Here is a 57,671-nt window from a genome sequence, read left to right as displayed (position 1 = left end):
CCGCGACCGAAGCGGTGTTGACGATCGCGCCGCCGCCCTGGGCCAGCAGCAACGGCAATTGATACTTCATGCACAGCCAGACGCCTTTGACATTGACGCCCATGATCGCGTCGAACTCATCGAGCGTGCCGTCGGCCAGTTTGCCTTTCTCGATTTCGATGCCGGCATTGTTGAAGGCATAGTCGAGACGGCCGTAGGTATTCACCACCTCGTCCATCAGATGTTTTACCTCGCTTTCCGCAGTGACGTTGCAGCGCACGAAGGTCGCTTCACCGCCGGCGGTACGAATCAGCGACACAGTGCCTTCACCACCCGCCGCGTCCAGATCGGCGACCACCACTTTCAAACCTTCAGCGGCGAACGCCAAAGCGGTGGCGCGGCCAATACCATTGGCCGCGCCTGTCACAACGGCAACCTGGCCGGAAAACGTCATGCTCATTGTTATGTCCTCGGAGGGAAGAATGCAGGGGATAAGGTCGGGCCAGTCTAGCCACAGGCGTGTATGGCGCGGCAGCATTATCAGAAGGCCGGTTGGGCGCCCATGCGTTGCAGTGATAGAACCGGCGCCATGACTATCACCGCACTGGATCGATGTGCATTCGCAGCGTCAGCCAACCTTGCGACATTGCCCATGAAGGTCTATCAACAAGACTTCATTCATCTTGAGTGCCTGTCATGACTACCCAGACCAATCGCCAGTTCCTGCTCGCCAAACGTCCCGTGGGGCCGGCCACCCGTGAGACGTTCACCTATCAAGAAGTACCGGTCGGCGAACCGGCGGCGGGTCAGATTCTGGTCAAGAACGAATACCTGTCCCTGGACCCGGCCATGCGTGGCTGGATGAACGAGGGCAAGTCCTACATCCCTCCGGTCGGCATTGGTGAAGTCATGCGTGCGTTGGGCGTAGGCAAAGTCATCGCTTCGAACAATCCGGGTTTCGCCGTGGGCGACTACGTCAACGGCGCCCTCGGCGTGCAGGATTACTTCCTCGGCGAGCCGCGAGGTTTCTACAAGGTGGATCCGAAACTGGCACCGCTGCCGCGTTATTTATCCGCGCTGGGCATGACCGGGATGACCGCCTACTTCGCCCTGCTCGATGTCGGCGCGCCGAAAGCCGGTGACACCGTGGTGCTGTCGGGCGCGGCTGGCGCGGTGGGCAGCATTGCCGGGCAGATCGCCAAGATCAAAGGCTGCCGGGTAGTCGGCATTGCCGGCGGCGCGGACAAGTGCAAGTTCCTGATCGATGAACTGGGTTTCGATGGCGCCATCGACTACAAAAACGAAGACGTACAGGCCGGCCTCAAGCGCGAATGCCCGAAAGGCGTCGACGTGTATTTCGATAACGTCGGCGGCGATATTCTCGATGCCGTGCTGAGCCGGCTGAACATGAAGGCGCGGGTGGTGATTTGCGGCGCCATCAGCCAGTACAACAACAAGGAAGCGGTCAAAGGCCCGGCCAACTACTTGTCGCTGCTGGTCAACCGCGCCCGGATGGAAGGCTTCGTGGTGATGGATTACGCCGCACAGTTCGCCGCTGCCGGGCAGGAAATGGCCGGCTGGATGGCCAAGGGGCAGCTCAAGAGCAAGGAAGATATTGTCGAAGGACTGGAAACGTTCCCGGAGACGCTGATGAAATTGTTCAGCGGCGAGAATTTCGGGAAGTTGGTGTTGAAGGTTTAACGTATTACCTGACGACAACAAAACCTTGTGGGAGCGGGCTTGCCCGCGATGAGGGCGTGTCAGTCAACATCAATGTTGTCTGATTCACCGCTATCGCGGGCAAGCCCGCTCCCACAGGTTTAGTGGCGTTTAGACGAGTTCGGCAACGACCGCCGCCAACGCCTTCGCCGGATCCGCCGCCTGGCTGATCGGACGGCCGATCACCAGGTAATCGGAACCGGCCTCCAGCGCCTGACGCGGGGTCAGGATGCGGCGTTGATCGTCCTGGGCGCTGCCCGCCGGACGAATCCCCGGGGTCACCAGTTGCAGCGACGGGTGCGCGGTTTTCAAGGCCCGGGCTTCCAGGGCCGAGCAGACCAGACCGTCCATCCCGGCTTTTTCCGCCAGCGCGGCCAGGCGCAGCACTTGCTCCTGTGGCTCGATGTCCAGACCGATACCCGCCAGATCCTCACGCTCCATGCTGGTCAGCACGGTCACGCCGATCAACAGCGGTTTCGGGCCGCTGCGCTGATCGAGCACTTCACGGCAGGCAGCCATCATGCGCAGACCACCGGAGCAGTGCACGTTGACCATCCACACGCCCATTTCCGCAGCGGCCTTGACGGCCATGGCGGTGGTGTTTGGAATGTCGTGGAACTTGAGGTCCAGGAACACTTCGAAGCCTTTGTCGCGCAAAGTGCCGACGATTTCCGAAGCGCAGCTGGTGAACAGTTCTTTACCGACTTTGACCCGGCACAGCTTCGGGTCCAGTTGATCGGCCAGCTTCAGTGCGGCGTCACGGGTAGGGAAATCCAGGGCGACGATGATAGGCGTCTGGCAGGCGGACATGAGTGGGCTCTCAGGCAAGTCGAAATCGGCGCGCATTGTAGCGGAACCAGCGCCGCTGGGGGACCCGATGATCGGTAATTCGTCGTCGCGGCCAAGACAAGACTAGCTCCTGCGGCAATTGTGTCGAGTTCGGTACACACACGACACGCCCCCAACACCCTTCAGCACTACCCTCGGCAGCCGCAACAGGTCCTGCAGCACTTCCCGCCTCACGGCCGGACGCCTATGCTGAAGTCACAACCTCGCCGCCTATCTTTGTGGTTGGCAGCCTATCTGGCAGATGAACGCACGCATGCACAACTCCCCAGCACCTCTGAACGACGATCAAAAAGCGCCGGCCGACGATAAACGCTGGAGCATTCGCGCCCTGATCGTCGACGATGACGTCCCGATCCGCGAATTGTTGATCGACTACCTGGCCCGGTTCAATATCCGCGCCAGCGGCGTCACCGACGGCGCCGCCATGCGTCAGACGCTGCAAGCCGAGCATTTTGACGTGGTGGTGCTCGACCTGATGCTGCCGGGCGAAGACGGTTTGTCGCTGTGCCGCTGGTTGCGCGCCGAATCGGACATCCCGATCCTGATGCTCACCGCCCGCTGCGAACCCACCGACCGGATCATCGGCCTGGAACTGGGCGCCGACGACTACATGGCCAAGCCATTCGAGCCGCGGGAGCTGGTTGCACGGATTCAGACCATTCTGCGTCGGGTGCGCGACGACCGCACCGAACAGCGTGCGAATGTTCGCTTCGACAACTGGCGCCTGAACAGTGTGCTGCGCCAGTTGATCGCCGCCGATGGCCTGGTGGTGCCGCTGTCCAATGCCGAATTCCGTTTGCTCTGGGTGTTCATCGAACGTCCGCGCCGGGTACTCAGCCGCGAACAACTGCTGGACGCCGCCCGTGGTCGCTCGATCGAAGCCTTTGATCGCAGCATCGACTTGCTCGTCTCGCGCCTGCGCCAAAAACTGGGGGACGACCCCAAAGCCCCACAACTGATCAAGACCGTTCGCGGCGAAGGTTACCTGTTCGACGCACGAGACATCGGCTGATGCCCGCGCGCTTCGATACGCTGTTCGGCCGCCTGTTTGGCGTGCTGCTGCTGGCGATCATACTGGCGCACCTGTTGGCGTTCTTCTGGTTCAGGCATTACGGTCCACCGCGTCCCCCGCCTGCACCGTCGGCATTTTCCGAGCGCTTCGACGGACAACACCCATCACCGGCCCCGCGCTTCGGCAACCGGCCGCCACAGCCGTGGTTCGGCGGGCCGCTGGTGCCACTGACTTTTCAATTTGTCTCGCTGATCATCGCCGCCTGGTACGGCGCCAAGCTGCTGACCCGTCCGATTCAACGCCTGAGCGACGCCGCCGAGCGCCTGAGTGAAAACCTCGACAGTCCACCGCTGGAGGAGTCGGGGCCACGGGAAGCGCGGCAAGCGGCGCATACCTTCAACCTGATGCAGAAGCGCATTCTTGAACAGGTGCAGCAGCGCTCGCGGATGCTTGGCGCCGTGTCCCATGACCTGCGCACGCCGCTGTCGCGGCTCAAGCTGCGGCTGGAACAGATCGATGACGACAAGCTGCAAGGCCAGATGCGTCAGGACCTGGACGACATGATCGGCATGCTCGACTCCACCCTCACCTACCTGCACGAACAGCGCACCAGCGAGGCGCCCCAATGGATGGACGTGCAGGCACTGGTGGAATCCCTGAGCGAAAATGCCCAGGACCAGGGCGCCAACGTCCAGGCCAGCGGCCATTGCGCCCCGTTGCAAGTTCAGCCCATGGCCTTGCGCTCGTGCATCAACAATCTGCTGGACAACGCCCTGCGTTATGCCGGGGACGCGTTGATCACACTTGAGGACAGCCGCGAGGAATTGATCATTCGGGTCATCGACCATGGCCCCGGAATCGCGGCGGATAAACGTGAAGCAGTGTTCGAACCGTTTTTTCGCCTGGAAGGTTCACGTAATCGCAACTCTGGCGGCGTGGGTCTAGGCATGACCATCGCTAGGGAAGCCGCGCAGCGGATGGGTGGGCAGTTGAGTCTGGAAGAAACTTCCGGTGGTGGTTTAACCGCCGTCATCCGCCTGCCCCGCCTCTAAGCCACAACGACTTCCCTGTGAGAGCGGGCTTGCCCGCGATAGCGGTCCGACAGCGAACATTGATGTTGAATAGGCTGGCCTCATCGCGGGCAAGCCCGCTCCCACAGGATCTGAGCCGGGCCAATATTTGTGTGTACTCATCGGTACAAACCCCACATACCCCCGACAACTCACCCCTTGAGGCTGCATAAGCCGGTGCACTCACCGGCGACCTGCCACCGCACGATCAGGCACCGAGCACCGAACTGGCCGATGCGCTGATCAGAGCTGAAGCCTTGAACAAAATGATCGCCAACCTGAGCAAGCAGTACTCGCTCGACAAGTGGCGACCGTGGGCAAATACCTGAACGAGGCGACCTGAGTCAAAAGCTTCGCGGGCAAGCCTCGCTCTTACTGATGTGCAGGGCACTGATGCCACGTCCCCCCCGTAGGAGCGAGGCTTGCCCGCGAAGAGGTCCTAAGCCCCAACAAAAAACCAGGGCCGGATACCTGAATCCGGGCCTGGCTTTTTTGCTTCAGCGGCACAGGGTTGGTAGATCAAAAGATCGTAAGCTTCGGCAGCTCTTACGCGCGATTGTGCTCAACCGCGATAGGGTGGTGAACACCGAATCTGTAGGAGCTGCCGAAGGCTGCGATCTGTTGACGTTCAAAACCCCAAACAACAAAAAGCCCGCCATTTCTTTCCAAAGAAATGGCGGGGTTTGTACTTTCAGCTCACACCGTATCCACCTTCAACGAATGGTCATTGAGCATGCCGTTGATGATGGTCGCGGTATCGTGACCGCCAGCAATCACACCATCCGCTCCCGGTGTGACGCCGTAGTGGCTGGCCAGGTTCACGCCGGCAAGGTCGATGGTCTGGTTCGGCGTAGCACCGGCCATGGCGCTGACGTCGATGCTGGTGATGACCGATGCGCCGCTGCCGCTGACGGTGAAGTGCAGGTAGTCATCCAGCGATTGCGCGGTGCCGTTTTCCCCTTGCAGCAGTTGCGACAAATCGAGTTTGTCGGTACCCGGGGTGAAGTCGGTAATGACGTCGTGGCCGCTGTTGCCTTTGAGCCACTGGAAGGTGTCGGCACCGCTGCCACCGGTGAGGGTGTTGTTGCCCAGGCCACCGATGAGGAAGTCGTCGCCATCCCTGCCGTTGAGCACATCGTCACCCAAGCCACCGTTGATTCTGTTGCTGGTGTTGTCACCCATGAGGCTGTCGTTGAAGTTCGAACCGGTAAGGTTTTCGATGCCAGTCAAGGTGTCGGTGCCTGCGCCAAGGGTGTTTTGCGCGGTGAGCAGGTTCAGGTCGGCGGTGACCGCGGCAGTGGCGTGGGCGTAGCTCGCAGTGTCGTTGCCGGTGCCGCCGTCGAGCAGATCATTGCCCGTGCCACTGAACAGCAAGTCATTGCCGGCGCCACCGTGCATTTCGTTGTTGCCTCCACCTGCGGTGAGCACGTCATTGCCGTCGCCGGCATTGATGACGTTGTTGCCTGCACCCGCCAGCAGTACGTCGTCACCTGAAGTGCCGGTCAGCGTATGGCCATCCTGATAGCTGATGGTCACATTGGCCGAGTCGCTGCCGCCGTGGTTGTCGTTGGCGGTGTAAGTGCCGTGGAAATCCGGCGTGCTGTCGTGGGTTCCGGCGTAGTTGACGGTCAGGGTCAACTGGTAGTTTTCCGCCCCCTTGCCGCTGTTGCCCGGACCACCGTCGTCGATGTTGATGATGTGGATCTGGTACGTGCCGTCCGCCGAAGCGGTGATGGTCTGGCCGTCGGCGATGGCAATGAAAGCCCCGCCGTTGACCGAGTACTCCAAGGTGATGTGCCCGGCCGCCAGGTTGTGGTCCAGGTTAAGGGTTTCACCTTGCTTGAGGTTGACGGTGATCTGATCCTCATCGTTAGTATTGTTGTTGCTGACCGCCCCCAATGCCCCGCTGACCACCAGCACCGCGGTCATGGCTGCCGTGTTGGCGACGAATGCGCTACGGGCGATGGTCACTGCCTGGTTATTTCCGGTGAAACTGAAGTTCGGGTTGGTGCCGGTAAAGTCCCCGCCCCTGGTCAGCCAACCGGTATTGAAGGTGGTTGGCGAGGCCGTAAGCGCGTCACCATTGACGTCGCTGTCGTTGGCCAGCAGCAGTTCGCCCGGCAGCACAATGCTGCCCGACAGCACGTTGGTGATGACATGGTCATCGACCGCCACCGGCGGCGTGTTCGGAATCACGTTGATCACCAGCGTGGAGCTGGCCAGATCGCCGTCGTTGTCGCTGACGGTGAAGCCGATGTTTTCGGTGATCATCGCCGTCGTGGTTTTCTGCGAGAGGTAGGTGTACTCGCCAGTGTCGAGGTTCACCAGCAGCGTTCCGCTGTCATTGGTGGCAATGCTCAGGGTGTTATCGGCGGTGTTGAAGGTGCCATGGTTGGCGCCACCGCTGAAACTCAGCGCCCCCTGATTACTGTTGGCTTTCGGGTCATAGGTGTAGGTGGTGCCGTCAACCGTGAGGGATTTGATGAAGCCGCCATCGGCACCGAAAGTACCGCCCTCGCCCAGCAAGGAACCGGTGACCGGCGCACCTTGTACGGTGCCCGAAAGTACCGAGTCGAGTTGATTGAGATCGGTCACCAGCACGGCGTTGGTGTCGGTGTGCGTGCTGCCGTCATAGGCCACGGGATCGAGGCTGTCGTTACTGACGCCACTGCCCAGGCCGATGGCGTAGTTGTTGATGTCATTGGCGTCGAGGAAGGCTTTGAGTGCGGCCTCGTCCGTAGGGCCGATGTCGCCTTCGTTGGGTTTGCCATCGGAGAAGAAGTAGCCGACGTTCTGCGCCCCGGTGAGTTTGCCGGGGGTGTTGAACGCGGTTTGCATGGCGGCCACGGCGGCGTCGTAGTTGGTGCCGCCGCCCTCCGTCAGCGTCGCGATGATCAACTTGGCGGTCGCCACATCGACCCACACCGAAGTCTGTTCCGTGGCGCTGCTGCTGAAGGTGACGATCTGCACTTTCACATCACCCAAATCGTCGTATTTGTCGAGCAATGTACTGATTGCCTGCTTGGCCAGGTCCAGTCGCGACAGCCCCGATACGCCGGAAGGGTCGACCATGCTCCCGGACACGTCGATCACCAACAGCACGTTGGAATCGATCTGCACCGCAGGCACCGAACGGTCGGAGGCGACGGCGCTGGGCACGTCATCGACGATGCTGACCACAAGGGTGCCGGTGGTGCTGTTGCCCACGGCATCAGTGGCGGTGTAGGTGAAGCTTTCGTTCAGGGTGTTCGCCCCGTCATTGGCGTTGGGCGAAGTTTTCGGCGCCGAGGTCAGGGTGTAGGTGTAGCTGCCGTCGGGGTTGAGCAGGATTTGCCCGTAAGTTCCGGTGGCGCTGCCGACCAGGCTGTAAGTGATCGCGCCACTGGCGCCAGTGACTGCACCGACCAGCGTACCGGAGCCGGTTTCACCGGTGTTGCCGGGTTCGCTGCCAGTGACCGTGCCCGCTGCCAGGTCCTGGCCGTTCTGGGTCAAGTCCAGGGCTTTTTCGTAGACCGTCACGTCAGTATCGGTGTCTGTTACGAGGCAGTTGTTGTGGACATCGATGGTGATCGTGGTGGTGCTTTCATCGCCATCGGCATCGCGCACGGTGTAGGTAAACACATCCGTGGCACCCGGTTCGCCGACCGAGTTCGGGTGGCTGTGGTACACGGCATTGCCGTTGGCATCCAGCGTCAGGTAGCCGTAGGTGCCATTGATTTGCGTGTTCAAACCGCCGATGGCCGAGGTCGAAGTGTCGCTGCCGGCGCGCACGCCGACCACTGCACCTCCCACTGCCGGGCCGTCAGCACCAAGTACATCGTTGGCCAGCACATTACCGCTGACGGTCCCACCCTCTACCACCGCGACTGAATCGCAGTAAGCAGTCGGCACGTCATCGACGATGTTGATCACGATGGTGCTGGTGACGCTGTTGCCGAGAGAATCGGTGGCCTGGTAGGTAAAACTTTCGCTCAGGGTATTTGGTCCGTCGTTGGCATAGGGCGTGGTCGCGGGTGCGGAAGTCAGGGTGTAGGTGTAGCTGCCGTCCGGATTGAGCAGGAGTTGCCCATAGGTCCCGGTGGCGCTGCCAACCAGGGTGTAAGTGATCGTGCCAGTAGCACCAGTGATGGAGCCGGCCAGTGTGCCGGAAGCGGTTTCACCGGTATTGCCAGGATCGCTGCCGGTGACGCTACCCGCCGCCAGATCCTGGCCATCCTTGATCAAATCCAGCGCTTTTTCGTGCACCGTTACGTCATTATCGGGGACCACAACCAGGGAGCAGTTGGACACGTCGATGGTAATGGTCGTGGTGCTTTCATCGCCGTCGGCATCACGCACCGTGTAGGTGAACACATCCGTGGCGCCCGGCTCGCCGACCGAGTTGGGGTGGCTGTGGTACACGGCATTGCCGTTGGCATCCAGCGTCAGGTAGCCATAGGTGCCGTTGATTTGCGTGTTCAAGCCGCCAATGGCCGAAGTCGAGGTGTCGCTGCCGGCGCGCACGCCAACCACCGCACCACTGAGTGCCGGGCCGTCGGCGCCACCAACGTCATTGTTCAGCACGTTGCCCGAGGCCGTTGCGCCTTCGGCCAGGGTGGCGAAATCAGAATTGGCTGTGGGCAAGTCATCGATGATGTTGACGTTGATCTGACCCAATGCCGTGCTGCCATCGACGTCGATGGCAACAACGTCGAGGTTCTCGGTGAGGCTGTTGGTGCCGTCCGCGTTCGGATGGGTTTCGTTATCCGTCAGGGTGTAGCTGTAACTGACCACGCCAGTGGTGCTGTTGAAACCGGTGATGGTCAGCGTATTGCCGAGCGCGGTGACAACCGATTGCGGGAAGCCTGCGGCCACGCCACCGCTGACCACCGCGATGCCGCCCACGGTCAGGGTTTGCAAACCGTCGGGGGCGGTGACGGTGAAGGTGCCGCTTTGGGTCAAGGCGGGTGTGTTGGGGCTGGTGCCGTCGCTGAGGTTTTGCTCATGAACGTTGAGTTCGCCGCCGTTGACGTTCAGGCCCTCGAGGGTCACTGGGTCATCGTTGTCATGGATGTTCAGCACCAGGGTCGCAGTGCTGGTATCGCCATCGGAATCGGTAAGGGTGTAGACGAAATTTTCGGTTCCGTTGCCACCACCGTTCAGGGCTTTGAAGTCGGCATCGCTGGTGTTCAAGGTATAGGTGTAGGTGCCGTTGGCATTGAGTACCAAGGTGCCGTAAGTCCCGTTGAACGTGCCGCCGATGACCGGTCCGCTGTCGGGGCCGGTGGCAATGCGATCGGCACCCTGGATGTCATTGGACAGCACGCTGCCGGTTAACGTCAGCAGGGTTTCCGAGGCGCTGTTGGCATTACTGTCGTCCACGGCTTGCGGCACGTCATCGACAATGTTCACATCGAGAATGCCGTGGGCGGTGGTGCCATTGTCGTCCACCATGGTGACCGCAAATTGCCCGGCGACCCTGTCGGCGCCACTGGCATCCGGGTGAACGTCGTTAGCGTTAAGGGTGTAGCTATAAGTGATCACGCCGGTCGCACGATCAAACCCGATGATAGTCAGCGTATTGCCGAGCGGCGTGACGAACGATTGCGGGAAGTCTGCAGACAGCCCGCCAAGTACCACGTTGATGGCGCCTACGTGAAGGCTTTGCACGCCGTCTGGCGCCGTGATGGTGAACGTGCCGCTCCGGGTCAGCGCCGGTGCATCGGGGTCACTGCCGTCAGCGAGGTTTTTCTCGTAAACAGTCAACTCGCCGCCTTCGGCATTCAGCCCACCGATGATCACTGGGTCATCGGCGTTGTGAATCTCCAGCACCAGGTTCGCGGTGCTGGTGTCGCCGTCGGCATCCGTCAGGGTGTAGATGAAGGTTTCCGTAGCGCTGCCGCCACCGTTCAGCGCTTTGAAGTCGGCGTCGCTGGTGTTCAGTGTGTAGGTGTACGTGCCGTTGGGGTTGAGCACCAGGGTGCCGTAGGTCCCGTGGAACGTGCCGCCAATAATTGGCCCGCTGTCAGTGCCCGTGGCGATGCGGTCGGCACCCTGGAAGTCGTTGGGCAGCACATTGCCGGTCAGGGTCAGCAAGGTTTCCGAGGCGGTATTGGCGTTGGTGTCGTCAATGGCTTTGGGCACATCGTCCGTAATGTTGACGTCCAGCGAACCGGTGGCGGTATCGCCGTTGCTGTCACTTGCGACCACGGTGAACTGTTCACTGAGGTTGTTGGCGCCATCGCCCGCCGAGTGGGTTTCGTTGCCCACGAGTGTGTAGCTGTAACTCACTACGCCAGTGGCCGGGTTGTAGCCGGTAATCGTCAGGGTGTTACCCAGTTGAGTGGTGATCGATTGTGGAAAACCGGCGGGCACCCCGCCACTGATCACGTTGATCCCACCGATGTTCAGGCTGGTCAGCCCGTCAGCGGCAATGATTGTGAAGGTGCCGTGTTGAGTCAGCGCGCCGGGGTTGCTGGCCGAACCGTCCGCCAGGTGGGCTTCATTGAGGGTCAGTTCCCCCTCCGCCGCCGACAGGCCGATAAGGGTGACCGGGTTATTCGGTGCATCGCCGTTATCGCCGTTGTCTGGATCGGTATCCCGGCGTTCCAGGAGAAATTCGGGAATACCGTTGAAGCCCGCGGTGGGAAAACCAACCGTGGGATCGACCCGGCCAGCCACTTCTTCCAGCAACACAAAAGTGTGACCGCCGCCCAATCCACCTGGCGCGCCCGAGCCCGGCCCGGCGGCGGTGGCTTCACCGGTCTGCGTCGGGTCGGCACCGGCGGCAATGGCTTTTTGCAGCTGCTCGACATCGGTCAATTGCGCCTGGCTCGGCGTCACCGCATCAGCGGTCTCCACGTGCGGAACCTGATGCGCCAGTAATCGGGACGTCATCTGCAAGCTGCTGTCACGCCCCAGAGTCAGCTCCTGGCCATTTTTCAACTGCACCGCCACCGCGCCTTCGGCCCCGGTGACCAGTTGCTCGCCGGCAAACAGCCGATCGCCCTCGACCAGGCTGCGCCGGGTGCCATCACCCGCCACTGCATACACCTGACCGATGACTTTACTGACGATACCGATGAGCGTTGCCATGTGCATTTCCTCCGCTGCCAACTGCTGTCGGCATCCTGTTTGCGCGAAGAACGTGCCCATGGTTCAAGCAGGTTGGCCTGATGGATCGTTTGCCGAGAAGCGTTTACCTGACGTAAACCACTGCCTCCCGACACTTTCGCCAGGCGTGTCGCTCGCAAGGGGAATTTCTGGATCGGGATAAAACCCTATGCAATCAACGGCATCGGGATCCACTTCCAAAATAACCGCCCTGCTAACGATGCGTAACGGTTTTGAATCACTCAAGTGACAAAAAATTGTCGCCTTCAAACCGTCTCGCCTTCCTCCTCTCCAGCACTTCTTCGCTCTGTGTCGAAAAGTGGATTGAACTTTCTTCAAGCCCTTCGATGCTCCTCAGAGCTCATAAACAAAGGCTTTCGCATTGAACAATGTGCTGGATTTTTCAGGGCGCATAAGTTTTTTTCCGCATAAGCCTTATGAGAAATCCTTCTTAGCTTCGCGTCAGGATGTTCTTAGCTCTGTTGTAACAAGCGTGAGACGGTCTCACTTAAAAATAACGTCAAATATTTGGCAACCAGCGAAGTACCATCAGGAATCAGGGAGAGGCATTCATGCGCGTTTTAACCCCCCTCTGCAGCGCGATTTTGCTGGCCATGGCCTGCACTTCTCAGGCTCAGGCGATGTCATTGACCGAGGCGATCCAGAGCACCATTGCGACCCACCCGGAACTGGCGTCGCGGGTCGATGCCCGGCTCTCGGCCGACGAGCAGGTTAAAGTCGCAAAAGGGGGCTTTTATCCATCGGTGGATTTGAACGCCGGCTACGGGCGCGGGTACAGCGATAACACCACCACTCGGGCGCAGGGCGATCACCACACCGAAATCCTCAACTACACCCAATCGGAACTGCGCCTGCGGCAGATGCTGTTCGACGGTTTCAATACCTCCAACGAAGTCTCGCGCACCAAAGGCGTGGCCAACTCGCGGGCCTATTACGCTCAGGGCACCGCCCAGGATCTTGCCCTGCGCACCGTCGAGGTGTACCTCGAAGTGCTCAAGCGTCGCGAACTGGTGACCCTGGCCAAGAACAACCTGCAAGCGCACATGCGGGTCAACGATCAGATCGGCTTGCGCACCCAGCGTGGGGTCGGCAGCAACGCCGACTCCGACCAGTCCACCGCTCGTCGGGCACTGGCGCAAAACAACCTCGACACCGCCGAAGTCGATCTGGCCGATGCCGAGACAAATTTCTACAGCGTCGTGGGGCGCATGCCAGATGAACTCGAAGCACCGCCATCGACCCGCGGCGAATTGCCCGCCACCCTGCCGGAAGCCCAGCAGAGCATGGTGGAAAATAACCCGTACCTGAAATCAGCCCAAGCCGATGTGCAATCGGCCGAGAGCCAGTACGAGGTCGCCAAGTCGCCGTTCTACCCACGCTTTGACGCTGAAGCTGCGGTGGGCGCGAACAACAATATTCAGGGCGATGAAGGCCACGACAACCAATGGCGAGTGGGTGTGGTGATGAACTACAACCTGTTCCGTGGCGGCAGCGACAAGGCGCGGCTGGCTTCCGATGCGCACCAGATCAACCAGGCGCTGGACATCCGCAACAACGCTCTGCGCCAGCTCAACGAGAACATCCACCTGGCATGGAACGCCATGCTCAATGCCAGGAAACAAACCCCGACCGCCCGTGAATACGCCGAAACCACCACCCGTGTGCGGGCCGCGTATCAGGATCAGTTCGGCCTGGGTCAACGGACCTTGCTCGACTTGCTCGACAGTGAAAACGAACTCTACAACGCCAACCGCCGCTACACCGAAGTGCGCTACACCGAGGAATTTTCGATGTACCGCGTGCTGGCGAACATGGGCCAGTTGCTGAGCAAACAACGGGTGGTACTGCCTGCCGATGCGATCGCCACCACCGAAGTGAAAAACGAAGCTCGCTTGCCTGAACTGAAATGAATTAACCCCGCTTGCCTGAATTGAAATGATGTAACCCCGCTTGCCTGAATTGAAATGATGTAACCCTGCGTAGGAGCTGCCGAAGGCTGCGATCTTTTGATCTTGATCTTTAAAAGCAAAATCAAAAGATCGCAGCCTTCGGCAGCTCCTACAGGGAGATGTGTATCCATTGCCACGGTTCAACAGGAGCGATCAAGTGACCAGCATGGAACCCGGCAACATTGGCGTCGATCCGCGTCTGAGCTTCGATGACCCGTTTCTGGACGGTCTGTTGATCCTCTGCAAACTTCATGGCGCGACGGTCAGTCGCGCCAGCCTGAGTGCCGGGCTGCCAATGGCACACCAACGCTTGAGCCTGGACCTGCTGCCGCGTGCAGCGGCCCGGGCCGGTTTGCAGGCGCGTGTGTTGCGCCGTGAACTGGGGGAGATTTGCGCGCTCAACCTGCCTGTGATGCTGATCCTCAACCATGGCCGCTGCGCGATCCTGCGTCGCTTCGGCGATGACGGTCAGGCACTGATTCTGCCGAGCGAAGCCGACGGCGGAGAACAATGGGTCAGCACGGACGAGCTGGCCGCCAACTACAGCGGCCAAGCCTTGTTCGCCCGGCCTCGGCATGAACTCGAAGACCTGCGCGCACCGCTGGTGCCGCGAGTCGAGGCATGGTTTCGCGACACCTTGAAGTTATCGAAGTGGTTGTACAGCGATGCAATCCTGGCGAGTTTTCTGATCAACCTGCTGGGGCTGATGGTGCCGCTGTTCGTGATGCAGACCTACGACCGGGTGGTGCCGAACCAGGCCACTTCAACCTTGTGGGTGCTGTCGATCGGCTTGCTGATCGGCACCGGTTTCGAACTGGTGCTGCGGGTGGTTCGCGCGCACTTGCTGGACACCGCCGGGAAGAAAACCGACGTGATTCTTTCGGCGACCTTGTTCGAACGCATCACCGGCATGGCGATGAAAGCGCGGCCAGCAACCATCGGTGGTTTCGCCCAGAGCATTCATGATTTTCAGGGCCTGCGGGAATTTCTCACTGCCGTCACACTGACCAGCCTGATCGACCTGCCCTTCGCGGTGCTGATGCTGGTAGTGATCGGCCTGCTCGGTGGCTGGCTGGTAGTGATTCCGCTGTTGGCTTTCCCCATCACGATCATTTTTGCCATGGTGATTCAGGCGCGTCTGCGCGACACGGTGCACAAGAGTCTGAGCCTTGGCGCCGAACGCCAGGCCCTGCTGATCGAAACCCTCGGTGGCCTGGAAACCCTCAAGGCGTGCAGCGCCGAAAGCGAACGCCAGCACAAATGGGAAAGCACCCACGGCGCCCTCACCCGCCTCGACAGCCATGCACGCAACCTCTCGGCGCTGGCCACCAACGGCACGTTGTTCATTCAGCAATTGTGCGGCATGGCGACCATCATCGCCGGGGTCTACAGCATCATCGCCGGCAACCTCAGCGTCGGCGCGCTGGTGGCGACCTACATGCTCGGCAGCCGCGTGCTTGCGCCTCTGGGACAGATCGCCGGGCTGATCACCCGGTATCAGCAAGCGCAACTGACCATGAAAAGCACCGATGCGCTGATGTCGTTGCCGCAGGAGCGTGACGCCAAACAGCGGCCATTGGAGCGCACGCAACTGCAAGGCGCACTCGACGTCAGCGGCGTGACGTTCCACTACAACGGCCAAAATGCTTCTGCGCTGGCCAACGTCAGCTTCAGCATGAAACCCGGCGAACGGGTTGGCATCATCGGCCGCAGCGGTTCGGGCAAAAGCACGTTGGCGCGGCTGGTGATGGGTTTCTATACGCCGGAAGAAGGCCAGGTGCTGCTCGATGGCCTGGACCTGCGGCAACTGGATGTCGCCGACCTGCGTCAACAGATCGGTTACGTCGCCCACGACCTGCCATTGCTGGCCGGCAGCCTGCGCGACAACCTGACCCTCGGCGCGCGTTACATCAGCGATGCCCGAATGCTCGAAGTCGCTGAACTGACCGGCGTCACCGAGCTGGCTCGTCAGCATCCCCAGGGCTTCGATCGGCCGGTGGGCGAGCGCGGTCAGCTGCTGTCGGGCGGTCAACGCCAAGCGGTGTTACTGGCCCGCGCGTTGTTGCTCGACCCGCCGATCATGCTGCTCGACGAACCCACCAGCGCCATGGACAACAGCAGCGAAGACGTCCTGCGAAAAAAACTCCACGGCTGGATTCAGGGCAAAACCCTGCTGCTGATCACTCATCGCACCTCGATGCTCAGCCTGGTGGACCGGTTGGTGGTGCTGGACAACGGGCGAATCGTCGCCGACGGCCCCAAAGAAGCGGTCATCGATGCACTGCGCAAGGGCCGTGTCGGCTCTGCGACAGTTTAGGGGCACTGACACATGAACTGTGGCGAGGGGGCTTGCCCCCGTTCGGCTGCGAAGCAGTCGTAAACCTGCTAGCTCGATCGGCCTGATACAACGGGGTGAATGGCTTTGGGGCCGCTTCGCGACCCAACGGGGGCAAGCCCCCTCGCCACAAAGCTCCCTCGCCACAGGTTTGGGTTTGGCTTTATTTCTCTAACTGACGGGTATCGCCCATGTCTGCTCAAACACCGGATTCAGCGGCCCGAAGCTACCTGGGCAGTTTCAGCAAAAGTGCCGAAAGCGAATTCATGCCGGAAACCGCTGGTGCCTCGTTGCAAGATTCGCCGCGCTGGTCGCGGATCACCGTGTGGCTGGCCGCGGCGCTGCTGGTCACCTCGCTGGTCTGGGCGAAGTTCGCCGTGTTGCAGGAAGTCACCACGGGCGAAGGCAAGGCGATTCCGTCAAGCAAGATTCAGGTGATCCAGAACCTGGAGGGGGGCATCGTCACGGAAATCTTCGTGCGCGAAGGGCAAATGGTGAACAAGGGCGATACCTTGCTGCGCCTGGATGACACGCGATTTCTGTCGAACAAGGGTGAAAGCGAAGCGGACCGCTATGCGCTGACCGCACAAGTCGAACGGCTGTCCGCCGAAGCGGAAGGCCGGCCGTTCAAGCTGTCCGCGGAAGTGATCGCCAAGGCGCCGCAAGTGGCCGAGGACGAACGCTCGCTGTACGAACAACGTCAGCGCAGACTGGCCAGCGAGCAGCGCACGCTGACCGAACAACTTCGGCAGAAAACTCAAGAACTGGCGGAGTTCCGTTCCAAACAAGGGCAGTTCAGTTCCAGCCTGGCGCTGCTGCAACAAGAGATGAACATGTCGGCGCCGCTGGTGGGCACCGGTGCGGTTTCGCCGGTGGAAATCCTGCGACTCAAACGCAGCGCGGTGGAAATCCGTGGCTCGCTGAACGCCACGACCCTGGCGATTCCCCGTGCCGAATCGGCCATCAATGAGATCAAAAGCAAGATCGACGAGTCCGAACAATCCTTCCGTTCGGACGCGGCAAAAGAGCTGAATGAGAAACGCACCGAACTGTCGAAAATCACTGCCTCAAGCATTGCCATCGACGACCGGGTGACGCGCACCACTGTGGTGTCACCGGTGCACGGCATCATCAAAATGCTGAAGGTCAACACCATCGGCGGCGTGGTCCAGCCGGGCAACGACATGGTGGAAATCGTGCCGCTGGAAGACAACCTGCTGATCGAAGCCAAAGTCCGGCCACAAGACGTGGCCTTCCTGCATCCGGGCCAGAAAGCCATGGTCAAGTTCAGCGCTTACGACTACACGATTTACGGCGGGCTGAGTGCGAAGCTGGAGCTGATCGGGGCGGACACCATCACCGATGACAAGGGCAACAGCTTTTATCTGATACAGGTAAGAACCGACAAAAATCACTTGGGCGGGGATGCGAAACCGTTGCTGATCATTCCGGGAATGATAGCGACCGTGGACATTATTACCGGGGAGAAAAGTGTGCTGGATTACCTGCTTAAACCGGTGTTGAAAGCGCGGACTGAGGCGATGCGCGAGCGTTGATCGCTTATCAGTGATCGTTCCCACGCTCCGCGTGGGAATGTCGCCCGGGACGCTTCGCGTCCCTTTCCGGATGTGACGCAGAGCGTCACTGGATGCATTCCCACGCAGAGCATGGGAACGATCATCGCCCGTGATTTTTTTGGTAGGTTTCCTCCCCCATCGCCGCAATCTGCCCCTCGATCAACGCCTCGAACGGTTTTAACAACGGCTCAAAACTGACGGGTGATTCAAGCGTCTGCAACGCCTGCACAATCGCCTCCACCGTCGACAACGCCCCAGGCCCCGGCGCCTTGCGCAGGCGATAACGGGACACCCCACCCTCGGCCAATGTCACCCTGGGCAACGCCGCCAACAGCGGATTGAGGTGCAGCATTTTGCGCGCCTTGCGCCAGGTGCCGTCCGGGACCACCAGCAATAGCGGTTCATCATGGGTGGTGTAAGTTTGCAACGGCTGCGCCTCGTCGGCAGGAAACAGCAACCGCGCCTGATAGCCCGGCTGATTCAACAGCGCCGGCAAATCCGCGAACACTTCGCCAACAATCAACTCGGCATTCTTCAACCCCAATGCTGCCAACCGCGCGGTGTTCAGCGCATGGTTCACTTCGCTCGGATGTTGCAACAACAGCACCCGGGTGCGGCTGTCGAGGCTCGGGATCAGCGGGCACAGGCAGTGAGTTTGTGGACGCAGGCAGCGTGGGCATTGGATTCTGGACATGTTCTCAAACCTGATTGAGCTGTGCTTTGAGCAAATCGCGAAAAGTCTGGATCAGCGGTTCGCGGCTGCGGCCACGGCGCACGATCATCGAGAACGGAGCCTGATAACCGAACGTCGCTGGCAGCAACACGCGCAAATCCCCTTTGTCGGCCCAGGCTTGGGCGTAGTGCTCCGGCAGGTAACCGATGTAAGCGCCGGACAGCACCAGAATCAACTGGGCCTCCATGCTTTCCACAGTCGCCGCGCTGTGCTTGAAACCGTGGCGGGCCAGTTCGGCCTGGCTCCAATAGCCGCGACCGACCATGCGCTGCTGGGTGATGACTTGCTCGGGAATACGCCGCTCGGTGAACAGCGGATGGCGACTGCTGCAATACAGCCAGTGTTGCTCGCGGTACAGCGGCATGTAGACCAGACCGCTCATGCGCGTGGAAAAGGCGCCAATGGCCAGGTCGAGGCGGTTGTCCTGCACGCCGAGTTGCAGCTCGTAAGGGCTCATCACCGACAGATGCAAATGCACCGCCGGGTGCTCCTGACTGTAGGCACCGATGGCCTCGGCAAAGGGTAAGGCCTTGTCGCTGACGGTGGAGTCGATCACACCCAGGTTCAAGGTGCCGCGCAGCTCGCCTTTGAGGGCTGCGGCGTATTGTTCGAAACCTTCGAGTTCGGCCAACAGACGCAGGGTTTCCTGATGGAACAACTCGCCCTTGCTGGTCAGGCTGAAACCACCGCGACCGCGATGGCAAAGCACCAGGCCCAGGGCTGCTTCGAGCTGGCTCATGTAAGTGCTGATGGCCGAGGTCGAGAGGTTGAGCTCTTGCTGGGCGTTGGCGAACCCCTGATGGCGGACCACGCTGACGAAGATGCGCAATAGTTTCAGGTCGGGTAAAGCGTTGGCCATGGGGGACTCCAGCAGAAAACACGCAGACGATGACGCCTGTAGCAGCTGCCGAGCCTGCGAGGCTGCGTTCGGCTGCGAAGCAGTCGTGAAATCAGGCAACGCGGTGTTTCAGGTAGTCCTCGTGCTCAGGTTCTACGACTGCTTCGCAGCCGAACGCAGCCTCGCAGGCTCGGCAGCTGCTACATGAGCACTGCAAGTCTATCGCCGCCGCGCCCATTAGTTTAGAAAAATCTGAACTAAGTATTTGCCCGTAGCGATTCTTCCCGGCCACTGCATTTCGCAGAATCGGCCCACAGCGGTGCCCGTCTCTCCCCGAGCGTGCAACCGACATAAATAAAACAACGACGATGAGGCCTTACCCGTGGACAAGATTCTTCACCAACCACTGGGCGGCAACGAAATGCCGCGCTTCGGCGGCATCGCCACCATGCTGCGACTTCCCCATTTGCCCTCCGCCGCCGGCCTGGACGCGGCCTTTATCGGCATCCCGCTGGACATCGGCACATCGCTGCGCCCCGGCACCCGTTTCGGTCCGCGTGAAATCCGTGCGGAATCGGTGATGATCCGCCCGTACAACATGGCCACCGGCGCCGCGCCGTTCGACTCGCTGTCGGTTGCCGACATCGGTGACGTGGCGATCAACACGTTCAACCTGCTGGACGCCGTGCGGATCATTGAAGAAGCCTACGACAACATCCTGGAACACGATGTAATCCCCCTGACCCTCGGCGGCGATCACACCATCACCCTGCCGATTCTGCGTGCCATCCACAAAAAGCACGGCAAGGTCGGCCTGGTGCACATCGATGCGCACGCCGATGTGAACGATCACATGTTCGGCGAGAAGATCGCCCACGGCACCACCTTCCGTCGCGCCGTAGAAGAAGGTCTTCTGGATTGCGACCGCGTGGTGCAAATTGGCCTGCGCGCGCAGGGTTACACCGCTGACGACTTCAACTGGAGCCGTAATCAAGGCTTCCGTGTGGTTCAGGCTGAAGAATGCTGGCACAAATCCCTGGCGCCGCTGATGGCCGAAGTTCGCGAGAAAGTCGGCGGCGGTCCGGTGTACCTGAGTTTCGACATCGACGGCATCGACCCGGCCTGGGCACCCGGCACTGGCACCCCGGAAATCGGCGGTCTGACGACCATTCAGGCGATTGAAATCGTGCGCGGCTGCCAAGGCCTCGATCTGGTCGGCTGCGATCTGGTGGAAGTCTCGCCAGCGTACGACACCACCGGTAACACCTCGTTGTTGGGCGCCAACCTGCTGTACGAAATGCTCTGCGCATTGCCGGGCGTGGTTCATCGCTGAGGATCGGTCATGAATGAACGTGATCAGGTACTCAACGCCGCCGCAGAACTGGTGTCAGCCTTTGCCCGTAACGATCGCGAAGCCTACTTCGGCGCATTCAGCGCCGACGCCAGTTTCGTGTTCTACACCCTCGAGCAGCCCTTGCTGTCGCGCGATGCCTATCAGGCGTTGTGGGACAGCTGGCGCGCCGAGAATGGCTTCGAGGTGCTGTCATGCACCTCGAGCAACGCCTTCGTCAGCCTGCAAGGTGACGTGGCAATTTTCATCCATGACGTGGCCACCGAGCTGCGCATGCAAGGGGAGCAACACTTCAGCCAGGAGCGCGAGACGATTGTTTTCAAGAAACAAGCGTCTGGCCAAGAACAACAAGGCCTATGGCTGGCCTGCCACGAACATTTATCCGCAATGCCGGAAGGGCTGCCACCCCCTTAGCCAAAGTGACGCTCACGCACGATGAGCGCGCCTTTATGATCGGAGCAGATCATGAATAACAACAACAAAGACCAAAGCCTTACGCAAATCGAAACCCACGGGGTCGAACAGATCCCGGACAACGAACGCACCGCAGGCCCAACGGACTTGTTCCGGATGATCTTCGGCGGTTCCAACACCTTTGCCACCGCCGTGCTCGGCAGTTTCCCGGTACTGTTTGGCCTGTCTTTCCAGGCGGGCGTCTGGGCGATTGTGCTGGGCGTGTTGCTGGGTTCGCTGATCCTCGCGCCGATGGGTTTGTTCGGGCCGCTTAACGGCACCAACAACGCCGTGTCGTCCGGTGCGCATTTCGGCGTGCACGGGCGGATCGTCGGTTCGTTCCTGTCGCTGCTGACCGCCATCGCCTTCTTCTCGCTCTCGGTGTGGAGTTCGGGCGATGCGTTGATCGGTGGCGCGAAACGCCTGATCGGCCTGCCGGAAACCGACCTGACGTTAGGCCTGGCCTACGGTCTGTTCGCGATCCTGGTTCTGACGGTGTGCATCTATGGTTTCCGCTTCCTGCTGTGGGTCAACAAAATCGCCGTGTGGAGCGCCAGCCTGTTGTTCCTGTTGGGCATCTTTGCTTTCGCCGGTCCTTTCGATGTGAACTACGCCGGCAGCGTGAGCCTCGGTCAACCGGGTTTCTGGGCGGCCTTCATCGGCGCGGCACTGGTAGCGATGAGCAACCCGATTTCCTTCGGCGCGTTCCTCGGCGACTGGTCGCGCTACATCCCGCGTGACACCTCCAAGCGCCGGATCATGGCCGCCGTGGTGATCTCGCAGATCGCCACCTTCATCCCGTTCCTGTTCGGCCTCGCCACCGCCACCATCGTGGCGATCAAGGCACCGGACTACATCGCGGCCAACAACTACGTCGGCGGTCTGCTGGCGGTGTCGCCGAGCTGGTTCTTCCTGCCGGTGTGCCTGATTGCGGTGATTGGCGGCATGTCCACCGGCACCACCTCGCTGTATGGCACCGGGCTGGACATGTCCAGCGTGTTCCCGCGGGTGCTGTCGCGGGTCAAGGCAACGTTGCTGATCGGCGTGATGTCGATTGCGTTCATCTTCATCGGGCGCTTTGCGGCGAACCTGGTGCAGAGCGTGTCGACCTTCGCCGTGCTGATCATCACCTGCACCACCCCATGGATGGTGATCATGATCATCGGCCTGCTGGTGCGTCGCGGCTTCTATTGCCCGGATGACCTGCAAGTGTTCACCCGTGGCGAAAAAGGTGGCCGTTACTGGTTCACCCACGGCTGGAACTGGCGCGGCCTGGGTGCCTGGATCCCAAGTGCGCTGGTGGGTTTGTGCTTCGTGAACCTGCCGGGGCAGTTTGTCGGCGTATTGGGCGATCTGGCCGGGGGCATCGACATCTCCCTGCCGGTGACGCTGGGCCTGGCTTGCGTGGTGTACCTGACGCTGCTGAGTCTGTTCCCGGAACCGCGGGAAGTGTTTGGCCCGACCGACGCACGCAGCAAGGGCACTGATTCGCTCGGTAAACCGGCGATGCGTCAAGTTGCCTGATTCACCGGATTACCTGTGGTCAACGCATTACCTGTGGGAGCGAGGCTTGCCCGCGAAGAACGATGACGCGGTCTGCCTGATGGGCAGCGGCGCAGCCATCGCGGGCAAGCCACGCTCCCACAGGAATTGGTATTCCCACAAAGATTGATTTTCGCCTCACCATAAAAAAGACAATCGGAGAATCGCCATCATGGCTTTGGATTTATTCGTCGTTCTCATTTACGCCGCCGCGATGCTGGTGCTCGGCTACTTCGGCATGCGCAAGGCCAAGACCCACGAAGACTATTTGGTCGCCGGTCGCAACCTCGGCCCTGGTCTCTACATGGGCACCATGGCCGCTACCGTTCTGGGTGGTGCGTCCACCGTCGGCACCGTGCGCCTGGGCTATGTTCATGGCATTTCCGGTTTCTGGCTGTGCGCCGCCCTGGGTTGCGGGATCGTCGCGCTGAACCTGTTCCTGGCCAAACCGCTGCTGAAACTGAAGGTATTCACCGTTACCCAGGTGCTGGAAAAACGCTACAACCCAATGGCTCGTACCGCGAGCGCAACCATCATGCTGGCCTATGCGCTGATGATCGGTGTGACCTCGATCCTGGCGATCGGCACTGTGCTGCAAGTGCTTTTCGGTCTGCCGTTCTGGCTCTCGGTGCTGCTCGGCGGCGGTGTGGTGGTGATCTACTCGACCATCGGTGGCATGTGGTCCCTGACCCTGACCGACATCGTCCAGTTCGGGATCCAGACCGTGGGCCTGATGTTCCTGTTGCTGCCGATCTGTCTGTACCGTGTCGGTGGCTGGGATCAACTGGTTGCCCAATTGCCCGCCGCCAGCTTCAACTTCACCAGCATCGGCTGGGACACCATCATCACCTACTTCCTGATCTACTTCTTCGGCATCCTGATTGGTCAAGATATCTGGCAACGGGTATTCACCGCACGAAGCGAAAAAGTCGCCAGGTACGCCGGTACATCAGCCGGGATTTACTGCATTGTCTACGGCCTGGTGTGTGCGCTGATCGGCATGGCTGCTCATGTGCTGATTCCGGATCTGGACAACGTCAACAATGCCTTTGCCGCCATCGTCAAAGTGTCCCTGCCGGACGGTATCCGCGGCCTGGTGATCGCTGCTGCACTGGCGGCCATGATGTCCACCGCCAGCGCCGGCCTGCTCGCCGCATCCACCACCCTGACCGAAGACCTGCTGCCGAAACTGCGCGGCGGTAAACAGTCGAACGTGAGCGTCAATCGCCTGTTTACCCTGCTGACCGGCATTGCAGTATTGGGCATCGCCCTGGTGGTCAATGATGTGATCAGCGCACTGACCCTGGCCTACAACTTGTTGGTGGGCGGCATGCTGATCCCGTTGATAGGTGCCATTTACTGGAAACGCGCCACGACGGCCGGCGCGATCACCAGCATGGCCCTGGGCTTTGTCACCGCGCTGGTGTTCATGTTCAAGGACGGTATGGACGCCAACACCCCGATTTACTACAGCCTTGCCGTAGGCCTGGTGAGTTTCGTGGTGGTCAGCTTGTTGTCCCGTCGCCCGGCCGTGGTAGCAAGCGCGATCTAAGCTTTCCTTAACGACTTGATGCTTTCTTCGACGGGTGTGGCGTCGGTTGCCACCCCGTTTTTTTTCGCCTGAAGGAATCTGCTTATGAAGATCGTCAGCCGCGATCAGTGGCGAATTCCCGGAACGCCTGGTGCACCCGGCCGAAGCGCAGATTCTGGCTTCTCCGGATGGTGAAAATACATTGAGTAGGGCTTTCGTCGGCGACGACATGTTCGAGGCTCATCCCGACTGCCCGCTGTGCTACGCCGAATACCGGGTAAAAGCCGCGCCGGCCACCGGTTTTATTGAAGAAGGCGACGTGCTTGATCTCGGTGATCGGGTCTTGCAAGTGCTGCACACGCCGGGGCATTCACCGGGCGGCATCAGCCTGTTCGAAGCGGCGACCGAAACCCTGTTCAGCGGCGACATCATTTACGACGGGCCACTGATCGAAGACGCCTACCACTCCAATCTCGATGACTACGCCCGCAGCCTGCAACGCTTGCGCGCACTACCGATCCGCACCGTGCATGGCGGGCATTTCGGCAGTTTTTCCGGGGAGTATTTACGCACGATGATAGACGAGTGGCAGCGTCGGCACGCCTGAAGCCTGCTGTACTCAGCACCAGGGATAACAATAATGACGCCCTCGAAGAACAACCATGACCAGAACAGCCGTTCGTACAGCCGTGCACCGCTTCATCAGCCGCCTGCTGGAAAATCAGCATGACTTTGACGACAGCTCCAACCTGATGCAGTTGGGACTGGATAAAGAAGATATTGAAGAACTGATCTTCCATCTAGAGGATCAGTTGGGACTGACAGCGTTTACCGCCGAAGAAGACCGGATGCTCAAGACCGCGACGACCGTCGATGACTTGAGCCGGTTTTTGATAGAGATCGGGCGGTATTGAGACGGGTTGTCAGGTACCACCGATATGACGAATGACCTCTGTGGCGAGGGAGCTTGCTCCCGCTCGATTGCGCAGCGATCGCAAGCTGCATCCGTGCTCGACTTGATCCACCTCTGTGGCGATGAACGGGGCCGCTGCGCGCCCCAGCGGGAGCAAGCTCCCTCGCCACAGGTGATTTGACAGATTTACCGGCGGCGCTGCTGTTGGCGGCGACGTTGTTCGTCGTCAGTGCGAATGGGCACGGGTTGCAGAGGCGGTTCGATCAAACCGAGTGCGACACCCAGGTCATGCAGCCAGTTTTGGATTTTCTCTTTCATGGTGCCCCCTTCAGGGTAGTGCCGAGCGGCTGAAGTTCTGTTGCCCCTTCGCACTGATAATAGTCCGAAGTCCTATGCAATGCTCGTCCAACATCGCAATGATCTGTTACTGAATTGATCCAAATCCCTGACCGTTAGTTCAAGCAAATGCCTGGGCCTGATTGGCTGTCGACGGATAGACCGCCTGCTGCTGTTCGATCCACGCATTCAGGTTGGCCCCGACCATGCCTTTGCGCCACATCAGCCAAGTGGTCGCGCTGGCGAACGGCTCGGCCAACGGGTGCACCGCCACACTTTCGCGCCCCGGCAGACTCGCGAGCATCGACTCCGACATCAGCGCCACGCCGGAGCCGGCAATCACGCAGGCGAGCATTCCCGGATAAGACTCGATCTCTATCGCCCGGCCCATGGCCGCATGGTCATGGGCAAACCAGGCTTCCAGACGCATCCGATAGGAACACCCCTGCCGAAACGTAAACACCGAACGTCCTTCGACATCCAGCGCGCTGCGTACCGGAGGATGATCGGCCTCGCTGATCAATACCAGCCGTTCATCGCACAACGGCACGCCGTCGAGCCCGGCCAGTTCCAGCGGGCCGTCCACCAGCGCCGCATCAAGACGCCCGGTGAGCAAACCTTCGAGCAATTCGCCGCTGGGCCCCGATTGCACTTGCAGGTTCACCGCCGGGTAACTGCGGTGATATCGCGCCAACAACTCCGGCAAATGAATCGCGGCGGTGCTGTACATGGTGCCGAGGACGAAATCCCCGGCCGGTTGTCCGCCCTGTACCGCTGCGTGGGCTTCGTCATGTAAAGCGAACAGCTTGGCGGTGTAGTCCAAGAGGACTTTTCCCGCAGGTGACAACTGCAAGCGCTGACGCTCACGTACGAATAGTTCGACACCGAGTTGCTCTTCAAGCTGCTTGAGCCGGGTCGACAGGTTGGACGGCACACGATGCAGGCGTTCAGCAGCGCGAGTAATGGAGCCCTCCTGCGCCACCGCCTGGAAGATCCGCAATTGGCTGAATTCCACGCAATTCTCCAAACCAGAACAAGTTTCTCACTATTATTCATTTTTAAAGAAAGTCAATCAGTCCTAGCCTGACGGTCATTGATCCTCGAAACGGAACTGCGACCATGTCCCCTCTGATCCGCTTAACCGCCAGCTTTATTGCCTTGATGATGGCCATGGGGATCGGGCGTTTCGCCCTGACCCCGCAACTGCCGCACTTGCTCAGCGAAGGCCTGATCGACCTGACTGCCGCCGGTCTGATTGCCGCCGCCAACTACCTGGGCTACTTCGTCGGAGCGGTGGACGCGATGTTCGCTCGTCGCCCCGGCCAGGTTCGTCGACGCCTGTTCGGCGGTTTGTGGCTCTGTGTGCTGCTGACTCTGGTCTCGTTCTGGGCCAACGGATTCTGGTGGCATCTGGCATTGCGTTTCGGCACAGGCGTGGCCAGCGCCTGGGTCTTGGTGATGATTACTGCATTGAGTCAACCGCTGGCAGCGGCGGCCGGTCGTCCGCGGCTTGGCGCCCTGGTCTTTGCCGGGCCGGGTCTGGGGATTTTTCTGACAGGATTATTGGCCTTGGGCTCGAACCTGCTGGGTCAGACGTCCGCGACGTTGTGGCTGGTGTATGCCGGAGTCGGGTTGGTGATGCTCTTGGGAATTCTGCCGTTTCTGCCGCAACCGGCTGCGCCTGTTATGGCGACCACGCCTGCTGCCACATCGGGCGCCCAAGGTGTCGGACGTTTACCGGTGATTTACGGGTTATACGGTTTGGGCTACATCATTCCGGCCACTTTCCTCTCGCAAATGGCCAGCGCGCAGTTCCACGGCCAATGGCAAGCCGACCTGTTCTGGCCATGCTTCGGCCTGGCGGCAGCAATCGGGGTGGTGTTGGTGAGCCTGCGTCGGCACAACCCGAATGCCACTCGCCATTGGCTGATGGCAACGTTGTGGTTGCAGGCGGGTGGCGTCTTCGCCTGCCTGTTGGGCAGCGGTGCCGGCCTGGCGTTGGGAGTGATCTTGTGCGGCGGACCGTTCCTGGCTTGCATGCAACTGGTGATGCAGCGCTCCCGGGAGCTGGCGCCCCATGCCACCCAGCGCAACGCCGGGCTGCTGACCGCGTGCTTCGCCGTGGGTCAGCTCAGCGGGCCCTTGCTGGCGGCGCTGAGCAGTCACTTCAGTGGTGGCTTGCAACCCGCCTTGCTGATCGCCGGCAGCGGTTTGATCATCGCGGGGGCTTTATTGTTGAGCCCGATCAGGGTTGCCCAAGTGCTTTGCGCAAGCGACGGCGGACCCACTGCTCTGCGCTCACAAAAGTGATCCCGAGCAGCACCAGCACCGCGCCGATCACAAAGTTGAGGCTCAGTTCTTCGCCCAGCAGCACCACGCCGAATGTGACGCCGAACAACGGCGTCATGAACGAAAACACCGCCAGGTTCGCTGCCAGATAACGGCGCAGGAGCCAGAACCAGGTCAGGTAACTGAAGAACGACACCACCAATCCCTGGAACAGCACGCTGGCCACGGCAACCGTGGTCAGGCTGACATGAGTGACCTGCCCGCTGAGGATCGCGATCAACAACAGGCCGACGAAGCCGACGATCAACTGATAAAAAAGCGTCAGAGTCACCGGCGCTTCCGATAAACGCGAGGCGCGCACTACAACAGTGGTCGCGCCCCATGATGCGCCCGCCAGCACGCCCAAAGCATCGCCCATCAGCATGCGGTGGTCGAGGTTGTCCCACGACACGCCACCGGCAAACGCGATGGCAATGCCGATGAAGGCAAGAACAATCCCCAACCACTGCACCGGTCTTAAACGCTCACTGGGCAGCAGCCAATGCACGCCCAACGCGGTGAAGATCGGCGCGGTATAAAGGAACACCGACATGTGCGCGGCCGTGGTCAATTGCAGGCCTTCGGAAATGAAGAAGAACTCCAGGCCAAACAATGCACCCGCCAGCAAACCGCCGCGCCAGGTGCTGCCGACCTGATCCCAGCCGCCCTTCCAGCAGATCAACAATCCCACGAGTAACGCGGAAATGCCTGACCGCCCCGCTGCTTGCATGACGGGCGCAATATCGGGCGCGGCCCACTTGATCATCACCTGCTGCACGCCCCAGATCAGGCACAGCCCGACCATCACTTGCAGGGCAAATCCATCGGCGCTACGCCGGCTGGCGCTCACCGGAACACCTCGATAACACAATCCATGGCAGTGACTCGACAGTAAACAACTTCCACCGTGATGCATTCCTTGTAGCAGCTGCCGAAGGCTGCGAAGCAGTCTGAATCCAGTTAACGTGGTCTGCCTGATGCACCACAATTTCTGATTTTACGACTGCTGCGCAGCCGAACGCAGCCTTCGGCAGCTGCTACAGATTGCATTACGGCCGCTGGCATTTTTCGCAAAACGAAAGGAGGATTGCCCGCAAGAACACCTTGCAGGCAACTCGAATCAGCTGAGCTCGATACGATCAGCGTGAATGACGATCTGGCCGTTCTTGTACAACGAACCGATGGCCTTTTTGAAGTTACCCTTGCTGACGCCGAACATACTGCTGATCAACGTCGGGTCGCTCTTGTCACTGACTGGCAGGGTGCCGTTGTTGTCGCGCAACTTGGCCAGGATCTTCGAGTTCAGGCTGGTGGCCGCTTCCTCGCCCACCGGTTGCAGGCTCAGGCTGATCTTGCCGTCGGCGCGGACTTCTTTGATAAAGCCCTTCTCTTCTTTACCGGCGCGCATGAACTTGAAAATTTCGTTCTTGTGGATCAGCCCCCAATGCTTGTTGTTGATGATTGCCTTGAAACCCATATCGGTCGCTTCGGCCACCAGCAAATCAACTTCCTGGCCCTGGGTGTAATTGGCCGGGGTCTTGTCCAGATAGCGATCCAGACGTGCCGTCGCGGTAATGCGCCGCGTGTGTTTGTCGAGGTAGACATGCACCACGACGTACTCGCCGGCTGTCATCTGGCGCTTTTCTTCGGAATACGGCAGCAGCAGATCCTTCGGCAAACCCCAATCCAGGAACACGCCGATGCTGTTGACTTCAACAACTTTCAAACTGGCGAATTCACCGACCTGAACTTTCGGCTTTTCGGTGGTAGCGATAAGTTTGTCATCGCTGTCCAGATAAATAAAAACGTTGAGCCAGTCTTCATCTTCGCTGGGAATATCTTTGGGAATATAACGGTTAGGCAGAAGGATTTCGCCATCCGCCCCACCGTCCAGATATAAACCGAAGTTAGTGTGTTTAACCACTTGCAAACTGTTGTAGCGCCCGATTAAAGCCATGTCCAATACCCTCATTGCGTGGGCGGCATTCTACCCGGTTTTGCGGGTCGCGTTCGGCGGCCGGCCCGGTGGCGCAAGAAAATCCGTCGAAGGTCTTAATTTTCCTGGGTTTTATTCGATGCGCTTGCCCGCTCGTCAGACCATTCGAGTGCCTCGCACCAAGGCCTGCCCGCCCGAAAAACGCTTGTTCTTCACTCGGGTTCCTAGTTAAAACAGCAGCTTAGAGGAACATTGCGAATAATAACTTGCGATAAATCGCCTTGCTCAAGGCGTATTTCAAAAGGATATTTACCAAGCAATTGTCAAGTATTTCCTGTACGATGCCTGGCCAAGTTAATTTCTACAGGTTAATGGCCGCCATGCGTGTAAAAGCATCCAACAGCAAAGCAAAGCCAGCTCCAGCCGTTGAAACCAGCGAATCGATCAACAACCAGATCGCTGCGTTCCTCAAGTCTGGCGGAGAGATCCAGCAAATTGCCAAAGGCGTCAGCGGCCAGACCTTCGGCCCGTCCAAGCAGATCACGCTGGGCAAGAAGTAACTCCCCGTTAGCTGGTCCGTAAGCGCTTTGAGCTTCGAAGCGCTTGGACTGGAACCCTCCCGCAATACCCCATAAAACAAATCAATATTTCAAAAATCGACGAACGGCCCTCGATGCCGGACATTCGTCGGTATGCTTGCACGTGTCTGGATCAAGCGTTTCAGCAGGTTTTCAGGACCTGCTCCTCGCTGTTCATGGAGTGACGCATGCTCAAGTCCCCTCTTTTTCTGCTCGGCAGCCTGCTGTGGTATTCGGTCGCCCAAGCGCAAGTCTTCCAGCGCGAACTGGGCGATTTCGATCTCCAGCTCGCGACCACCCCCAGCCGCAGCATGGCCCAGGGGCTGGTCAAACCTTCGACGACCGGCTCGTTCCATGGTGGCCTCGACCTGAGCCACGACAGCGGCTTCTACGTCGGTCAATGGGCCCCCAGCATGGGACTGAGCCCGTCGAGCAATCTTGAAGTCGATTCCTACATGGGCTTTAAACAGCCTTTCGATCACTCCTTCGGCTACGAAGTGGGCATGATCCATTACAGCTACCCGCAAGTGGACACCCTTGACAGCCAGGAGCTGTTCGGTGGCCTGACCCTGCTGGGCAGCCGCTTCGGCGCGGCTTTCAGCAACGACCCCGACAAACAGAACAGCACCCTGTTCGCCGACCTCAGTGGCAATCAGCCGTTCGGCATCGGGCTCAGCCTGAAATACACCACCCACCAACTCAACACGCCGGTGTCCGTCGACGATGGGTATGTAGGAAGTTTTACCGACTGGTCGGTGAAATTGTCCCGCCCATTCATGGGCATCGATCTGGACTTGATCTACAGTGATTCAAGCCTTAGCGGCAACGATTGTTCCGCTTATTCAGGCCACAATGCCCAGTGCGACGGCCTGGTGACGCTCAAGGCTGCGCATAGTTTCTATTAAATCGGCTGAACCGCCGGGCTTATCCCGCGATCACACAAGAGCCCCCTTAAGAAACCAGGTCTTCGCAAGGATTCGTCATGTCGCACTGGTTGAAGCAGATCGGCGTCATCCTTACCCTTAGCATCACCGTCGCCGCGTGCAGCCGCGTGGGCCTGGCTTACCGTAATCTCGACGTGATCATTCCCTGGACGCTCAGCGATTATCTGGAGATGAATCACGAGCAAAAAGACTGGTTCAACGAGCGCCTCAAAGAACACCTGACCTGGCATTGCAACACGCAATTGCCCGGCTACCTCGACTGGCTGGATCGCTTGCAGGCCATGGTCGAGGCCAACCAGATCACCGACGCCGCACTGCGAACCCGCGCCCAGGAAGCTAAACAGGCCATCGCCGAAACCGCCCGGGAAATCACCCCGTCGGCCATCGAGTTGTTGCAGGGTCTTGATGACAAGCAAGTCGCGGAAATGAACGATGCCTTCGCCAAGGACCAGCGCAAACGTCAGGAGGCCTACCTCAAACCGTCTCTGGAGCAACAAATCAGGGAGCGGAGCAAGCGCATGGAGAAACGCCTGAATGTCTGGCTCGGCCCGCTCAACCCGAGCCAACAGCAACGGGTAGTGGCCTGGTCGACTGCCTTGGGTGATCAAAACACACAATGGATTGCCAACCGCGCCCATTGGCAACAGCAATTCAGCGCGGCAGTCGCGCAGCGGCAGAGCCCGGAATTCCCACAGCGAATCGAGACACTTCTGGTGGATCGCGAGAGTTTGTGGACGCCGGCTTACCGCGAGGCCTACGACAACACCGAAGCCCAGGCTCGGGCGTTGCTGGTGGACGTGATGGCCGAGAGCACACCGGTTCAACGTGAACGGTTGCTGCACAAAATTGAAGGCGTGCGCAAGGATTTCGCTGATTTGAAATGCCTGAAAGCGGCGCGGAAGGTATAGGTTCCAAAGATAAAAGCTTCGCGGGCAAGCCTCGCTCCTACGGATAAGCGTCGTTCACACATTTTGTGAACAACACAAAACCCGTAGGAGCGAGGCTTGCCCGCGAAGCTTTTTTCGGTATCAAGCAATCTGCGCCTTCGACGCCACCTCATCAAACGTCAACTCCTCCAGCGCATCTTCCTGTTCATCCAGCACCTGCCGCGGATGCTCATTACCCGGAATGCTGCTGTCGATCAGGCTCAACAAACTCGAGCCCCTGGGCGTCAAAATGTAGTTCTCGCCATTACCACCCTGATCCTCGGGCCGAGGCTCGATATAGCCGCGCTGCAGCAGTAGTTTTTCATACTCGCCAGCCACCGTTTTCAGGTGATCCAGGTTCTCGAACGGCTCACCGGCGGCGGCTTTCTGCGCCGCATACTGCTCGGCATAAGGCCGAGGAGTGAAACTGTGTCCAGCGCCGTTCTGCACTTCATGCAGCAAGCGCTCCATCAAATCCCAGTTATAAGTCGTCATCCTGATCAACCTCCAAGTGCTCGCGAATGAAATGGCTTTCATAGGTTGTGACCGAAGCGGTGGGCAGCCGTTCAGCCGAAAGTATTTCGCCCTACCGACCGGCGGCCTGTCGATTTGAGCGCAGGCCAAACGACTAGGCTGTGTAAGACGGTTTACCCCTCTGCCCGGATCGACTTTCGCCACAGCATGCAGGAGAAATCACCATGAACATTCAGAACCATCCCGTCGTGTCTCGAGAAGAATGGCTCGCCGCCCGCAAACAACACCTGGCCCACGAAAAAGCCTTCACCAAGGAACGAGACAAACTCAGCGCCGAACGCCGCGCCCTGCCCTGGGTGAAAATCGACAAACCCTACCGCTTCCAGGGCCCAAGCGGCGAACTGAGCCTGGCCGACCTGTTCGGCGGCCGCAGTCAATTGATCATCTACCACTTCATGTTCGCCGCAGGCTGGGACGAAGGCTGCCCAGGCTGCTCGTTCCTCTCCGACCACATCGACGGCGCCAACCAACACCTGGCCCATCATGATGTAGCCGTGGTCGCGGTTTCCCACGCCCCGTTCGCCGAATTCCAACCCTTCAAACGGCGCATGGGCTGGAAATTCGACTGGGTCTCGTCCGAAGGCTGCGACTTCAACTATGACTTTGGCGTATCAGCCCGGGCCGAAGACGTCTCCGCTGGAAAAGCCACCTACAACTACGAAAAATCCGACGGGGCTGAAGAAGAACTCCCAGGGCTCAGCGTGTTTTATCGCAATGAAGCGGGGGAGATTTTTCACACCTATTCAACGTATGCCCGAGGTTTGGATTTGCTGGTGGGTGCCTACAACTACCTCGACCTCACGCCGAAGGGGCGTAATGAAGAGGAAATCATGGATTGGGTAAGGCATCACGATCGGTATGAAGACAAGGCGCCGGCCAGTTGCTGTCATGGGGGGTAGACCGCAGCCATCGCGGGCATTGGCTCGGGTTGAACACAACATCCGCGAACACCACAAATTCCCTGTGGGAGCGGGCTTGCCCGCGATGACTGACTAACATTCAACATGGATGTCGACTGATGCACCGCTATCGCGAGCAGGCTCGCTCCCACAAAGTTGCGTGGTGTTCTGTAGGTTGCGTCCGGTTGACTGACTGCAACTGGGGCAAATGCCCTACAACAACCTCGGAATCAGGCACCTTGCACCGCTGGAACGATGAAGCTTATAGTCCGCCCGTCGTCCACATGGCGACCGGGTTTGGCGACCTGACGAACGAGTGCGAGAGCTGTCTGCTTATTTGCAGGCGCCTGCGCATCCGCAAAACTGTTTTTATGGCAGTTGTGCGCGGGAGACCTTCGGGTCTGCCGGTTACTCGTTTCCGGTTCGCCAACCTGCGTACAGCTGCCACCCCATTTCGTTTGGCGACGATCTGCTGGCAGTCTCAGCAAACTAAACGAGGCTTCAACTATGGATAGATACATGCCCTTAACCGGAATCGACCTGATCCCGGCCTCCCTGCTCATCGACACACAAGCCCCACTCGACGTCCTGCAAGCCATGGCCGACTACCGCATTCGCACCGTCACCCAAGTGCTGGAAAACATCGCCTTTCGCGCCGAGATTGGTTGCGACACGGTGGTGCTTTCTGACTTTTCCAAACTGCTGGCCATTCCGTTGCGGGATGGTTGTGATTTGATGGATGTGATTGGTAGACGGTTGCGGGCGTTGGCTGCGGAGTGAATAAAATGGGCGACCCTGTGGGTCGTCCACTTCATATAATGAATAAAAACAACCTGCCATCCTTTTCACTGGAAATAGCATGAAAAGCAAACAAATCAATGAAGCCAGCAAATTTCTTAGTTATGTCCTCAGGCATGAACCACAAGCTATAGGCTTACAATTAGATAGCGAAGGTTGGGGCAATATCGACTCCTTGATCGCAGGTGCCGCTAAAGAAGGGCTAAATTTAGATATGAAGCTTATTCAAGCGATTGTTAGCAGCAGTGATAAAAGACGCTTCAGTATCTCCGAGGATGGATTGCGTATTCGTGCAGTACAGGGGCACTCAACGCCCACCGTTAGCCTTCAGCACATTGAGAAAGCCCCACCAGACTTTCTCTACCATGGCACTGCAACACGCTTCCTAGAGTCAATTCACCAACAAGGGCTGATTGCCGGCTCACGCCACTATGTGCATCTTTCGCATGACATACCAACCGCTATCGCTGTCGGACAACGTTATGGGACTCCTGTAGTGCTGAAAATTGAAGCCCTGCGAATGCACCAACAAGGCTTCAAATTCTTTGAAGCTGAAAATGGTGTTTGGTTGACAGAGCATGTCCCTTTGATTTTTCTGCACGGAAATCAATCTTACCCGACTTGACTGCTCTGCAAGTCATAAAAAAGCAGCGATACATTTCTTCAGCAATATAGAATCGGTACAACCTTAGCCAAATCTCATGCTAAACCTATAAAAAGGTCCCGAAGACATACCTTTAAGATTTACCACCTTCAAAACATAAATACTCCCACAATCATTTTTAAACAACTACATAATCGACAACTCACTTGACAAAAAAACCTCTTCAGCCAACACATGAAACGCCATATTTTCCGCCAAAAACTGAATACTAAAATGCCTCAACCTTGGCGATTCAAGAGTTGTTAACATACGCCAAGACTCCAGACTACTCCGTAAAAACTCAGACTCTCTAAACTCAGTCAACTCCCCCAATCCAAACTCACTGGAGTCACCCAAAAAATTAAAAATAACGCTCCCCGGAAATGGAAGTTTAATAAAGGAGTGAACACATTTAAAAACTATCTCTCTCCTAACAATTGACACCCCTTCATTGCCATCAGCATCAAAAGTATCTTTCTCATACTCGACATCAAGTACGAGATCCACTCCAACAGAGCGGAAGGAGACTTTTGACTCGCCAAATCCTGGCAACCAGTCATAAGGATTGAACACCAGCTTTGGTTGACTTATTCTCATGGACGCACCGATTTCAGTTGATCTGCCCCAGTGGATGGCAGACCGTTATTTTTTAGTTGATCTTTTGCAAGATCATTGAATGTCTTACCAGGATAGACTTCAACATTAGTCTGATTTCGCCCAAACCACTGGCTTCTAGGAATTCCTGCTTGCTCAAGTGCTGTCGAGGTTCTCGTATTCAAAATAAGCCGAGTTCCATTCATGTCCACGTAGTCAAGAGGGAGTTGATTTGGAGTAATGGCCCCAGTCTTCAACGCCCCGGCCAAATCTTCAACTGTCTTTATAGGTTTACCTGCCAAAGTCGAGTAAAGTTTTTCTCCATCAGGGCTAAACGTTCGGTCAGATCTGATTTTATTCTGAGCAAAATTTGCTTCAAATAACACTCCTCTTTCTGCATTGGCAACGGCGCCAGTTCCGCCGAGGCCCCTAAACGCTCCAACCCCGCCTGTTGCCGAGAGCATCAGGCCGATGGCCATTTCCCCCCAATATTCAGGCTCGCTCAACATCATACCGTAGCTTTCTAGAGCTTTGGCACCTTGCCCCTTGTTTGCGTAAAGCAATGTTGAGGACAGATCAAGTTGCCACTGAGTCGAGTATTTGAAAGCGTCCTGCATCTCTGTAGGAAGCGTCACCCAGGCGTTGTACTCCGTGGGCTCCATGATCATCCATGGTTTACCCGACCCATCCAACAACGTGTAGCTAACCGCATTTGAATCAGCATCGGTATTAAGAACAACGTTGCCGAGATTCTGAGACCGCTCCCCCACCATCTTTAATATCGTTGAACATCCAGGTCCGCTCGAATCCTTTGAGCAAGCTTCGTACTTCTCCTGAAACTCATCAAAATGGCTCTGAAAGTTGTACAGCGTCGCATTGTTGGCAACCCATGCCCCGGTTTGCAAAGTGTCCGCATCAACATCCCCTTGCGTCGATGCCGCAAGCACCCCAACGATCTGCGACGCCATTGAGAGCAAGTCAGGGTTGCCACCAACCAACTTATTCAGGTCTACGATGAGCGCTTCATTCGCACCAGCCGCCAACGCGCCGGTTGCAAAATCACCGCCTGTTATCTCTGAGAGCAGCCCACCCACCACGGCGTGAATGGCGACTTTAGCTGCAGAACCATCGTCAAACACGTCTTTGGTGTAATCACCTACGGCATTGAAGCTGGCTGCCGCCAATGTGTTGAACAAGGCAGTTTTCAACACATCACTCACGTTGACGTCTTCCCCCAGCGCCTTGCCCAGCAATGCGGACGTTCCGCCTTGCAATACCTGATTTACGCCAAACCGACCAATCCCCTCCAGGCTGCTGAGGTCAACGGTTACCTTGCCTGTAATCGGGTTGGTCGTTGTTTTCACAATGCCGTCAAAGACACCAGCCGTTAAACCAGCCGTCACACCCGATATCACATACCCCTTGAGCGCATCCGAGGACGTCACGTCCTTGAATACCGCCCCAAGATTCCCTCCATTGTTGATAAAACTAGTCGTCGCATTCGTCGCAGCACCCGTAGCCACTGCGGCAAGGCCTGCGGCTCCGATGGTCCCCATACTGGCAAAAGCACTCAGGGCCGCAGGGCCGACAAAGGCCGCCATGACAATCGCAATGATCAACTGCGAAGCCGGGCCAAGTCCCGAGTTCTGGTACTTGAACGACTCGTGGATTTCCTTGACCAACTGCCAATCAACATCGCCGCGTGCTTCGGCGTCCTTGAGCCAGGCCAGTTGTGGATCGGCCTTAACCATCGCATCAATGGATTGACTGACGGTTTGTTGGTTGACCTGTTTGACGTCGATTTTCAGGCCATCCACAGCCTTGATTACGATGCTGCCTTTGGCAATCATCTGAGTCTGGCGCAGTGTCTCGTCGGTATTGCCCTTGCCTTTCGATGAGGTCCAGAAAGCGTCGCCATCACTCTTGGTGTGGCTCTCATCATGAAGGTCCTTCACCCCTTCAAAAACGATCGCCCCACCACTGTCGAGGATGATGTCCTTACCACTCTCCAGCTTCGCCACCTGATACCGCTGATCCCCCCCGCTGACCAAGCTCAGGTTGCCCCCGGTGGTGATTGCACTGCCGATGTTTTTTACATCGGTGACTTCATCACGCTGGGTTTTTTCGGCGCCGAAACCGCCCTTTTTCTTCATGTCATACAGCGTGTAGTCGCGGTCTTGCGCCGCCAGCAGCTCGAGCTTGTCACCGGCCACCAGATAGGCCTCATCCCCGGCGGTGACCTTGCTCGAGATCAGCGTCAAATCCTTGCCCGCCTTCAGGGCAACGTTGCCCCCCGCGGTGATCTCCGAGGACACCTGACTGACATGGTCTTCCTGCTTGGTGACACTCTCGGTTTTTTCATACGAGTGCTGTTCATCCGCCGCCGAGGCCAGGGTCAGATTGTTTGCGGCAGCCATGGCGATGTCGCCTTGGGCATCGATCTGACTGGCAATCGCGGTCAGGTTACGGCCGGCGTCAATGGTCAGGTCGCGACCTGCAGAGACCTGAGAGCCAAGCTGCGTCACCGACGCATCGTTATGATCCCGGCCATCGGTGATGCTGTTGCTCTTTTGCGCCGACACGATGTTCACGTCCCGGCCCGCGTTAATCGTCAGCTCACCCCGGCTGTTGACCACGCTGCCGATGGTGTTGAAATCGCGCCCGGCACCGATGGTCAGGCTGTTGGCCGCTTCAATCCGTGCCGCGCTGTCGGCAAAGCCCTGGGACCAGGACCATTGGCCGTTCTGGTCGTCGTAACTGCTGACGGTGCGTTCGTTGATCACGTCGCCCCGGGTGGCGGTGAGCGTGACGTCACGGCCGGCGATGATGCCGCCGGCCTTGTTGACGAGGTTGTTGCTGGCTTTCAGGTCGAGGCGGTTGCCGGCTTCCGCCAGACCGCTGTTGACCAGGTCGTTGCTGGCGGTGGCCGACAGGTTGTTGGAGGCGCGCAAGGTGCCGGCGTTGTTCAGGTCCTTGCCGGCGATCAGGGTGATGTCGTTGCCGGCAATCAACGCGCCGTTGGGTGATAAACGGTTGTTGGCCTGGGCCAGATAGAGCACCGGCACCAGCACCTTCTCGCCGTTCACTTCGTGCTCTTCCATCCAGACAATATCGTGGGTCAGCGCTGCGACCTGTTCGGAGGTCAGGCTGACGCCCAGAGACAGGTTGAGCTCCGTTTTGCTGGCGACGGCGTTGTTCATCAGGTATTTGAACAAGCCCTCGTCGCTGGTCTGGCCACCGATGAAGCGTTGGCCGGTACGGGCCACTACCGCTTGCTGGATCAGGCGTTGTTCGTAGAGGCCATCGCCCAGGCGTTTGGCGCTGGTGTCCGGGTCGTAACCGAGGTTCGACAGCAGGTAGTCCGAGCTCATGAACTGCTTGAGGTCGGTGAGTACCGGGTTGGTTTCGATCAGGTATTTGTGCGGCTGGGATTTGCCGGCATTGTTCGGCAGGCCTTGCACACGGTTGATCGTGACGGCGCTGGTGGCCGGTACCGTTTGCTGCCGCTGGGTCGGGCTGATGCTGGCACCGCCCAGGGTCCAGCTTTGCGGACCGTTGTTGCCGGCGCCAGAAGCCGTGCCCTGCGTGCTGAGGCGGAACAGGCCGTTTGTACCTTGCGGCAACACGAAGCCCGGCAGCGTCAGGGGATCGACCCGTTGTTGGGCCAGGTCCGGTGGGAGTTGGCTGTTGAGGTGGACGATGAATGGAGTGGTCGCGCGTTGGGTGCCGGTGGCGTCCACCTTGCTGTCGCTGGTGACAATGGGCGCGTTGACCGTTTGCACGCTGTTGTTGAAAGAAGTCGAAGCGGTGATGGTCGTACTGCCACCGGACTGAATAACGGCGTTGATGCTTTTACCGGTGCTGGCGGTTTGCGTGGCCGAAAAAACCCCATATTTGGTGACCGCTTCAGGCACCGGCAGGTTTTTCGACGGATCGTAATCAGGGTTGAGTTCGGTGCTTAATCCGCTCTCCTGTTGGTAGAAGTAACCGCCATCGGCTCGTCGGTATAACGGCACGTATTTGGCGCTGTACTTGTTGTACTCATTGACTGCACCGCCCGGATCGATCAACCCCAGGTAGATGCTTCCCGGCTCCGTGTCGGCCGGGTTTTTATAGTGGCTGCGATAGGTAATGGTCTCCAGGTTCACCCCTTCATTCTTTAACGTGTCGACCGTGATGTTGATGTTTTTGGCAGCCGACACCGAGCTGTATTGATTGAGGAAGCTCGATCCCGTGACATCGAGATTGCCTCCGGAGGTCAGGAAGGCCGACGGTGAGTCTTTATCGACCGTGCGCTCATACACTTCAGTGACGTAGTACCAGACGTTCCACTCGTCCGAGCAATGGCTGCAGCTGTGGGTGATAGTGCCATTCACCCGTTGCTCCGCGAAGGTCAGCACGTCCCTGCGGTTGCTGATTGAAGTCGCCAGCAAGCGCATGTCACCGGCGCTTTCCAGGCTGCCGGAGATGTTTTCGATAGCGTCGGCCCGCTCGCCCGCCGCGTTCCGGGAGACGGTCAAATTCCCCAGGCTGTAAATGTCGCCATAGTTGTTTGTCAGCGTATTGCTGCGCAGCTGCATGTTCGCGCCGCTGAAAATCAGGCCCCGCTGATTGAGCAATTGCGAGGCGTTAACCGTAAGGTCTTGTGCACTTCCCACGGTGCCGTAGTTGCTGAGGGATACCGTATTGAGCAGCAGATCGTCATTTGAGGTGATCCGTCCATAGTTGATGATCGGGCCGGAGGCACTGATATCTGTGGGCCCGCCGCCGGCAATCCGGCCGGCTTCGGCCAGATTCAGACTGGCCGCGCTGAGCGAAAGACTCCCCAGGCTGGTGACTCGACCTGCACCGGTATAGGCACCACTGAGGTTGAGCTGCAGGCTGCCGTCACTGGCAATCAATCCCTCGTTGAACCAGTTGACACCGGTACCGACGAGGCTCTCCGAGGCCAGCAACTGACCGCTCGCCGTCTGGGTGAAACTGTTGACGTTGACCTTCAGACGCCCGGCCTGGATGACGTTGCTGTTGGTCCAGCTGTCGGCGTTGAGGGTCAGGCCGCCACGGGTGACGATGCTGCCGCCGGCGCCGGTGACGTTGGCGGTGGAAATGTCGAAGGTGCCGTTGCCCACGTGCAACAAACTGCCGCCGCCATTGAGAAAACTGCCTACCGCCATGCTCAAGTCGGTGTTGGCGCTTTCTAGGGTGCCGTTGCGGTTGTCGAACAGGCCACCGATATGGAAGCTGGTTTTGCCACTGTCGCCGAGGGCGCGCAGTTGACCGGTCTGGTTGTCGAGGCTGGCGGCCTTGATCGATAGGGTGCTGTCACTCTCGATGATGCCCAGTCGATTGTTCAGGGCGCCGCTGAGAGTGAGGTCGATCTGTTGACCGGCAATCTGGCCGTCATTGTCGCCGCTGTTGTCAAAATTGTTGCCGGTGACGTTGACCTTGCCTTTGGCATAGAGGCCGCCGTTGCGGTTGTCGACGTTGCCCGTGACGATGATCGCGTCGCCGCTTTGCGCAGCGATACGCCCGCCGTAGTTGTCGATGCCGGCCAGCGCGGTCAGGTTCAGACGCTGGGCCTGGGTGACGCCGCTGCGGCGGTTGTTGTTCAGGTCATAGCCGTTTTTCAGTACGCCGCTCAGGTTGGCCGTGAACGCGGCTTGCAGGCTGGCGAGCACACCACCGCGGTTGTCGAGGTTGGTGGCCTTGATGGTCAGGTCACCGTCCGTGGCGACGATGCGGCCGCTCTGGTTGTCGATATCGCCGCCGATGGTGAGGTTCAAAGCCCCCTGGCTTTGCAGGGTGCCCTTGGCGTTGACGAGGCTTGCGGCCTGGATTTGCAGGTCGCCATTCTGGCTGTAGATCTGGCCGGCGGCGCTGTTTTGCAGCGTACCGTCCGTGGTGATGGTCAGCAGATCGTTGGCCGCGATGGTGCCGAGATTGCGGTTGTCCAGGCCACCGGTGAGCAGGGTCATCAAGCCTTGGCTGGTGAGCTGGCCACCCTGGTTATTGATTTGCGTGGCACGCTGCACCAGCAGCGGGCCGGCGCTGGCCAGTTTGCCTTTGGTGTTGGTCAGGATGCCGAGCAGGTCCAGGGTCACGGCAGCGTTGCCGATCAGATTGCCGCCGGTGTTATCCAGTGTGATGCCGGTGAAACTGAGGTCCTGTTTTGCGTTGACCGTGCCGCCGGCATTGCCCAGCGTCATGGCCTGCATGGTCAGGGTTGCGCCGCTGTCGATCAAACCGCCTTGGGCGTTGTTCAGCAGACCGCTGAGGGTCAATGTCTGGGCGCCGGCACTGGAGAGGATGCCGCCGTTGCTGTTGTCCAGGCTGGCCGCGTTGACGCTCAGGGTTTTCTGGCTGACCAGCGCACCTTCGCCGCTGTTGAGAATCGCACCGCTGACGCTGACGGCCACATCGGCGTCGTGGCTCGACAGCGTGCCTTTGTTGCGGTTATCCAGGCTGTTGCTGGTGACGCTCAGGCCTTGCCAGCCGGAGATCAGGCCGACCTGGTTCAGTACCGTGTCAGCGTTGACCGTCAGCAGGTTGCTGCTGATCAGTTTGCCGCCGCTGTTATCCAGGGCGCGGGCCGCGAGGTCGAGGCTTTGGCTGCTGGAGATTTCACCGTTGCGGTTATTCAGGTCGCGCAGGTGCTGGAGGCTCAGCAAGCCTGCGGTAGTGATCAGACCGCCGCTGTTGTTCAGGTCCCCGGTGGCCGCCCCGAAGTCGATGGCAACGGCGCTGCCCAGCAAAGAACCGTTCTGGTTATTCAGGTGGCTACTGTTGATTGTCAGGTCGGTGGTGGCGTTGATCAGGCCTTTGATGTTGGTCAGCGCCTGATCGATGCGCAGGGTCAGGTTCTGATTGCTCAGCAGTTTGCCGTTGCTGTTGTCCAGGTTCTGCGCGGCCAGAGTGAAGGCCTCGGCGCTGGAAATTTCGCCGCCGTTGTTGACGTCCTTGAGGTTTTTCAACATCAGCAACGGTGCGTTGATCAGCCCGTTCTGGTTGTTTAGTTGGCCCTGATTCACGTCCAGGCTCAGGGACGTTTTGCTGAACAGCTGACCGCCCTGCTGATCTAAACCGGTGACACTGGCGGTCAGGGCTTTGTCGCTGGCGATTCGGCTGGCAACACCGTTGCTGACTTGGGTCGCGGTCAAATCGAGCGTATCGCCGCCGATCAATTGCCCGCCCTGAGTATTGTCGAACGTACCGGTGGTGACGGTCGTCGCGTTCTTGCCACTGATCAGGCCGCTCTGGCTGTTGTTCAGGTTTTGGCTTTTGAGGGTCAAGCGGCTGTCGGTGGTAATTGAACCGTCCTGATTGTTCAGCATTCCCGTCGTGGTCAGCGCCAGCGCGCCGGCGCTCGACAAGCTGCCGCGAGTGCTGTCGAGGCTGGCCGCATTGACCGTCAGGGTACCTTCACTGCTGATCAAACCTTCGACGTTACTCAATGCATTGTCGAGGCGAATATCCAGCCCGCGCTGAGCGACAAGGCGGCCATCGCTGTTGTCCAGACTCTGACCCACAACCGTGGTGATGCCCGTGCTGGACACCTCGCCATTGCGGTTGTTCAGGTGGTCAAGGGTGGCGTTGAGATTACCGCTGCTGTTAATCAGTCCTTGGCCGTTGAGCACCTGACTGGCCGTAAGGTTGAGATTGCCCTTGCTCAACACACGGCCGTTATTTTGATTGTCCAGCGTTCCAACCGTGATGTTGGCGGTTTGCGCGGCGCTCAGCGTGCCGCCCTGATTGCTCAGAGTCTGGCTGGTGTTGACCGTCAGGTTGCGGCTGGCCACCACCGTCTTGCCGGTGTTGTTGAGGTTCTGCGCGCTCAGGCTCACATCGCCGTTGGCGTTGCGGCTGGTGTCGGCGTTGACTCCGGCTTCGACGATGCCGTTGTTGCTCAGTACACCGCCGGCACTCAATGTAATGTTGTCCCGGGCGGCAAGGGTTTGCTGGTTGGTCAGGTTGCCTTGGGTTTGCACGTTGACGGCGGTGCCGGCGTAGACCGGGCCGCGCGCATCGAGGCTGGCGGCTTTGACATTCACGGCGCCCGCGGCCGACGTCTGTGCGAGGCTGAGATGCCCGTTGGCATCGAGCTGGATATCCCCGCCACTGGCGGCCAGGTTGCCGTCGAGTTTCACCCCGACCCCGGCTTCGGTGCCCACCAGTTTGATCGCTCCGGCGTACATGCCACCCAACGCCGAAGAGTCGATGGCCAATTGTGGTTTGGCGCTGCCATCATCGGCGCGGGGGGTGGCGTTGAGGCTGTCGGCGTTGACGTCGTTGCGGCCGGCGATGATGGTCAGGTTGTTCGCCTGAATTTCGGCGTTGATCTTCGCGCTACGGGTGATGATTTCGAAGCGGTCGACGTTGTTGGCGTTGAGCCCGGCGCCGTCAATGGAGACGCTGCCCTGATCGACCTGGAAACGATCCAGCCGACCGTTGTCCAGCACCGGTTTGCCGGTGGTCAGGGTCACGCGTGGGGTGTTTATGAAGCCGCAGCCGTTGCAGCTGATGCCGTAGGGGTTGGCGACGATCACCCGGGCCGACTGCCCCGCCACTTCGGTGTAACCGCGCAGCTGACTCGGGCTGCCGCCGACCACTTCGTTGAGGATGGTTTGCGCAGCGACCCGGTTGGTCAGGTTGGGGTTGCCGACGATGATCCCGCCCAATTGCGTCGCGCCGGTTTGGTTGGCGACGTTGTTGAGGATCACGCCTTGGGCGCCGACGTTGTAATCGTGAAACTGGTTATGCGATAGGCCGCTGCCGTTGGGCGTGGCGATGTTGACGATCGGCACACCATTGCCCGCCTGACCGAGACGGGTGCCCGGCGAGGCCACCACAATCCCGTCCGCCTGCGCCCACATCGGCTGCCAGAACATGACGTTGGCCAACAGGAATGCCAACCCGCGCTTGGGCATGCCCCAGAAGTGTTCTCGGTTTTTGACGGCAGCAGAAGGCTGGCGCGCGAGGAAGGCGTAATGGCGAACGTCCATGATTTGAATCTCGTTAAAGCAGAATTTAGAGGAAGACATCCACGCGGAAATAGATCGGCGCTTCACGCTCGGTCAGGGTGTCCGGGCGTTCCAGGGAATGGGCAAAAGTCACGCTGGCGGCCAGGTGCTGCCCCCGGGCAAACAGCTCCAGCGAGTTGCTCGACATGCGCCCGTGCTGATCGCCGTTGTAGCGGTCTCCACGGATCACGCCCTGGTCGTAGCCGAGGCTGGTGCCGTATTCGGCGAACACCGGGCGCAGCCATTCCAGGGTCACCGGGCGGCTCCAGCGCAGGTCGTTGCGCCAGTAGCCGCCGCTGTCGCCGGACAAGGATTGATCCTTGTAACCACGGATCGACGACTGCCCGCCAAGGCTGGTGCGCTGCGGGCTGAACAGCACGTCTTCGCTGCGCTGGCCGGTCATCAGGCTGCTGAAGCTGAAGGACTCGCCCCACAGCTTGAACGGCTGCAAGTAGCTCGCGGTGGCGGTGTATTTGCGGTAACGCGCATCCGGCTCGCCGGGGCCCGGGTGACCGTTACCCTGAGCGTCGAACGCGCCGATGCCTTCCTGCATCCCCAGGTCAAGGTTGACGAACGCGCTGCCGACCCGCCGACCATGGTTGATGCCGAACTGCGCTTCGCTGATGCGGTTGCTGCTCAGCTTGAGTTTGCTGTCTTCGATGAAGTTGTTGGTGCGCAGGTACGAGAGGCCGGTGCTGAGGGAAGTCTTGCTCAGGGCATCGCGATGGATCACCCGCTCGGCGCGTAGTTGATGGTTTTCGCTGTCGCCGGTCTGCTTGAAATTGAAACCGTTGGCCTGCGCTTGCGAGCGGTACTCGCTCTGGCTGTAGGTGTAACTGAAATTCCACCAGCCCCACGGCACGCTGTAATTGAGCATCGCATTGTTGGAGGTGTGCTGGTGATCGGTCATCGCATCGTGACCGCCGCGCAGCATCAACTGATCGGCCAGGCCCAGCGGGCTGTCCCAATCAAACGTCGTGCCCCACTGCTGCTCGCCGGTGCTGCGCTGGCCGTCATTACTGCGCGACAACCCGGCACGCCACGGTTTCTGCGGGGTGTTCTTGACCAACACTTCACTGCCACCGACGTTCTTGCCCGGCGACAATTCCATCTGCGCCTGATTCGACGGCAAGCGGTTCAACTGATCCACCATCTGCTCGATTTCCCGCAGATTGACCAGCTCACCGCTCTTGCCGGGGAAAGCCATCCCCAATTCGCGGTCCGACAGCTTGCTGCCCTCCGCGCCCTTCAATCCTTCGAGCCTGCCCTCGACCACCAACACCTTCAGATGCCCACCGGACAAATCCTGCTGCGGCAAATAGGCCCGACTCGTGACCAGGCCTTTCTCGATGTAATGATCAGTGATGACTTTCAGCAACTCGTTGAGCTGCGTGACACCCAGGCACTGACCGATGTAAGGCTTGAGCAGGCGATTTTTTTCGCCGTCCGAAAGACTGTCTGCGCCTTTGAGTTCGATGTCCTTGATCGGGAAACAACGGGCGTCGGCCGGGGCCGTCGGTGGCGTGGGTTTGGCTTCCTTGCCGGGTAATTCCTTGAGCTCTTCGAGACGCCGACGCTGCTCTTCGAGCAAGCGATCCTGACGTTCGCGGATCAGATCGGTTTCACCGGGGGTGGGGGCGGCGTGAGCAAGATTCAGCGGAGAAAGGCACAGCAAAGCCAGGCACAACCTCGCCACGAGGGCGGGTGGGTACATGTTCGTTCCCTTGAATGGAGAGTGATGGCGCAATAGTGGCGCGATAGTGGCGCGATATTAGAGAGCCATCATTCTGACGTCAAATAATGGATCCCTTCGAGTAGGTTAGGCGACGAACGGGTACCGTTAAATCAGCTGCTTCCGTTAGGAATGCAGGACATTTCTTGATGCAGGCGTCGAAAAACGTCCGCTATTGACGAGGTATTTCCGAAGAGAGACGCGTCCTACAGACAGATGAACTTTCAGCTACCAGTGACCTCAACCGTTTAACCGCCCAACACGGAATCCAAGGCCCCTGATATGAAACCTTTAATGACGCTCACCCTTGCCGCCACCCTCACCTGCGCCCTTCCCGTTTGGGCCTGCCCTCCTGATGAAGCCACCGCCAAGCGCGAACAATTGGCCCGGGAAGTCGCCAAGATCACGGAGCAAAACCCGGAAAAGGCCAAGGAGATCAACAAAGAGTTACAGAGAATGGATCTGGACACCGCCAGCAAGGATTTGCCGGATGAGTGTCAGTTGATTGATCGACGTCTCAAGGAGCTGGAGTCGGCGGAGAAGAAAGCCAAAAGTTAATGGCAAGATCAAAAGATCGCAGCCTTCGGCAGCTCCTACGGGATGAACGCCGGATCCCGTGTAGCGATCTTTTGACGTAAAAAAACCCGGACACTGTCCGGGTTTTTATTGGAACGCTACAGCGCCTTATTCAGCCGCCGGCGCTTGCGGCTTGCGGCGTTTCAAAGGCGCCATGCCGTCCTTGCTGACCAGCGACAGGGCGTCGGTTTTCGGGCGATTGGCGATCTTGCGCTTGGTCGGGGCCTTGGCGCCGGTTTTCTTCTTGTCGCCTTTGGCATCGACCTTTTTCTTCTTCACGCCAACGGCTTTGCCCGAGGCCTTGACCTTTTTCGGCCCGCCGTAGGTGCCTTTGACTTCCTTGATGGTGCGGCGCTCGAAGCTCTGCTTGAGGTAGCGCTCGATGCTCGACATCAGGTTCCAGTCGCCGTGGCAGATCAGCGAGATGGCCAGGCCATCGTTGCCGGCACGACCGGTGCGACCGATGCGGTGAACGTATTCGTCGCCGCTGCGCGGCATATCGAAGTTGATCACCAGGTCCAGGCCTTCCACGTCCAGGCCACGGGCGGCGACGTCGGTGGCCACAAGGATTTTCACGCCGCCTTGCTTCAGACGGTCGATGGCCAGTTTGCGGTCTTTCTGGTCTTTGTCACCGTGCAGCACGAACGCTTTGTATTCCTGCGCCACCAGACGACCGTAGATGCGGTCGGCCATGGCCCGAGTGTTGGTGAACACGATGGCCTTCTGATAGGTCTCGTTAGCCAGCAGCCAGTTCACGATCTGTTCTTTGTGCTGATTGTGGTCGGCGGTGATGATCTGCTGACGAGTGGTGGCGTTCAGATCGCTGACGTTGTTCAGCTGCAAGTGTTCAGGGTTGTTCAGGACCTTGGCGACCATCTCGCGCAGGCCCGAACCGCCGGTGGTGGCGGAGAACAGCATGGTCTGCTGACGGTTGGTGCACTCATCCACCAGACGCTGCACGTCTTCGGCGAAGCCCATGTCGAGCATGCGGTCGGCTTCATCGAGCACCAGCACTTCGACTTCTTTCAAGTCCAGGTTGCCAGCGTTCAGTTGCTCGATCATCCGGCCCGGCGTACCGATCAGGATGTCCGGCACTTTGCGCAGCATGGCGGCCTGGACCTTGAAATCTTCACCGCCGGTGATCAGGCCGGACTTGATGAAGGTGAACTGAGCGAAGCGCTCGACTTCCTTGATGGTCTGCTGCGCCAGCTCGCGGGTCGGCAGCAGGATCAGGGTCTTGATGCTGACGCGGATTTTGGCCGGGCCGATCAAGCGGTTGAGGATCGGCAAAACGAATGCAGCGGTTTTGCCGCTACCGGTTTGCGCTGTCACCCGCAGGTCACGCCCCTGGAGCGCGAGCGGGATAGCCGCTGCTTGCACAGGCGTTGGCTCGACAAATTTAAGCTCGGCCACGGCTTTGAGCAGGCGTTCGTGCAGGGCGAATTGGGAAAACACGGGTGCTACCTCGAAGAAATACAAAAAACAGCTGCATAGGGTAACGGTTTCGAGCGCGAAGGCCGAGTTTCTTTATACAAACGGCTGCAAACAGTGGTTTTTTGTCGCCTGTTTTGTCTCAAAACGTCATCCGGAACGTCTTAAATGCTCTAATCACCCGGTCGCATCCTACAGAAGAACCGTTTTCGCCCATGGATATTAAACAGCTCTGGCTCCACGCCCAAGACCTCTGGGGTGCTCTCGATCAGCACCCGCTCCTGCATTCCACGCTCGCGCTGATGTTGCTGCTGGTAGTAGCGCTGGTGCTCGGACGAGTGGCGCGCTACCTGATTCTTCATGCGACCAAAATCCTCGGTCGCCAGCCGTCGTTGCACTGGATCACCGACTTTCGTCACAACAAAGTGTTTCATCGCCTGGCGCAGATGACGCCCTCGCTGATGATCCAGTTCGGTCTGCACCTGGTACCGGACCTGAGCAAAACCGCCCTTAACTTCCTCGGCAATGTGGCGCTGTCGTTCACCATTCTGTTTCTGGTGCTGGCCGTCAGCGCATTGCTCAATGCCTTGCTGGATATTTATGCCCGCACCGAACACGCCCGCACCCGCTCGATCAAGGGCTACGTGCAACTGGCGAAAATGGTGTTGTTCGTGTTTGGCGCGATCATTATTGTCGCCACGCTGATCGACCGTTCGCCGCTGTTGCTGCTGTCGGGTCTGGGCGCCATGTCGGCGGTGATCCTGTTGGTCTACAAAGACACGCTCTTGTCATTCGTCGCCAGCGTGCAATTGACCAGCAACGACATGCTGCGGGTCGGCGACTGGATCGAGATGCCACAAGTCGGTGCCGACGGGGACGTGGTGGACATCACCTTGCACACGGTCAAGGTGCAGAATTTCGACAAGACAATTGTGTCGATCCCGACCTGGCGCCTGATGTCCGAGTCGTTCAAGAACTGGCGCGGCATGCAGCAGTCCGGTGGCCGCCGGATCAAACGCAGCTTGTTCATCGACGCCAGCGGCGTGCGGTTCATTCGCGATGACGAAGAGCTGAAGCTCTCCCAGGTGCATCTGCTGACCGACTACATCAACCGCAAACAGGCCGAACTCAAGGCCTGGAACGAAGCTCAGGGCAACGTCGCGGCGATGTCGGCCAACCGTCGACGGATGACCAACATCGGCACCTTCCGCGCCTATGCACTGGCGTATCTGAAGAACCATACGGAAATCCAGCCGAACATGACCTGCATGGTTCGCCAGATGCAAACCACCGCCCAGGGCATCCCGCTGGAAATCTACTGCTTCACCCGCACCACGGCGTGGGCCGATTACGAGCGGATTCAGGGGGATATTTTCGATTACCTGCTCGCGGTATTGCCGGAGTTTGGCTTGAGCCTTTATCAGCAGCCGAGCGGTGGGGATTTGCGGTCGGGGTTGCTTCCGGCAGTACTCGGCGCGAGCCATATCCCTGCCCCCGAAAAACACATCATGTAGCAGCTAGCACTGATCGTTCCCACGCTCCGCGTGGGAATGCAGCCCGGGACGCTCCGCGTCCCTTCGCGGATGTGACGCAGAGCGTCACTGAATGCATTCCCACGCTCCGCGTGGGGACGATCATGCGATAGCGGGTCTACGAACACCCAACCGACTGATCCACACCGCCATCAGAATCACTGACCCACCAAACAACAACCGCCCCAGCTCTTCATGCTGATTCCAGATCAGCAAGTTGACCAGCAATCCCACGGGCACATGCAAGTTATTCATCACCGCCAGCGTCCCGCCATTCACCAGGCACGCGCCCTTGTTCCACCAGTACAAACCCAGCGCGGTCGAGACGAGACCGAGGAACAGCAGCACGCCCCATTGCAGTGGCGCTTCGGGCAGGAAATTCTGTTTGCCGAACAGCAGAAACGCCGGCAACGCCACCGCCAATGCGCCCAGATAAAAGTATCCGAAACGCCGGTAATGCGGCAGATCGCTCGGATGACGGGCCACCAGATGTTTGTAGAGCACCTGCCCGGCGGCGTAGGTGAAATTGGCCAGTTGCAGCAGCAGGAACCCCATGAAGAAATCCGGGTTGATCCGGTCAAAGCGAATCACTGCCGCTCCGAGTACTGCCACCAATGCCGCGATCAGGGCCCAGGGATTGAAGCGCCGGTTCAGCGCGTCTTCGATCAGGGTCACGTGCAATGGCGTGAGGATGGTGAACAGCAACACTTCCGGCACCGTCAGCACCCGGAAGCTCAAATACAAACAGACGTAAGTCACGCCAAACTGCAACGCGCCGATCAGCAACATGCCACGCATGAACGCCGGCTCGACCTGACGCCAGCGCGTCAGCGGAATGAACACCAGCCCCGCCAGCAGCACCCGCACCAGCACCGCGAAGTAACTGTCGACATGCCCGGCCAGGTATTCGCCGATCAAGCTGAAGGAAAACGCCTGGATCAGCGTGACAAAAAGTAGATAGCCCATGCTCGCCTCATTTCGAATGGCGGCGACGATAGCGGGTTTTGCCCTTCATCGCGAACAGTCAGGTAATACACAAAACACTGTGGGAGCGGGCTTGCCCGCGATGGCGGTGTATCAGTCGACTTCAATGCTGCCTGACACACCGTCATCGCGGGCAAGCCCGCTCCCACAGGTTTATGTTGCGCTCACAAAATCCCAGGCAAAAAAAAGCCCGATTTCGCAATGCGTTCAATCGGGCTAGAGCACTCAGGAGCAACAAGTGCAAAGGGAGGTTCGATGCGCGTACAGGCTTGAAGGGTTGCGCCAGGTCACTAGACCATCCAGCGATTATCTGGCGATTAACGGCTCAGGCCACTTGGGAAAGCTTGGCGTTGGCCTGGTTCAGGCCTTTCTCCTGGAAGTCACCGCCCAGGTTCATGCCTTCGGCGTGAATGAAGGTGACGTCGTGGATGCCGATGAAGGCCATGACCTGGCGCAGGTACGGTTCCTGGTGATCCGCGGTGCTGCCGGCGTAGATGCCGCCGCGAGCGGTGAGTACATAAGCGCGCTTGCCGCTGAGCAAACCTTGCGGGCCGGTTTCGGTGTACTTGAAGGTCACACCGGCACGCAGCACGTGGTCGAGCCAGGCTTTGAGGGTGCTCGGAATGGCGAAGTTGTACATCGGCGCGGCCATTACCAGTACGTCGGCGGCCAGCAGTTCATCGGTCAGCAAGTTGGAGCGATCCAGCGAGGCCTGTTCGATGTCGTTGCGTTGTTCGGCAGGCTTCATCCAGCCGCCCAGCAGGTTGATGTCCAGATGCGGCACCGGGGTGGTGGCCAGATCACGGACGGTGATCTGGTCGGCCGGGTGGGCGGCTTTCCATTGGTTGATGAAGGTCTGGGTCAACTGGCGGGAAACCGAGTCTTGCTGACGGGCGCTGCTTTCGATGATCAGAACGCGGGACATGGGATGTAGCCTCCATCTGAGAATGCTGTAGGTCGATGGAGTGAAGGTTAAACAGAGTCATATCGATGAAAAAGCGCAAATAACTGCTATAAACCATCGATAAATTCGTTTATAAGCGATGCATGTTCTGTGGGAGCGCTGTGGCGAGGGGGCTTGCCCCCGTTTGAGTGCAAAGCACTCACAAGATCTTTGCTATATCAGATTTTTTGGGGCTGCTTCGCAGCCCAACGGGGCGATGCGGCGTTCCGACAAGCCCCCTCGCCACGGCTTCCACAGCCGCTCGCTGTCATTTCGGGGTGCAGGTCAGGTTGATACGCATCTTGATGATGGTGCGGGTGAACTTGGCGGTGGCGTTTTTGTGTTTACCGGCAGGCACTTCGATTGTGCGGTTGCGCGGCGCTTCCGGGCCATTATTGAAAACAACCTTACAGATCGCATCGGTGCTGCCGTAGTTATTCACCTGAATGGAGGCAATATCGGCATCTGTATCAAACGCGTTGTAGTCGATGCTCAAGCCGTTCAATTGCTTTTGAACGTCGATTGGATACGCAAACGCCGTCAGCGGCAGCAGCGCCAGCACCGCACAACCCGCCATCACACCACACAGTTTTTTCATTCAGCAGCCTCCAATAGGGACTGCCAGCTTAGGACAAGAGGAGCTCAACATGAAAGCGCCCCGCGTGACCCTTGATCAATGGCGAACATTGCAGGCCGTGGTCGATCACGGCGGTTTCGCCCAGGCCGCCGAAGCGCTGCACCGTTCGCAATCGTCGGTCAGCTACACCGTAGCGCGCATGCAGGACCAGCTCGGCGTGCCGCTGTTGCGCATCGACGGCCGCAAAGCGGTGCTCACCGAGGCCGGCGGCGTGTTGTTGCGCCGTTCCCGGCAACTGGTGAAACAGGCCAGCCAACTGGAAGACCTGGCCCATCACATGGAACAAGGCTGGGAAGCGGAAGTGCGGCTGGTGGTCGATGCGGCCTACCCCAGCGCCCGCCTCGTCCGCGCACTGACCGCGTTCATGCCACAAAGCCGTGGCTGCCGGGTACGTCTGCGCGAAGAAGTGTTGTCGGGGGTCGAAGAAGTGCTGCTCGAAGGCGTGGCCGATCTGGCCATCACCGGCTTCAGTATTCCCGGTTATCTGGGGGCAGAATTGAGCGACGTCGAATTCATTGCGGTCGCCCACCCCGAGCATTCCTTGCATCGCCTGAACCGCGAACTGAACTTCCAGGACCTGGAAAGCCAGATGCAAGTGGTAATCCGCGACTCCGGCCGGCAGCAACCGCGTGACGTGGGCTGGCTTGGCGCCGAGCAGCGCTGGACCGTCGGCAGCCTGGCCACCGCCGCAACCTTCGTCAGCAGCGGGCTGGGCTTCGCCTGGCTGCCCCGGCACATGATCGAGCGCGAACTCAAGGAAGGCACGCTCAAAGTGCTACCGTTGGATCAGGGTGGCAGCCGCAATCCGAGCTTCTATCTGTATTCGAACAAGGACAAACCCTTGGGCCCGGCGACGCAGATTCTCATCGAACTGCTGCGTACCTTTGATACCGCGCCGCTGGATGCGCCTTTCGCCGCCCCTGAACAAGCCTGACACGGAGTGTACGTATGGCCTATTTCGAACATGAAGGTTGCAACCTGCACTATGAGGAATATGGCCACGGCACGCCGTTGCTGCTGGTTCACGGATTGGGCTCCAGCACCCTGGACTGGGAAATGCAGATCCCGGCGCTGGCGGCCCGCTATCGGGTCATCGTCCCGGATGTGCGCGGCCACGGACGCTCCGACAAACCCCGCGAGCGCTACAGCATCGCGGGGTTCAGCGCCGACCTGATCGCGCTGATCGAACATTTGAACCTGGGTCCCGTTCATCTTGTGGGGCTTTCGATGGGTGGCATGATCGCTTTTCAATTGGCCGTCGATCAGCCGCACCTGCTCAAGAGCCTGTGCATCGTCAACAGCGCGCCCGAGGTCAAACGGCGCAGCCGTAACGATTACTGGCAGTGGTTCAAGCGTTGGAGCCTGATGCGCGCGCTGAGCATGGGCACCATCGGCAAGGCCTTGGGCGCCAAGCTGTTTCCCAAGCCCGAACAAGCTTCGTTACGACAAAAAATAGCGACGCGCTGGGCAAAAAACGACAAACGTGCTTATCTCGCCAGCTTCGATGCCATCGTTGACTGGGGTGTTCAGGAACGACTTTCCAGGGTGTCCTGTCCAACCCTCATCGTCAGCGCCGACCGTGACTACACCCCGGTCGCACTGAAAGAAACCTATGTAAAACTGCTGCCCGATGCGCGGCTGGTGGTGATTGCCGACTCGCGCCACGCCACCCCGCTGGATCAACCGGAACGCTTCAACCAAACGCTGCTCGAATTTCTCACCGCAGTCGACACCACTACTCAGGATCACTGACTTATGCTGAAAAAAATCGCCCTCGTCGCCGGCTCCGTTCTGTTTGCCGCCAACCTGATGGCCGCCACGCCCGCCAAGGCGCCGCACGTGCTGCTGGAAACCACCAACGGCCAGATCGAAATCGAACTGGACCCGGTCAAGGCACCGATCAGTACCAAGAACTTCCTTGAGTACGTCGACAGCGGCTTTTACAACAACACGATTTTTCACCGTGTGATTCCGGGCTTCATGGTCCAGGGCGGCGGTTTTACGCAACAGATGCAGCAAAAAGAAACCAAGGCGCCGATCAAGAACGAATCCAAAAACGGCCTGCATAACGTGCGTGGCACGCTGTCCATGGCTCGTACTTCCGCCCCGGATTCGGCCACCAGCCAGTTTTTCATCAACGTCAAAGACAACGACTTTCTCGACCAGGGCGACGGCTATGCCGTGTTCGGTAAAGTCGTTAAAGGGATGGACGTCGTCGATGTCATCGTCAACTCCCAGACCACCACCAAAGGCGGCATGAAAGACGTGCCGGCCGACCCGGTCTTCATCAAGTCGGCCAAGCGCATCGACTGAGACTAAGCTGAACAGGGAGTTTTGAGCGGCCGCCGGTTCTTCCGGCGCCGCTCATATCGTTTAAAGGAGAGCCCGTGCGCGGGCGGAGAACTGATGCTTTATCGCCGTTTTGAAAAACTGATCGACATATTCCGCGATGCACCGACGGTGGCTCCACCGGATCGGGTTCTCCCCTTCTACACCTATTACCTCAAGCAGGTCTGGCCGAGTTTCGCCGTCCTGCTGATCGTCGGGTTGTTCGGCGCGCTGATCGAAGTGGCGCTGTTCAGCTACCTGAGCCGCATCATCGATCTCGCCCAAGGCACGCCCAACGTCGACTTCTTCAAGGAACACGGCATCGAACTGGCCTGGATGGCGGTGGTGGCGCTGGTCCTGCGCCCGATCTTCGTCGGCTTGCATGACTTGCTGGTGCACCAGACCTTGAGTCCCAGCCTGACCAGCCTGATCCGCTGGCAAAACCACAGTTATGTGCTCAAACAGAGCCTCAATTTCTTCCAGAACGACTTCGCCGGGCGCATCGCCCAACGCATCATGCAGACCGGCAACTCGTTGCGCGATTCGGCTGTGCAAGCGGTGGACGCGTTATGGCATGTACTGATCTACGCGATCAGTTCCCTGGTGCTGTTCGCCGAAGCCGACTGGCGCCTGATGATCCCGCTGCTGACCTGGATCGCCGCCTTCATCGGCGCCCTCTGCTACTTCGTGCCACGGGTCAAGCAACGCTCGGTGGTGTCGTCCGATGCGCGCTCCAAACTCATGGGGCGGATCGTCGATGGCTACACCAACATCACCACCCTGAAGCTGTTCGCCCACACCAACTTCGAGCAGCAATACGCCCGCGAAGCGATCAAGGAACAAACCGAAAAAGCCCAACTGGCCGGCCGTGTGGTCACCAGCATGGACGTGGCCATCACCAGCATGAACGGCCTGCTGATCGTCAGCACCACCGGCCTCGCGCTGTGGCTGTGGACACAGTCGCTGATCACCGTGGGCGCAATTGCGTTGGCCACGGGCCTGGTGATCCGCATCGTCAACATGTCTGGCTGGATCATGTGGGTGGTGACGGGCATTTTCGAAAACATCGGCATGGTTCAGGACGGTTTGCAGACAATTTCCCAGCCGGTCAGCATCACCGACCGCGTGCAGGCCAAGCCGTTGAACGTGACGCGTGGCGAGGTGCGTTTCGAGCACGTCGATTTCCACTACGGCAAGAAAAGCGGAATCATCAGCGACCTCAACCTGACGATCAAACCCGGGGAAAAAATCGGCCTGATCGGCCCGTCCGGTGCCGGCAAATCCACGCTGGTCAATCTGCTGCTGCGCCTCTATGACGTACAAGGCGGGCGGATTCTCATCGATGGCCAGAACATCGCCGAGGTCGGCCAGGAAAGCCTGCGTGAACGCATCGGCATGATCACCCAGGACACCTCGCTGCTGCACCGTTCGATCCGCGACAATTTGCTGTACGGCAAACCCGATGCCACCGACGCCGAACTCTGGGAAGCGGTGCACAAGGCCCGCGCCGACGAGTTCATCCCGTTGCTGTCGGACTCTGAAGGTCGCACCGGTTTCGATGCTCATGTCGGTGAACGCGGGGTGAAGCTCTCCGGCGGCCAACGTCAGCGGATTGCCATCGCCCGGGTGCTGCTCAAGGACGCGCCAATCCTGATCATGGACGAAGCCACCTCGGCACTGGACTCGGAAGTCGAAGCAGCGATCCAGGAAAGCCTCGAAACCCTGATGCAGGGCAAAACCGTGATCGCCATCGCCCACCGCCTATCGACCATCGCGCAAATGGATCGCTTGGTGGTGCTGGAAAAAGGCAAGATCGCCGAAACCGGCAGCCACGCCGAACTGCTGGCCCATGGCGGTTTGTATGCACGGTTGTGGCAGCACCAGACCGGCGGGTTTGTCGGGATCGATTGAATCTTGTCATCAAACCGGCCCTGTTGAATCCGGTCCGGCCCCTGGTTACAGCGTCAACACCATCTCATGCCACGCCATGCCGCCATGGTCCGACGCCGAAGGCTTGATGTAGGCAAAGCCAAATCCGGCATACAGTGGAATGTGCCGCTCTTTGCACATCAGGTGGATGCTGGCCTTGTTCAGTGTGCGCATGCGCTGGATGAACTCGCTCATCAGGCGTTTCGCCAGACCTTGCCCCTGATAGTCCGGATGCACCACCACCGACATGATCACCACGTGCGGGCCGGCCGGGTCATGGCCGATCAGCTCCTTGAACGCTTCGTCCGACATTTCCACCTCAAACGCCGCACCGGAATTGATGAAACCGGCTACAACGCCGTTCACTTCAGCAACAATAAATCCTTGGGGCCAAGTGGCGATGCGGGTGGCGATTTTCTCGCGGGTGGCGGCTTCATCGCCTTCGTAGGCGACGGTTTCGATGGCGTAGCAGCGGTCCAGATCAGCGGGACTGACGTGGCGGATGACGGTGTTCATGGCAACTCGGAGTCGGCGTGGGAATGGTTGGGGATCATAAATCAGCATCAATGTGACATCGAGAGGCGAATCATCGATCCGCCGCTCGACCCGCTCATTACGCTTTGAGTGGCAGCCAGATTTCCAGCACGCCGGTATTGAGCGTCGGGTTGTAGTCATCGCTGTAGCGTTCGAACTCCGGCGCATCCGCCGCTTCACGGCCGGATTTCGGCAGCCAGGTTTTCCAGATGTATTGAAAGGTCTGGGGCAAGGTATCCAGAGGCCCCTTATGTTCGAAAACTGCATATTTCTGAGGCTGAACTTCAATCCAGCGGTACTTCTGGGGCAGGTCGTCGAGCTTGCTGATTTCGACACCGGCGATGTATTCGAAACCACCCTTGCCGTCGGGATTACAACAAACACCGTAGGTCACCTCACCCTGTTGGCCGGGAACATTGCCAAGGTGCGGAACGAACTTTGCCCACAGTTTGGGAATTTGCTTTGGGGCCGTCTCTTGGGTAAATCGTCCGCCAAACCCCGCTATGAGCATGAAGTGCCCGTTTTCGAAGCGTGGCTCGGCCTTCTCG

The 57,671-nt window shown here is 59.0% G+C and carries 43 protein-coding genes and 2 pseudogenes (2 of these 45 running past the window's edge); 26 read left to right on the top strand and 19 right to left on the bottom strand.

The features are described from left to right. Positions 1-439, bottom strand: partial view of an SDR family oxidoreductase gene (locus FHW68_RS19620; protein WP_183682457.1) — the 5' portion only. It extends 323 nt beyond the left edge of the window; 439 of the gene's 762 nt are visible here — the first part of the coding sequence; the start codon lies at positions 437-439; the stop codon falls past the left edge of the window. Between the two features lie 236 nt (positions 440-675). On the opposite strand from FHW68_RS19620, the gene FHW68_RS19615 reads away from it, so the two are divergent. Next, entirely contained in the window at positions 676-1,680 is a 1,005-nt protein-coding gene (locus tag FHW68_RS19615) for an NADP-dependent oxidoreductase (protein ID WP_183682455.1), read from the top strand. 129 nt (positions 1,681-1,809) lie between these two features. Here the strand turns inward: FHW68_RS19615 and pyrF are convergent, their stop codons facing one another. Further along, on the bottom strand, positions 1,810-2,508 hold the full coding sequence (gene pyrF, locus FHW68_RS19610; protein WP_168185078.1) for an orotidine-5'-phosphate decarboxylase: 699 nt from the start codon (positions 2,506-2,508) through the stop codon (positions 1,810-1,812). Positions 2,509-2,800: 292 nt separating this feature from the next. Between pyrF and FHW68_RS19605 the strand changes: the two genes are divergently transcribed. The 3 genes and pseudogenes from FHW68_RS19605 to FHW68_RS27575 form a co-directional block, all read left to right on the top strand. Beyond that, on the top strand, positions 2,801-3,559 hold the full coding sequence (locus tag FHW68_RS19605) for a response regulator (protein WP_095632083.1): 759 nt from the start codon (positions 2,801-2,803) through the stop codon (positions 3,557-3,559). Further along, positions 3,559-4,611 (top strand): HAMP domain-containing sensor histidine kinase, encoded by a 1,053-nt coding sequence (locus tag FHW68_RS19600; RefSeq protein WP_183682452.1) that lies wholly within the window; start codon positions 3,559-3,561, stop codon positions 4,609-4,611. The genes FHW68_RS19605 and FHW68_RS19600 overlap by 1 nt, the downstream gene beginning before the upstream one ends. 269 nt (positions 4,612-4,880) lie before the next feature. Next, positions 4,881-4,972 (top strand): annotated as a pseudogene (locus FHW68_RS27575) (histidine kinase); the annotation flags it as partial. 353 nt (positions 4,973-5,325) lie between these two features. Here FHW68_RS27575 and FHW68_RS19595 read toward each other — a convergent pair. Further along, on the bottom strand, positions 5,326-11,703 hold the full coding sequence (locus tag FHW68_RS19595; protein WP_183682449.1) for a retention module-containing protein: 6,378 nt from the start codon (positions 11,701-11,703) through the stop codon (positions 5,326-5,328). Between the two features lie 590 nt (positions 11,704-12,293). On the opposite strand from FHW68_RS19595, the gene FHW68_RS19590 reads away from it, so the two are divergent. The 3 genes from FHW68_RS19590 (at position 12,294) to FHW68_RS19580 (ending at position 17,582) form a co-directional block, all read left to right on the top strand. Next, positions 12,294-13,652, top strand: coding sequence for a TolC family outer membrane protein (locus tag FHW68_RS19590; RefSeq protein ID WP_183682442.1), 1,359 nt, complete (start codon positions 12,294-12,296; stop codon positions 13,650-13,652). A gap of 196 nt (positions 13,653-13,848) precedes the next feature. Further along, on the top strand, positions 13,849-16,008 hold the full coding sequence (locus FHW68_RS19585) for a type I secretion system permease/ATPase (protein ID WP_183682440.1): 2,160 nt from the start codon (positions 13,849-13,851) through the stop codon (positions 16,006-16,008). 209 nt (positions 16,009-16,217) lie between these two features. After that, positions 16,218-17,582 (top strand): HlyD family type I secretion periplasmic adaptor subunit, encoded by a 1,365-nt coding sequence (locus FHW68_RS19580; RefSeq protein ID WP_183682438.1) that lies wholly within the window; start codon positions 16,218-16,220, stop codon positions 17,580-17,582. Between the two features lie 121 nt (positions 17,583-17,703). Here FHW68_RS19580 and FHW68_RS19575 read toward each other — a convergent pair whose 3' ends face one another. After that, on the bottom strand, positions 17,704-18,297 hold the full coding sequence (locus FHW68_RS19575; protein WP_095632089.1) for a tRNA-uridine aminocarboxypropyltransferase: 594 nt from the start codon (positions 18,295-18,297) through the stop codon (positions 17,704-17,706). Positions 18,298-18,301: 4 nt separating this feature from the next. Then, positions 18,302-19,195, bottom strand: a complete 894-nt coding sequence (locus tag FHW68_RS19570; protein WP_095632090.1) for a LysR family transcriptional regulator — start codon at positions 19,193-19,195, stop codon at positions 18,302-18,304. A gap of 361 nt (positions 19,196-19,556) precedes the next feature. On the opposite strand from FHW68_RS19570, the gene speB reads away from it, so the two are divergent. The 6 genes and pseudogenes from speB to FHW68_RS19540 all read left to right on the top strand — a co-directional run bounded on the left by speB (position 19,557) and on the right by FHW68_RS19540 (position 24,965). Next, positions 19,557-20,507 carry an agmatinase gene (speB, locus tag FHW68_RS19565; protein WP_095632091.1) on the top strand — a complete coding sequence of 317 codons (951 nt, stop codon included), beginning with the start codon at positions 19,557-19,559 and terminating at the stop codon, positions 20,505-20,507. A 9-nt stretch (positions 20,508-20,516) separates the two neighbouring features. Continuing rightward, a complete protein-coding gene (locus FHW68_RS19560) occupies positions 20,517-20,939 on the top strand; it encodes a nuclear transport factor 2 family protein (RefSeq protein WP_183682435.1) in 423 nt (140 codons plus the stop codon). A 51-nt stretch (positions 20,940-20,990) separates the two neighbouring features. Further along, the gene (locus FHW68_RS19555; protein ID WP_183682432.1) at positions 20,991-22,502 is read left to right on the top strand and encodes a cytosine permease; all 1,512 of its coding nucleotides are present in this window, start codon (positions 20,991-20,993) and stop codon (positions 22,500-22,502) included. 190 nt (positions 22,503-22,692) lie between these two features. Then, a complete protein-coding gene (locus FHW68_RS19550; protein WP_095632094.1) occupies positions 22,693-24,072 on the top strand; it encodes a sodium:solute symporter in 1,380 nt (459 codons plus the stop codon). Between the two features lie 112 nt (positions 24,073-24,184). Beyond that, positions 24,185-24,658, top strand: a pseudogene (locus FHW68_RS19545) (MBL fold metallo-hydrolase); the annotation flags it as partial. Positions 24,659-24,713: 55 nt separating this feature from the next. Further along, entirely contained in the window at positions 24,714-24,965 is a 252-nt protein-coding gene (locus FHW68_RS19540) for an acyl carrier protein (protein WP_183682429.1), read from the top strand. A gap of 185 nt (positions 24,966-25,150) precedes the next feature. On the opposite strand, the gene FHW68_RS27325 is transcribed toward FHW68_RS19540, so the two are convergent. Both FHW68_RS27325 and ptrR read right to left on the bottom strand, forming a co-directional pair. Next, a complete protein-coding gene (locus FHW68_RS27325; RefSeq protein WP_256580670.1) occupies positions 25,151-25,282 on the bottom strand; it encodes a PA1414 family protein in 132 nt (43 codons plus the stop codon). A 139-nt stretch (positions 25,283-25,421) separates the two neighbouring features. Beyond that, positions 25,422-26,315, bottom strand: coding sequence for a putrescine utilization regulator PtrR (gene ptrR, locus FHW68_RS19535; RefSeq protein WP_183682426.1), 894 nt, complete (start codon positions 26,313-26,315; stop codon positions 25,422-25,424). 104 nt (positions 26,316-26,419) lie between these two features. Between ptrR and FHW68_RS19530 the strand changes: the two genes are divergently transcribed. Beyond that, positions 26,420-27,610: an MFS transporter gene (locus FHW68_RS19530; protein ID WP_183682423.1), complete on the top strand. Its 1,191-nt coding sequence runs from the start codon at positions 26,420-26,422 to the stop codon at positions 27,608-27,610. Here the strand turns inward: FHW68_RS19530 and FHW68_RS19525 are convergent. Both FHW68_RS19525 and FHW68_RS19520 read right to left on the bottom strand, forming a co-directional pair. Continuing rightward, on the bottom strand, positions 27,546-28,478 hold the full coding sequence (locus FHW68_RS19525; RefSeq protein WP_183682420.1) for a DMT family transporter: 933 nt from the start codon (positions 28,476-28,478) through the stop codon (positions 27,546-27,548). The genes FHW68_RS19530 and FHW68_RS19525 overlap by 65 nt on opposite strands. Before the next feature lie 270 nt (positions 28,479-28,748). Beyond that, complete coding sequence (locus FHW68_RS19520) at positions 28,749-29,585, bottom strand: S1 RNA-binding domain-containing protein (RefSeq protein WP_095632099.1); 837 nt, start codon at positions 29,583-29,585, stop codon at positions 28,749-28,751. 350 nt (positions 29,586-29,935) lie between these two features. Here FHW68_RS19520 and FHW68_RS19515 point away from each other — a divergent pair, with 350 nt between their 5' ends. The 3 genes from FHW68_RS19515 to FHW68_RS19505 all read left to right on the top strand — a co-directional run bounded on the left by FHW68_RS19515 (position 29,936) and on the right by FHW68_RS19505 (position 31,994). Then, positions 29,936-30,124 carry a hypothetical protein gene (locus FHW68_RS19515; RefSeq protein WP_017337097.1) on the top strand — a complete coding sequence of 63 codons (189 nt, stop codon included), beginning with the start codon at positions 29,936-29,938 and terminating at the stop codon, positions 30,122-30,124. A 206-nt stretch (positions 30,125-30,330) separates the two neighbouring features. Continuing rightward, complete coding sequence (locus FHW68_RS19510) at positions 30,331-31,047, top strand: TorF family putative porin (RefSeq protein ID WP_183682417.1); 717 nt, start codon at positions 30,331-30,333, stop codon at positions 31,045-31,047. Between the two features lie 77 nt (positions 31,048-31,124). Further along, complete coding sequence (locus FHW68_RS19505; protein WP_183682414.1) at positions 31,125-31,994, top strand: DUF6279 family lipoprotein; 870 nt, start codon at positions 31,125-31,127, stop codon at positions 31,992-31,994. A 120-nt stretch (positions 31,995-32,114) separates the two neighbouring features. Here the strand turns inward: FHW68_RS19505 and FHW68_RS19500 are convergent, their stop codons facing one another. After that, entirely contained in the window at positions 32,115-32,507 is a 393-nt protein-coding gene (locus FHW68_RS19500; protein ID WP_095632102.1) for a transcriptional regulator, read from the bottom strand. Between the two features lie 203 nt (positions 32,508-32,710). Here FHW68_RS19500 and FHW68_RS19495 point away from each other — a divergent pair, with 203 nt between their 5' ends. The 3 genes from FHW68_RS19495 (at position 32,711) to FHW68_RS19485 (ending at position 34,868) form a co-directional block, all read left to right on the top strand. After that, positions 32,711-33,445, top strand: coding sequence for a thioredoxin family protein (locus FHW68_RS19495; protein WP_183682411.1), 735 nt, complete (start codon positions 32,711-32,713; stop codon positions 33,443-33,445). A gap of 507 nt (positions 33,446-33,952) precedes the next feature. Then, on the top strand, positions 33,953-34,225 hold the full coding sequence (locus FHW68_RS19490; RefSeq protein ID WP_183682408.1) for a hypothetical protein: 273 nt from the start codon (positions 33,953-33,955) through the stop codon (positions 34,223-34,225). Positions 34,226-34,304: 79 nt separating this feature from the next. Next, positions 34,305-34,868, top strand: coding sequence for an RNA 2'-phosphotransferase (locus FHW68_RS19485; protein WP_183682405.1), 564 nt, complete (start codon positions 34,305-34,307; stop codon positions 34,866-34,868). 165 nt (positions 34,869-35,033) lie between these two features. Here the strand turns inward: FHW68_RS19485 and FHW68_RS19480 are convergent, their stop codons facing one another. The 3 genes from FHW68_RS19480 to FHW68_RS19470 are packed head-to-tail and all read right to left on the bottom strand — an operon-like array spanning position 35,034 to position 46,211. Then, complete coding sequence (locus FHW68_RS19480) at positions 35,034-35,483, bottom strand: hypothetical protein (protein ID WP_183682402.1); 450 nt, start codon at positions 35,481-35,483, stop codon at positions 35,034-35,036. Beyond that, the gene (locus FHW68_RS19475; RefSeq protein WP_183682399.1) at positions 35,480-44,479 is read right to left on the bottom strand and encodes a DUF637 domain-containing protein; all 9,000 of its coding nucleotides are present in this window, start codon (positions 44,477-44,479) and stop codon (positions 35,480-35,482) included. The genes FHW68_RS19480 and FHW68_RS19475 overlap by 4 nt, the downstream gene beginning before the upstream one ends. Positions 44,480-44,504: 25 nt before the next feature. Then, the gene (locus FHW68_RS19470) at positions 44,505-46,211 is read right to left on the bottom strand and encodes a ShlB/FhaC/HecB family hemolysin secretion/activation protein (protein WP_183682396.1); all 1,707 of its coding nucleotides are present in this window, start codon (positions 46,209-46,211) and stop codon (positions 44,505-44,507) included. A 300-nt stretch (positions 46,212-46,511) separates the two neighbouring features. On the opposite strand from FHW68_RS19470, the gene FHW68_RS19465 reads away from it, so the two are divergent. Then, positions 46,512-46,787 carry a hypothetical protein gene (locus FHW68_RS19465; protein WP_095632108.1) on the top strand — a complete coding sequence of 92 codons (276 nt, stop codon included), beginning with the start codon at positions 46,512-46,514 and terminating at the stop codon, positions 46,785-46,787. A 126-nt stretch (positions 46,788-46,913) separates the two neighbouring features. Here the strand turns inward: FHW68_RS19465 and FHW68_RS19460 are convergent, their stop codons facing one another. Beyond that, positions 46,914-48,260, bottom strand: coding sequence for a DEAD/DEAH box helicase (locus tag FHW68_RS19460; protein WP_183682393.1), 1,347 nt, complete (start codon positions 48,258-48,260; stop codon positions 46,914-46,916). A gap of 191 nt (positions 48,261-48,451) precedes the next feature. Here FHW68_RS19460 and FHW68_RS19455 point away from each other — a divergent pair, with 191 nt between their 5' ends. Beyond that, the gene (locus FHW68_RS19455; protein ID WP_095632110.1) at positions 48,452-49,750 is read left to right on the top strand and encodes a mechanosensitive ion channel family protein; all 1,299 of its coding nucleotides are present in this window, start codon (positions 48,452-48,454) and stop codon (positions 49,748-49,750) included. 120 nt (positions 49,751-49,870) lie between these two features. Here the strand turns inward: FHW68_RS19455 and FHW68_RS19450 are convergent, their stop codons facing one another. The 3 genes from FHW68_RS19450 to FHW68_RS19440 all read right to left on the bottom strand — a co-directional run bounded on the left by FHW68_RS19450 (position 49,871) and on the right by FHW68_RS19440 (position 52,293). Then, on the bottom strand, positions 49,871-50,734 hold the full coding sequence (locus FHW68_RS19450) for a carboxylate/amino acid/amine transporter (protein WP_095632111.1): 864 nt from the start codon (positions 50,732-50,734) through the stop codon (positions 49,871-49,873). Between the two features lie 343 nt (positions 50,735-51,077). Beyond that, positions 51,078-51,677: an FMN-dependent NADH-azoreductase gene (locus FHW68_RS19445; protein ID WP_183682389.1), complete on the bottom strand. Its 600-nt coding sequence runs from the start codon at positions 51,675-51,677 to the stop codon at positions 51,078-51,080. A 286-nt stretch (positions 51,678-51,963) separates the two neighbouring features. Beyond that, positions 51,964-52,293: a 3-phosphoglycerate kinase gene (locus FHW68_RS19440; protein WP_095632113.1), complete on the bottom strand. Its 330-nt coding sequence runs from the start codon at positions 52,291-52,293 to the stop codon at positions 51,964-51,966. Positions 52,294-52,342: 49 nt separating this feature from the next. On the opposite strand from FHW68_RS19440, the gene FHW68_RS19435 reads away from it, so the two are divergent. The 4 genes from FHW68_RS19435 to FHW68_RS19420 all read left to right on the top strand — a co-directional run bounded on the left by FHW68_RS19435 (position 52,343) and on the right by FHW68_RS19420 (position 56,571). Continuing rightward, a complete protein-coding gene (locus FHW68_RS19435) occupies positions 52,343-53,266 on the top strand; it encodes a LysR family transcriptional regulator (protein WP_008069097.1) in 924 nt (307 codons plus the stop codon). Positions 53,267-53,280: 14 nt separating this feature from the next. After that, complete coding sequence (locus tag FHW68_RS19430) at positions 53,281-54,084, top strand: alpha/beta fold hydrolase (RefSeq protein WP_183682387.1); 804 nt, start codon at positions 53,281-53,283, stop codon at positions 54,082-54,084. A 3-nt stretch (positions 54,085-54,087) separates the two neighbouring features. Further along, positions 54,088-54,645, top strand: a complete 558-nt coding sequence (locus tag FHW68_RS19425) for a peptidylprolyl isomerase (protein WP_095632115.1) — start codon at positions 54,088-54,090, stop codon at positions 54,643-54,645. Between the two features lie 93 nt (positions 54,646-54,738). Then, entirely contained in the window at positions 54,739-56,571 is a 1,833-nt protein-coding gene (locus FHW68_RS19420) for an ABC transporter ATP-binding protein (protein WP_095632116.1), read from the top strand. 45 nt (positions 56,572-56,616) lie between these two features. Here FHW68_RS19420 and FHW68_RS19415 read toward each other — a convergent pair whose 3' ends face one another. Both FHW68_RS19415 and FHW68_RS19410 read right to left on the bottom strand, forming a co-directional pair. Then, positions 56,617-57,105 carry a GNAT family N-acetyltransferase gene (locus FHW68_RS19415; RefSeq protein WP_095632117.1) on the bottom strand — a complete coding sequence of 163 codons (489 nt, stop codon included), beginning with the start codon at positions 57,103-57,105 and terminating at the stop codon, positions 56,617-56,619. Between the two features lie 97 nt (positions 57,106-57,202). Further along, on the bottom strand, positions 57,203-57,671 hold the 3' portion of the coding sequence (locus FHW68_RS19410) for a GyrI-like domain-containing protein (protein WP_095632118.1). 20 nt of this gene lie beyond the right edge of the window; the window shows 469 of its 489 coding nt (coding positions 21-489); its start codon lies off the right edge, out of view; its stop codon occupies positions 57,203-57,205.

The sequence above is a fragment of the Pseudomonas sp. Tn43 genome (assembly GCF_014192635.1).
GTDB lineage: Bacteria > Pseudomonadota > Gammaproteobacteria > Pseudomonadales > Pseudomonadaceae > Aquipseudomonas.
Note: the sequence above shows the minus strand (reverse complement) of the source record. Positions and strands in the feature narration are given on the sequence as shown.

Coding starts and splice junctions, on each gene's coding strand:
- FHW68_RS19470 (WP_183682396.1), bottom strand. CDS start 46,211: ATGTACCCACCCGCCCTCGTGGCGAGGTTGTGCCTGGCTTTGCTGTGC.
- FHW68_RS19425 (WP_095632115.1), top strand. CDS start 54,088: ATGCTGAAAAAAATCGCCCTCGTCGCCGGCTCCGTTCTGTTTGCCGCC.
- FHW68_RS19560 (WP_183682435.1), top strand. CDS start 20,517: ATGAATGAACGTGATCAGGTACTCAACGCCGCCGCAGAACTGGTGTCA.
- FHW68_RS19590 (WP_183682442.1), top strand. CDS start 12,294: ATGCGCGTTTTAACCCCCCTCTGCAGCGCGATTTTGCTGGCCATGGCC.
- FHW68_RS19450 (WP_095632111.1), bottom strand. CDS start 50,734: ATGGGCTATCTACTTTTTGTCACGCTGATCCAGGCGTTTTCCTTCAGC.
- FHW68_RS19580 (WP_183682438.1), top strand. CDS start 16,218: ATGTCTGCTCAAACACCGGATTCAGCGGCCCGAAGCTACCTGGGCAGT.
- FHW68_RS19495 (WP_183682411.1), top strand. CDS start 32,711: ATGAACATTCAGAACCATCCCGTCGTGTCTCGAGAAGAATGGCTCGCC.
- FHW68_RS19500 (WP_095632102.1), bottom strand. CDS start 32,507: ATGACGACTTATAACTGGGATTTGATGGAGCGCTTGCTGCATGAAGTG.
- FHW68_RS19605 (WP_095632083.1), top strand. CDS start 2,801: ATGCACAACTCCCCAGCACCTCTGAACGACGATCAAAAAGCGCCGGCC.
- FHW68_RS19435 (WP_008069097.1), top strand. CDS start 52,343: ATGAAAGCGCCCCGCGTGACCCTTGATCAATGGCGAACATTGCAGGCC.
- FHW68_RS19550 (WP_095632094.1), top strand. CDS start 22,693: ATGGCTTTGGATTTATTCGTCGTTCTCATTTACGCCGCCGCGATGCTG.
- FHW68_RS19510 (WP_183682417.1), top strand. CDS start 30,331: ATGCTCAAGTCCCCTCTTTTTCTGCTCGGCAGCCTGCTGTGGTATTCG.
- FHW68_RS19575 (WP_095632089.1), bottom strand. CDS start 18,297: ATGTCCAGAATCCAATGCCCACGCTGCCTGCGTCCACAAACTCACTGC.
- FHW68_RS19540 (WP_183682429.1), top strand. CDS start 24,714: ATGACCAGAACAGCCGTTCGTACAGCCGTGCACCGCTTCATCAGCCGC.
- FHW68_RS19600 (WP_183682452.1), top strand. CDS start 3,559: ATGCCCGCGCGCTTCGATACGCTGTTCGGCCGCCTGTTTGGCGTGCTG.
- FHW68_RS19490 (WP_183682408.1), top strand. CDS start 33,953: ATGGATAGATACATGCCCTTAACCGGAATCGACCTGATCCCGGCCTCC.
- FHW68_RS19530 (WP_183682423.1), top strand. CDS start 26,420: ATGTCCCCTCTGATCCGCTTAACCGCCAGCTTTATTGCCTTGATGATG.
- pyrF (WP_168185078.1), bottom strand. CDS start 2,508: ATGTCCGCCTGCCAGACGCCTATCATCGTCGCCCTGGATTTCCCTACC.
- FHW68_RS19485 (WP_183682405.1), top strand. CDS start 34,305: ATGAAAAGCAAACAAATCAATGAAGCCAGCAAATTTCTTAGTTATGTC.
- FHW68_RS19415 (WP_095632117.1), bottom strand. CDS start 57,105: ATGAACACCGTCATCCGCCACGTCAGTCCCGCTGATCTGGACCGCTGC.
- FHW68_RS19455 (WP_095632110.1), top strand. CDS start 48,452: ATGGATATTAAACAGCTCTGGCTCCACGCCCAAGACCTCTGGGGTGCT.
- FHW68_RS19570 (WP_095632090.1), bottom strand. CDS start 19,195: ATGGCCAACGCTTTACCCGACCTGAAACTATTGCGCATCTTCGTCAGC.
- FHW68_RS27325 (WP_256580670.1), bottom strand. CDS start 25,282: ATGAAAGAGAAAATCCAAAACTGGCTGCATGACCTGGGTGTCGCACTC.
- FHW68_RS19465 (WP_095632108.1), top strand. CDS start 46,512: ATGAAACCTTTAATGACGCTCACCCTTGCCGCCACCCTCACCTGCGCC.
- FHW68_RS19420 (WP_095632116.1), top strand. CDS start 54,739: ATGCTTTATCGCCGTTTTGAAAAACTGATCGACATATTCCGCGATGCA.
- FHW68_RS19555 (WP_183682432.1), top strand. CDS start 20,991: ATGAATAACAACAACAAAGACCAAAGCCTTACGCAAATCGAAACCCAC.
- FHW68_RS19615 (WP_183682455.1), top strand. CDS start 676: ATGACTACCCAGACCAATCGCCAGTTCCTGCTCGCCAAACGTCCCGTG.
- FHW68_RS19430 (WP_183682387.1), top strand. CDS start 53,281: ATGGCCTATTTCGAACATGAAGGTTGCAACCTGCACTATGAGGAATAT.
- FHW68_RS19520 (WP_095632099.1), bottom strand. CDS start 29,585: ATGGCTTTAATCGGGCGCTACAACAGTTTGCAAGTGGTTAAACACACT.
- FHW68_RS19505 (WP_183682414.1), top strand. CDS start 31,125: ATGTCGCACTGGTTGAAGCAGATCGGCGTCATCCTTACCCTTAGCATC.
- FHW68_RS19475 (WP_183682399.1), bottom strand. CDS start 44,479: ATGGACGTTCGCCATTACGCCTTCCTCGCGCGCCAGCCTTCTGCTGCC.
- FHW68_RS19480 (WP_183682402.1), bottom strand. CDS start 35,483: ATGAGAATAAGTCAACCAAAGCTGGTGTTCAATCCTTATGACTGGTTG.
- FHW68_RS19515 (WP_017337097.1), top strand. CDS start 29,936: ATGGCCGCCATGCGTGTAAAAGCATCCAACAGCAAAGCAAAGCCAGCT.
- FHW68_RS19440 (WP_095632113.1), bottom strand. CDS start 52,293: ATGAAAAAACTGTGTGGTGTGATGGCGGGTTGTGCGGTGCTGGCGCTG.
- FHW68_RS19595 (WP_183682449.1), bottom strand. CDS start 11,703: ATGGCAACGCTCATCGGTATCGTCAGTAAAGTCATCGGTCAGGTGTAT.
- FHW68_RS19445 (WP_183682389.1), bottom strand. CDS start 51,677: ATGTCCCGCGTTCTGATCATCGAAAGCAGCGCCCGTCAGCAAGACTCG.